Raw genomic sequence first — 57671 nt, forward strand, 5'->3', positions numbered from 1 at the left:
AGTCTGGGCCGTGTCTCAGTCCCAGTGTGGCCGATCACCCTCTCAGGTCGGCTACGCATCGTCGCCTTGGTGAGCCGTTACCTCACCAACTAGCTAATGCGCCGCGGGCCCATCCTATAGCGACAGCCGAAACCGTCTTTCAGTCTTTCACCATGAAGCAAAAGAGATTATTCGGTATTAGCCCCGGTTTCCCGGAGTTATCCCAAACTATAGGGTAGGTTGCCCACGTGTTACTCACCCGTCCGCCGCTAACGTCAAAGGAGCAAGCTCCTTTGACGTTCGCTCGACTTGCATGTATTAGGCACGCCGCCAGCGTTCGTCCTGAGCCAGGATCAAACTCTCCATAAAAGAAATTTGATTAGCTCAAATGTTTTGCTGGCATCATGTTTGATGTCCAAAATTTTTGTTTTGTTCACTAACCGAAGCTAGCTACTTAAAACTTTATTGATTACGTTTTGCTTGTTCAGTTTTCAAGGTTCATGTCATCGCCCTTTTGGACAACTATTTAAATTTACCATACAACCAAGAGGTTGTCAACACTTTTTTGGAGCGGGTGATGAGAATCGAACTCACGACATCAGCTTGGAAGGCTGAGGTTTTACCATTAAACTACACCCGCATATATTTTCTTGAAAATGGCGCGCCCGGCAGGAGTCGAACCCACAACCTTCTGATCCGTAGTCAGACGCTCTATCCAATTGAGCTACGGGCGCATATGAAATTAATTAATTGACTTGGTGCGGCCGAGAGGACTTGAACCTCCACGGGGTTGCCCCCACTAGGCCCTCAACCTAGCGCGTCTGCCGTTCCGCCACGACCGCATTCAATTAGTAACTTTTTTATTATACTATGATAATTCAAAAAGTCAACTCTTTTTCTTAAAGAGATGAGCCATGAAGGACTCGAACCTTCGACCCTCTGATTAAAAGTCAGATGCTCTACCAACTGAGCTAATGGCTCGAATTAAGAAATGAATGGCTGGGGTACTAGGATTCGAACCTAGGCATGACGGAATCAAAATCCGTTGCCTTACCGCTTGGCTATACCCCAATAAGTGGCGGTCCCGACCGGGATCGAACCGGCGATCTCCTGCGTGACAGGCAGGCATGTTAACCGCTACACCACGGGACCAAAATATTATTTACATTAAATTATGAAAAATGACCCCTACGGGATTCGAACCCGTGTTACCGCCGTGAAAGGGCGGTGTCTTAACCACTTGACCAAGGGGCCATGGCTCCGAAGGCAGGACTCGAACCTGCGACAACCTGATTAACAGTCAGGTGCTACTACCAACTGAGCTACTTCGGAATAATTCATGTTATGTTGTCGTCGTTATCTTGTCGACTTTTACTATTATAGGGACAACTCAACAAAACGTCAACTATTTTTTAAACTTTTTTTACTCTACTAATTTTAATTTCCCCAAACACTTACTGCAACAATACCTTTCAACATTCATTTTTATTTTCCGTATATATAATTGGTGGCAATTGACACAAGTATATGTATAGCGTCGTCGTTGTTTTTTAACTGTAGCTTTCGGGACATGTAAAACTGCGCAAAATCGAGGGGCATCTACTTTCCTTAATAATTCTCTAAAATCTTTATCTCGATGCTGATACCCTTTACCTTCAATATGTAGGTGATAATGGCATAATTCGTGTAAAACAATACCTTGAATCTCTTTCAAACCGTATAACTCATAGGCTTTAGGATTAATCTCAATATTATGGGATTGTAAAAGATATCGTCCTCCCGTTGACCGTAATCTCGGATTAAAGTAGGCTTGATGCAGAAAAGGCCTCTGAAAGTTTTCTAAAGATAAGCGACGAACAAGCTCTTGTAATTCTTGATTGTCCATAGTAATCACCTCTAACAACAAGAATACCACACTGCGTAGTATAGACAGTGTGGCAAAAATTTAGTACTCAAACTAATGCTTGATTTTTAGGAGGAAGCATCGTTAAAGAGATACGCCCTTTCGTTACATCTATTTGTTCAACCCAGACAGTTACAATATCCCCAAGTGCCACAACTTCTAATGGATGCTTAATACGTTTATTTTGGAGTTTAGAAATATGCACAAGTCCATCTTGCTTCACGCCAATGTCAACAAATGCGCCGAAATCTACTACATTTCTTACCGTCCCCTGCAATTCCATACCTACTTTTAAATCTTCCATTTTTAATACATCAGTCTTAAGCAATGGTTGTGGGAATGCATCACGTGGGTCACGACTAGGTTTCATTAAGGTATCCACGATATCTTGAATTGTCACAACTCCTACTCCAAGCACATCACTTAATTTTTGGATATTTAGTGCTGCAATAGCATCCTCTGCCTTCTGTGTCCCTAACTCTTTTTTATCTATTTGAGCCTCTGCTAATATTTGCTCAGCAAGGGCATAGCTCTCAGGATGAATACCTGTAGCATCAAACGGATTTTTTGCTTCTGGGACACGTAGGAAACCAATAGCTTGTTCATACGTTTTGGCGCCTAACCTTGGAATCTTCTTTAATTGCGCACGTGTAGTAAATTGACCATTTTCCTCTCGCGTCTTTACGATATTCTCTGCAACAGTTTTTGATAGACCCGAAACATATTGTAAGAGTGATGATGAAGCCGTATTTACATCTACACCAACTTGGTTAACAGCTGTTTCTACTATAAAAGATAGCGATTCATTTAATTTTTTTTGAGAAACATCATGCTGATACTGACCTACACCCACAGCTTTTGGTTCAATTTTCACTAACTCTGATAAAGGATCCTGTAAGCGACGTGCAATGGAGACAGCACTACGTTGTTCAACCTGTAAATCAGGAAATTCTGTACGTGCAATTTCAGACGCTGAATAAACAGACGCCCCCGCTTCATTGACAATCACATAGGCTATGTCAGTAGTAAGTTCATTTAATACATCCGCGATAAATTGTTCTGTCTCTCGAGATGCTGTACCATTACCAATGGCAATTATACTTATTGGATACTTTGCCAAAATTCCTTTTACAATAGCTTTGGATTTTGCCACATCTGGTTTCGGTGGATGTGGGTAAATAGCTGTAACCTCAAGCATTTTCCCAGTTTCATCTACAACCGCTAGCTTGCAACCTGTACGGTAAGCTGGATCAACCCCTAAAACATATTTACCTTTCATAGGTGGTTGTAGCAATAGGTTACGTAAATTTTCGGAAAAAATATGAATAGCCTGTGCCTCAGCTTTTTCTGTAAGCTCGTTTCGTAATTCCCTTTCAATTGAAGGCTGAATTAAACGCTTGTACGAATCCTCGATTGCTAGTTTAACTTCTGCAATAGCAGGAGACGAACCAGTTGCAGGTATCCATTCTTTCCACATAATCATTAATACTCGATCCACCGGCACATGAATAGAAACCTTTAAGATTTCTTCTTTCTCTCCTCGGTTTATCGCTAAAATACGGTGTGGTACAATGCGACTAACAGGCTCTTCATATTCGTAATACATTTCAAAAACATTTTTCTCGTCGATTTCTGTATTTTTCACAGACGTCACAAGAATTCCATCTTTCCATGAATAAGCTCGGATTTTTTCACGAATAGAGGCATCGTCCGCAAAACGTTCTGCTAATATATCTCGAGCTCCTATCAGGGCTTCTTCCGTATTAGTAACTTGTTCGTTGTCCACAAAGTCAGTTGCTAATTGCTCTAATGCATCATCACTAAATGCTAACAGGAGATCTGCAAGAGGCTCTAAACCTTTCTCTTTTGCAATCGTCGCCTTTGTACGTCGTTTTTGCTTATAAGGTCTATATAAATCCTCAACACGTTGTAAGATTGTTGCAGAAAGAATAGTCTGCTCTAATTCTGGTGTAAGCTTTTCTTGCTCTTGGATTAATCGTATAACTTCTTCTTTTCGTTGTTCAAGTTGCTGTATGTAGTGATAACGATCTTCTACAGCTTTAATTTGCACCTCATCAAGTGATCCTGTAACCTCTTTTCGATAGCGCGCAATAAATGGTACCGTATTTCCCTCTTCTAATAAGTTAATAACAGCTTCTACTTGCCCTGGTTTGACTGCTACATCCTTTGCAATGAGCTGTAACATTTGCTTTTGCTCCACATCATCACTACCTTTTTCTTTTCATTTTACCATTACACTTTACTAAAAATGCAAAAAAATAGTCTACTCAGACGAATATGAGTAGACTATTTCCATTCATTTTAAAGGTATTTTTCATTAAACACCCACGAAAGATTAGAGCGAAACACCGCCACTTGCTAGAATAGCCTCTTGTAATTTCTTTATTGCTTTCCTTTGTATCCTCGATACATGCATTTGAGAAATCCCTAATCGTTCTCCAGCTTCTTTTTGACTAAGTTGCTCTAGATATGTAAGCTGAATAATTTGTTTTTCCCTCTCATTCAACACAACCAGCGCCTCTGAAACAATCATTCGTTTATTGGTCATTTCATAGCCATCGTCTTCCCTGCCCAAAATATCGAATAACGTGACTGTACTACCGTCTGAGTCTGACTCTATCGAATGGTCCATAGAAAGAGCTTGATAACTACGGCTCATTTCCATAGCTTCTAGTACCTCTTCCTCTGCTACTTCTAATCGTTCAGCAATATCTTTAATGGATGGAGAACGCTGTAATTCAATTGTCAGCGCCTCCACAGTTGATTTAATCTTCGGCCCAAGTTCCTTTATACGTCTAGGCACATGCACATCCCATGTTTTATCACGTAAAAAACGTTTGATTTCCCCAACAATTGTTGGCACGGCAAAAGCTTCAAAACTACGACCAACATTCGGATCAAAACGTCTTATTGCACCTAACAATCCCAGCATCCCTACTTGAACAATATCATCATAATATGATTTACCATTCGAATATTTACGAGCTATAGATTCAACTAGATATCGATAATGAATCACTAAATTGGTTTGTGCTTCATCATCCTCCGTTGACTGGTACAATTCAATCCACTTAAGTACATCTTCTTTAGATGAAGATTTATGTAGTGATTCTTTCGACATTTTTCTCCACCTGCTCCCTAGTGACATACTTTGTCATGAAGACAGTTACGCCACCATCGTTATTGATCATCACCTCATCCATCAAAGTTTCCATTAAATAAAGTCCCAAACCACCTTCTCTTAGCCCTGCAATACTTTCTTCAGGATGATACGGCCCAATCTTAGACTTAATCTCTTCAAAATTAAAACTATTGCCGTAATCCGCAATCATCATTTCCATTTTATTGTCGTACAGCGCACACCCGATGACAATTTCACCCTCTTCTTCGTCTTTATAAGCATGGTGAACAACATTTGTCACAGCCTCACTTGCTGCAATTTTTAAATCTTCAATATCATCATAATTAAAGCCAATCCTACTCGCTAAGCCCGAGACAGTTAATCGAATGACACTGACAAATTGCGGTTTAGCAGGAACTCTAATTTCAATATAGTCAAATTCCTTCATTATCTTAATTCCACCTTTTTATCAGTTTCGATATCCATCAAATCACTAAGACCAGTAATTTCAAATAATCTTTGTAACCTATTCGATAAACCAACGAGCTTTACTTTACCATTTTCACGTAATGCTCTTTTATAAAAGGCAACAAAAATCCCAAGTCCTGTACTATCCATGTAATTTACCTTTGATAGATCAAGCTCAATTTCTAAACCCTCTGTAATCTTTACAGCTTCTAATTCGTCTCGTAATCCTGAAGCAGTAAACGTATCAATCTCACCCTCAACAAAGCCAAATAATTTATGATCAATTTCTTTAAAATGTATCGTTACGTCCATATAGCACACCTCCACCATATTTGTTAGACTATTTTCTCTACCCTGTTCAATTTAAACTTAAACCTATTTTTTTAAAATAACTACAGTAAAATCATCAAATAGTTTAAAATTTTGCACTCTCTCTATTTCCTTATAAAGGAGCTGACACAATTGCTGGGCAGATAAATGTCTATTTTCTTTTATTAAAGTTGTGATTACCTCTCGCGAATTTAATTCTTCTTTCACTCTAAATTCTGTCACACCGTCGGTCATCATAATAATCAAATCATTCTCTTCTAACACAATTTCATGAAACGTATAGTTTGTTTCAGACAATACACCCAATAGTAAACCTTTAGCCTCTAAGGTAAAGAACTGATCGTTCTTTGCACTATAATGTAAAGCTGGTTCATGGCCTGCCGAAGCATAAGAAAAAATGTTTTGCTCTACATCTAAGCAGCCATAAAACATCGAAACAAACATACTGTCATCCACACCTTTTTCTATTACCCTATTAATAACTTCTAAAACATATGAGGGATCTTTATATGCATATACTAATGTTTCAAGTCCATATTTCACCATCGACATACATAAAGCAGCAGGAACTCCTTTACCGACAACATCTGTCACAGCCACACTCAAATATTCTTCTCCATCATGAAAAAAATGTACATAATCGCCGTTCATTTTTCGAATAGGTACTGAAATCATACCTATATCAATATTTTGCATATTCGGCACATAAGTTTTCAACAATGTTTTTTGGATGTTTGTCGCTATTTTCATTTCCATTTCATATTCAGCTTGCTTTTGAAGTAAACTTTGATGCTCTCTATGTGCCATTCCATAATGCACCATTACTTCAATCAAAAAATCATAAGCAGGCTGTGATTCGTTCATTTGATTCGGAAATATTTGTTCTACAGCATTTTTATGAATGCTAATAACATCCTCGGGAGAAATATTTTTTTGAATTAACTGACGTGTGAAGTTCTGAGCGATATATAAATTTCTTTCTGTTTGGTTGACCATATAATCTGCTAATATTTTTTTATACTGAGCTTCTAATTGTTTCAGTTTTCTTCACGTCCTAACGCAACCATTTTTCCGCTCTTATCGTTGTTCCCTCTCCAACGACAGATTGAATATCTAAACTATCCATCAATCGTTTAACACCTGGCAAACCAGCACCTAGCCCCCCCGAGGTGGAATAACCATCCTCCATTACTTTACGAACATCTTTAATACCAGGCCCTTGATCTGTTGCAACAACAACTATTTTCTTTTCAGTATCTGCTTCAACCCTTTCAATTGCTATGATACCTATACTTGCATATAAATAAATATTTCGTGCTAATTCACTAATTGCCGTGGTGATGCGGGCTTGATCAACAGTGCCAAATCCAAGTGCTTTTGCTTCATTGCGCCCCAGTTGTCTAGCTGCAACAATATCCCACTCTGTAATAATTTCAACCGAAGACCTATATGTCACTGCTGTCCCTCCATTTCCTTTGGAGTTATACTCTTACACTTTTATTCAAACTGCTTGCCATCATTTAAAATGAATGAATTGCCTCTATAAATGGAATATTCTATGTAAATTTTCATATACCTTTTAAGAATTTTTTCAAAAATCTATTTTTATTAAAAATCTTGTGTATATCTTAAAGCTTTTTGTAACATTTATCAATTACACCTTGGCTTAATTATTTCAGGTACTTCATCTTTCGTAGCAAAATCGCTTGCTGAGCAAGATCTATCGTAATTCAAATTATGGTAAAGACATTTCAAGGATATAAGACAAAAAAGCATCGAGATATCATAATCTCGATGCTTCTATACACATATGTATATCAAAATTTAACTAGACCTAAACTAATCATCAACGCACCATCAACTTTTTCCATCACAGCATGATCCAGTTGCGTAATACGATCCGTCAATCTTGACTTATCAATTGTCCGCACTTGTTCTAGCAAAATAACCGAATCACGTTCAAAACCATACTTTTCAGCATTGATTTCAACGTGTGTCGGTAACTTTGCCTTTTGAATCTGTGCAGTGATAGCTGCGATGATGACAGTCGGACTAAATCGATTGCCAATATCATTTTGAATAATCAGCACCGGCCTAGTGCCTCCTTGTTCAGAACCTATTACCGGTGATAAGTCTGCAAAAAAAACGTCACCACGTTTTACATTCAAAGTGTCATCCCCCGCTAACGAGACGCTCCACCATATGTTGTGCTTCATACTCTGCATGCAAGCATTCGCTCGCAATCATTAAATTAATATGAGACATTTCAACATATCCTTTAATCATAGCTTCCCGTATTTGATTTGGTTGCTCCTGCATTAAATTTTTGCGCGCCAAAATACGCACAAAAGATTCACCTTCAATTACTTCCTTTGTTTGTAGAAATAGTCTGTCTTGAACAGCAATTGTAGCTTCTCTTAACTTTTTCTCGTACACAGCAAGCACCTCCAACGGAACCATACACTTTTCATTACTTCCCATTCTATCATTGAAAGATATTGTTGAAAAGACATGAAATGACAAAATATCTGACAATTTGAAGTACAAATTGTAAAAATATGTTGGTTGTCGAAGGTATATGCTGAATAATTATTATTGCAATGTGTTTTCAAATATGAGCCATTACTATGTTTTGGAAAAGAAATAAGTTCTCCAGTGCTAATTTATTTACCAAATTCAACTTGGAACATTGCTCATGACATTACATTGAGATTTGACTTATTCTAATGAAAGACAACTAAAGATATGTTCTAGGAACTCTTGTTGTTATAATGCATGGTATTTCATAATTAATTGTTTCGAGCTTTGTTGCCCATTCATCGATCGATACTCCAGTATTTCCTTGTCGACCAATGAGTGTTACCTTCTCACCTATATCATATGCTTTTGGTAGGGCAACCATACATTGGTCCATACAAATTCGTCCAACAATCGGCATTCTTTGTCCATCAATTAAAACCTCTTGTCCACCTAACTTGCGAATCACGCCATCTGCATAGCCAATTGGAATTGTTCCTATCCACATATCTGTCGGAGCAACATATGTAGCTCCATAGCCAACTGGATCACCTGATTTTATTTGCTTTACATGAACAAGTTCACTTTCAAGCGAGAACGCTGGTAACAAGGGAAAAGGTAATATACTTTTCACATATGAAGAGGGTGATAATCCATACATCGAAATACCAAATCTAACAGCATCATATTGTAAATGCGGATCTTTTACTAATGAGGCGGCTGTATTAGATGCATGAACAAGTCGCGGCTTATTAGGTATTACAGCTAAACATTTCTCAAAAAATTGTACCTGTTGATCAAAATGTAGCGTATCCTCTTCATCAGCTGTCGCAAAGTGTGTAAATATTCCATCCAGCTCCATGTGATCTGTAGACTGTATTGTTTGATAGAGCTCTAATAATTCCTGCTCTGAGCGAATACCTATTCTACCCATTCCGCTATCTATTTTTATATGAAGTCGTAAAGGAAGCGCTTCATCTACTAAAAGAGAAGCAGCTTGCTGAATCCAATCATCGGCAAATGCCGTAAGTATAATACGTTGCTGCGCTGCATAAGGAGCAAACGAAACTGGAGATGCACCTAATATTAATATGTCTGGTTCTTCAAAATGTGCTCGAATATGTAATGCCTCATCGGGCGTTGCCACTGCAAGTACTGTGGCACCAGCTTTAAGAGCTGCCCGTGCAACGGCTACATCTCCATGACCATACGCATTTGCTTTTACTACAGCGATAATTTGAACATTAGGTCGTAAAAATTCTTTTAAGTTTTTTACATTTTGTTGAATTGCTTGTAAGTCTATTATTGCTTTTGTTGGACGAAAAAACTGCTGTGTCTTCATAAGAATACCCTCTTTATTTTTAATTAAAACATTATGTAGGACATACATATTGCAAAGTATGTCGATTTAGCTTGTACACACAAAGTTTTAGTTTTCGGATGAGCCTATACTTTATAGGTTCATTTTAATTATCAATAAGCTACAGCCTCCGTATTCCAGAAGGCTGTAGCCAGAAAAGTTACTTCATACTACTTATCGTCATAGATGTAGCAACTTCAATCATTTCTTCTCGCGTTAATTTACTTGATGCTACAAAGAATTCAACGCCATCTTTTTCCCAACTAATTGATGTATCTGTAATAGCACCAATTGTATAGCCTAAATCAACTGGATCACCAGGTGACGATACAGGTAACATTGAATTTTCCTTCATTACTGGTTGCTGCATAACAGTAAATGCCTTCTCACCATCGTATGTTAAGATTACTCGTTCCATTCCACTTTCCTGCACAACCTTTTCATTCGCTAATTGTGCCCAATTTACAACAGGATAATGTGTTTGGAATTCTTGATATTCAACTTCTGCTCCAACAGCTTCCTTATCCTCATTATCTTCTTGCCCTTCTTTTTCGGCAGGTGTAGCTTGTTCACCTTTCGTGTTATCTTTATCAGTGAATTGCTCAACTGCATACTCTTTTGCAGCATGTTGTACACCTAGCTTAATTTTCTTAAATGTGATTTTGATTTGCTCTTCTTTCACATCATTCATAATCACTACTGAGGTTGGCAATAAAGTTTTCTTATCTACTGTTATAACCTGATGTGGCATACTGTTCTTATAGCTATTTCTAGTAGCCGCTTCAAATATATATGCTTTTTCTTCTTCTTTCATGACAAGATTTTTATCTTCTGCTAAATCTTCTGCTAGCGCTCCAATTAAGTATGCCTGACTATTTTTCTTTGGCCAATCACTTTGGAATTTATACATTTTGTTTAATGTCGGTGTTACGACAAAAACACCATCAGCATTACGTACAATCATTTGAGAAACATCTTTCCCACTTTCAACTACTTCTACTCGATAGAAATCAGGTTTTGTGTGCCATACTGTTACATCATAATTTCTAGGTTCCCCACCCGATTTAATTTCCATCGATGCATTTAATTCATAACCATTCGTCTCTGCCCATTTACCATTCACTTTCTTCAACACTTTTTCCTGTGAGGCTGCACCACATGCCGACAGAAGTAATATCGTACAAAGTAAGACGAGCCATTTAACTATACGGTTGCCCACGCTTTCACCCTTTCTTCTTTCAAATCCACTACGACAATATATGAACCGTATTTGTCAGTTATGTCATTTGAAGAAAGGGCAATATATTTAAATTTACATGCAATCCTTTTAGACAAGTTAAGTACTATTCTAATAAGATTACTTGAGCAGCTGCGTATTGCTTAGAATGCGTAATACTAACAAAACCATTGACAAGTTCATCCTTAAAATATAAAACAGGATTGCCAGCTGCTCCTTTTAACACTTCCAAATCATGAAGCTTACATTGTTCCCCAAGCCCTGTTCCCAGAGCCTTCGAAAATGCTTCTTTTGCAGCAAATCGCCCAGCTAAAAATTCTATTTTGCGAGTTTCCGAATAACCATCAAATATTTTTTTTTCATTTATCGTTAAAATGCGGTCTTTCAATTTATCTGTTCGTTTCATAGCCTTTGCAATACGATCAATCTCTACAATATCGAGGCCAATTCCCTTAATCATGTGAACCTTCTCCTTTACCTATTTCCAACAAGGCATGTATAATAATTGTAAATTGAGGTGGAGCCATGTTTAGTAGAACGGAAAATTTTAAGCAATATACAAAGTATTACCCTGTTGTTTCAACTTTAATAGCAATAAATCTTACTCTTTATGTATTGTCTCTCATACCCAGCATAGGAACACTCTTGTGGAATTACGGAATCCAAGCAAATTTCCTGATTCAAAGTGGTGAATGGTGGCGTGTTTTCTCTGCCATGTTTTTACATGCAGGTTTTATGCATGTGTTTTTTAATATGTTTTCCTTATATCTCTTTGGACCAGAGCTAGAAAAAATCGCAGGGAAAGCACGTTTCATTACAATTTATTTAGTATCAGGTATTGTAGGCAACATGGCAACCTATATATTCTATGATAGTAGTTATGCGAGCCTTGGTGCAAGTGGGGCTATTTTTGGAATTTTTGGTGCATTTGGGGCATTAGTTTACTATACTCGACGTACAATGCCCATGCTTCGTAAGCTCATTTTACCAATCATCGTCATCAGTGTCATTATGACCTTTCTCCAACCAAATGTGAATGTCTTTGCTCATTTAGGCGGTCTAGTAACCGGATTTATCCTTGGACTTGTCTATTTACATCCAAAAAGAATTTTAAGCTGGCGCAAACAAAAGATGGCTGGTAGACCATAACATTAAAAAGAGGAGCTGCTCACCTATAGAGCAGCTCCTCTTTCCTTACAATGACCTCCATTATAAAACCACTGTAGCTTCATTTGACATCTTTATTTTTTTCCATTCAGTTGCTGTTAAACCATAAACAACCTGATCTACGTAGTGATCATATAGCCACTCAGCATCCCTTAAACGCCCTTCTTCATGAAAGCCCAATACCTTTGGGATTGTACGACTACGAATATTACCAACTGCAACACGCACTTCTATACGATTTAACTTTAAATAATTAAAGGCAAAATCAATCAATGCTTTCATGGAATTCGTAACGAGCCCCTTTCCTACAAATTCATTCCCTAGCCAGTAGCCAATACTTGTCCATTTATGTTGCCAGTTGATTTGGTGATAGCCGATAACACCGGCAAGCTTTCCATCATAGTAAATCCCTGCTTGTATGCCATTGTGATCAGCATATTGTTGCATAGCATTTTTTACGAATTGCTCAGTATCCTTTACTGTTTTGACATCATCTACAAAGGGCAACCATTCACGTAATGTATCCCTTGAACGGTCAGTTAAAGCGAATAACTCTTCTACATCACTTAAATCCAAAAGCTTTAAATAAGCGCTTTCATTAATGTCATATTTAAACAATGTCTCCACCCCTTTTGTTCTATTTATTTTATTATAAACAGCATCTCTATTTATTTATAGTTAAAAAAGCTAATCCTTCCATAAAATTGAAAGGATTAGCTTTTTAGTTCATTAATGTTCGTACCATGTTAAGATCGTCTCGGCATCTTGTTGCTCTAAGCTGGAAACACTCCCCGTTGTACCAGTTGCTCCTGACATGACGGTTGCTTTTACAGACATAACATTCTTTCTTTTTTGAAAGTATGATTGTGTACTTTCAATAGATTGAATTCGCTTCTTCTCCATGATTAACGTAATTCGACTAAACACCCGATACTGCATAGCCAGTTGCTTGCCATCTATTTGATAGCCTGCTGTTTTATGCTGCCAAATACCAAGTAAAATTGTTAATGGAATTAACAGCAACGACAATAACCCGTATGGATAAAAGAAATAGATAGATGCACCGATAATCGGAACTAACCAGAAAAAATCAATGCGATAAAAAAATGGTCTTGCCCTTTTCGGTGAGCGAGTAAATGTAGGCTGCCAATTCATATCCGGGAAAAGCTGTTCTAATGTTTGCATACAATCCATCTTCTTAATAAGTGGAAATAGTGTAATTTTTTTATCATTTCCATTTTCACCGTTACCACCAGCACTTTCAACAACCACTGTAGCAAAGCCTGTTAACTGACGTAATGGATTTTCCACAATACGAATTGCCTGAATTCGATTCAACGGCAAAGTAATACGCTTTTTTTCTAACAGTCCTTTTGTAATAATCAACTTTTCTTCCTCAATGCGGACCGTATAATCATAATAATTTATCAGTGTGATGACCACCGATACAATCCAAGCAACAATTAAAACAACCATCACCGTCAAAGCCACTAAAAATGCGCCAATTTTCACAAAATCAGCTAACTCATGAAATACAGTTTCATAAGGAATAATATCGGAAAATTGTGAAGCAACGGCTGCAAGACCTGATAATACAACACCAATTCCACCAGATGTTGTTGCTAATACCAGTAAATCTCGCATGGACATATGGTAAATCATCGGAGTTGGTGTCGCTTCCTCTACTACCTGCACTTGATCCTGTTGTTGAACCGCTTCGTTTTTAGCATGACGCATTTCTAATTCAATAACATCTGCTGCCGCTTTGCGAATGGCTGTCAGCTCAACCTCAGGTTTTCCTCCTTTACTACCAGCAGTCTCCACCTGAACTTTCACTAAACCAAAAATGCGATGAAAAACGCCTTCATTGTAATTTAAACTTTGTATACGTTCAAAAGGGATATAACGTTTCTTTTTAACAAATAATCCATATGTCACACGTAACTCCCCATCTTCAAACCAGTAAACAAATGTCCGCCATTTTATAATTCCTCCCACGAGCGCAAGAAGTGCTGCAACTCCCCATACACCGAAAAGTAAAATGGTTTCAAAAAAATGATCACTTCGAAAATTCAAAGAAAAATTAAAGCCGTTACTTATGATAATAATTGCAATTGGTAATATCATACTTTTCAATGCTTTTACACTTGTTATAATTGCAGACACTGGGTGTAAACGATTAATTTCCTTAGACATCATCTTCAGCCACCCTTGCTAAATCAGAAATACGCGCACGCAGTACGTCTGCTTCATCCATAACAAGTGCAGGAATCGTATGTACAGTTGCAGCTGTAGAAATAGAGATATTACCTAAGTCGTATTTTTTTAATATTGGCCCTTGTGTTGTATCAACATGTTGCACACGTACCATTGGAATTAATGTGCGTTTCACAACAAATAAACCATGTTGTACTTCGATTTCATGCTCTCTAACTTCATAGCGCCATCTTTCCCATCTTATTTTCGGGAAAATAAAAATAGATAATATCGTACTTAGTAATACAATTGCACACGCTATGAAGTAAATAAATGAAGGCCATTCAAAATAATAAGTACCATAGCTTACAAGTCCTGCTACGACTAACAGTACCAATGTTTGTATGACTCCATACAAACGCCACACGGTTAGCCCTTTACGAGAAATTTGATGAATTGGTTGTGCTCTCATTGTCGTTCCCCCTCTTTCTTCATTAGGTGTATACGAATTTAATCACCTTTTTGTTTCAACTATAGCCGAAAAAAAACCTTACAGCCATCATGACTGTAAGGTTTACTATAAAAGTTAAGTGTATTTCGTCTAAAATTATCCTTCGTGACGTCTTGGAGAACGAGAACGACCTTGTCCACCTTCACGACGTCCACCTTCACGGCGTCCACCCTCTCGACGGCTACTGCTACTGCGACGTTCTCCACTGCGAGCATTGTCACGACGTCCTCCGCCAAAGCTACGGTTTCCGCGGCCACGATCACCGCCACCACGATTATTGCTAGAACGTTCACGACGCATTGGTAATGGACGTTCTTCTGTAATTGTTACTGGTGTATCGTCTGGCTCTCTTGTTAATGAACGTAGAGCAGCTGCAACAACATCAACAGCATCATGATTGTCTAATAATTCTGCTGCAAGTGTACGGTAATCACCTAAATTGTTATTAGCAATAAGACCTTCCAGTGTTTCAACAGCTAAGCGTTGTTGTCCTTCTAATGCTTCATCTGTTGTTGGTGGGCGAAGAGGTGTCATACGTTTTTTCGTAGTTTCTTCTACAATACGTAAGTAACCCATTTCACGAGGTGTTACAAATGTTACGGCAAGACCTGATTTACCTGCACGACCTGTACGTCCAATACGGTGAACATATGATTCAGGATCTTGAGGAATATCAAAGTTATAAACATGTGTTACACCAGAAATATCAAGTCCACGAGCGGCTACATCAGTCGCAACAAGGATATCGATTTTATTTTCTTTAAACTGACGTAATACGGAGATACGCTTCGCTTGGCTTAAATCACCATGAATACCTTCAGCTAAATAACCACGTATAGATAGTGCCTGTGCAAGCTCATCTACACGACGTTTTGTACGACCAAAAATAATGGCAAGCTCTGGTTGGTGTACATTTAATAAACGAGATAAAATATCGAATTTTTCACGTTCAGCAGACTTAACAAAATATTGATCAATGTTATCAACAGTTAGTTCTTTAGCTTTAATTTTTACAATCTCTGGATCACGCATAAATGTTTCTGCAATTTTACGGATTGCTGGTGGCATTGTTGCTGAGAACAGTAATGTTTGGCGCTCAGAAGGTACGTTTTCTAAGATTGAATTAATATCATCGATAAAGCCCATGTTTAACATTTCATCTGCTTCATCCAATACTAATGTTTGAACATCTTCTAATTTTAACGTACGACGATTAATATGATCAATAATACGGCCTGGCGTACCAACAATGATTTGAGGTCTATTTTTCAGTGCACGAATTTGACGGCCTATTTCTTGACCACCGTATACTGATAATAATTTTACGCGTTTGTCATAGCCAATTTTATAAAGCTCTTCTGAAACTTGAATCGCTAACTCACGAGTTGGAGCAATGACTAATGCTTGAATATTAGGGTTTTTTGGATCGATTTTTTCAATTAGTGGAATCCCGAAAGCGGCAGTTTTACCAGTACCTGTTTGTGCTTGACCTAATACATCACGGCCTTCAATCGCAAAACGAATAGTACCTTCTTGGATTGGTGTTGCTTCTTCAAATCCCATACGCTTTACTGAGCGTAATGTAGATTCGCTAATATTTAATTCTGAAAAATTTGTCAAACTTCTCAATCTCCTTTTTTTCCTTTTAAGTTGACAAATGGTTACATTTTCAGATGAAGTTGTCGGCAAATTCGAGCCTGTGTAGTGGAACGTTTCCGTTACTTAAAAATTTTCTCTACATGATAGTCCATATAGAGCTCTCTTATATGAAAAGGAAAGCCCGGTCTTTACCGAGCGGTTCAATTCTGTCGTAATTTTTCACTTTAGAATAAAACCGTTGTGTTCAAAAAAAAGTACTCTTCAACCAAATATGAAGAGTCTTCGCACAAAATGTATCCATTGCTTACACTAGTCTAACATGGCTTTAATTCCTATGCAACGATAACGCATGAGTCGTAATAATCTGACTACTTTATTTGTCTTTCAAAAACATTAAAACCTGTGGAAACCATTCAGAGCAATCTTCCTCAAAACATATATGGTGCTTGCCATTATCAGAAAAATACAAAACCTTGTCTACAGAGGCTAATTCATCAAAAAGAAATTGAGCCGTATGATAAGGCACTATCCCATCCAACTTTCCCTGCACAATATATACCGGAATTTGTATATGCTGATAATACGGTTCCACCATTCTTACCAACTTCATAAATTCTACTGTTGAGGCAAGTGGCACATTGCTAAACTTCTGATGGTATCGTAGATAGAGTTCGTTATTAGTCAAATTATGGTGATAGGCTTCAGTAGCTAACATTTTAAAATCTTTGACTAGCTGCTTAGGGCTCACATACTTTGCAGCAGCACTTAGTAATACAAGCTTTTTCACTTTATAGCGTTTAGCTAAATATAGCGCTATAATTCCTCCCATTGAAAAGCCCACAACGATTACCTCGTCTACTTTTTTTGCCAACGATCGGAAAGCTAATTCTGCATCCATCAACCAGTGTTTCGCCTTAAAACCACTCATATGTAATTCTTCACCATGCCCAGACAATGTTGGCTCTTCAATTATCCAATCTGTATGTGAACGTAAATAACTTGTGAATGGCTTCACCTCATATGGTCCACCTGAAAATCCATGAATACATAGTACACCTACTGACAACGTTCTCACCTCATTTAACAATTAATCACTTACACAAATAAATCGGTGAGCGTTTATCTCACCGATTCATTGCTACTATGATGTAAATGCCTTTAAGATTGTCTCTAATTTCATACCACGTGAACCTTTAAGTAAAACAATAGATGATTCATTCGCTTGTTTTAGCTTTTCGATAATAGCCGTATAATCATCTTCTGTATACAATAAACGTTCAGCCTCAAAGCGCTCTTTTAATATTTTGTAAAGATATAGCATACGAGGGCCAAACAAACAGACATTATCAATTTCATCCTCATTAATATGCTCAGCCAGACCCTCATGGAAACGTTGCTCATTTGGTCCAAGCTCTAGCATATCTCCTAACACAAGCCATTTTTCAGGTCGAATAGTTGATGTAGCCATAAATTGAATGGCAGCTTTTACAGAGGTTGGAGCTGCATTATAGGCGTCATTGATAAATAGAGCGCCATTCGTTCCTAGTACCTGTTGCATCCTCATATCAGTTAATACGACATGCTCTAAGGATGTACGTATTTGTTCATTGCTTAAACCTAGCTTATGAGAAATTAACATGGCCACAAGTGTATTTTTTACTTGATGCTTGCCAAGCACTGAAATAAAGAAATCACCCTCGATCATACCGTGTGTAGTGAAGTGGCTGCCATCAGCGTTAGCATGAATATTGTCAGCGTATAAAAGATTATTGGATTCTAACCCGAACGGTACTGATTGTAAGTGTTGTTCCTTTGCCACTAATTCCTGGAGCAAAGGTTCATCACCATCATAGAATAATAGACCATCTTCTTGCATTCCTTGAATTATTTCAAACTTTGCTTTTGCAATACCTGCACGTGACCCCAAATCCTGCATATGGGCCTCACCAATGTTGGTAATAACCGTCATATGTGGACGAGCAAGCTTCGTTAAAAACTCAATTTCACCAAATCCACTCATACCCATCTCAAGGACAGCCACATCTGTATCTTCATCAAGCTGTAAGATAGTAACAGGCAAGCCCAATTGATTATTAAAGTTCCCAATCGTTTTTTGTACTTTAAAGAATGGACCTAGTGTTCCGGCTAAAATATCCTTTGTTGATGTCTTACCATTTGAACCTGTAATGCCTATAAATTTTGCTTTATGTTCATTACGATATGCTCTAGCCATTTCTTGCAAGGCTAATTCTGGATCATCCACAAACAGCAAGGGGTAATCTTCTGGTGGATTCGGTTCATCCTTTTGCCAAAGAGAAGCTCCAGCACCTTTCTCAAATGCCTGCATTACAAACTTGTGCCCATTTGTATGCTCACCACGAAATGGAACAAATAGGTCTCCTTGTTGAATTGTTCTTGTATCAATAGAAATTCCTGACACAACAGTGTCACCAAAAGAACCCATTTCCTCATTTAACCATGCAGCTAATTGTTTTAAAGTTTTTTTCACGATAATCCCACTCAGTCTTTTTTATAGTGAAGCTGTTGTTTTTCTTCATAGCGTTCAATTGCTAGGGTAATTAAACGGTCGATCAGCTCCGGATAACTCACGTCTGTATGCTGCCATAATAATGGATACATACTTACAGGCGTGAAACCTGGCATTGTGTTTACTTCATTAATGTAAACGTTATTTTCAGCTGTTACAAAAAAGTCTGCACGAACTAAGCCGCTACCATCTATAGCCTTAAATGCACGCTTTGCCAGTTCTTTTAAGCTTGCCACAGTTTCTACTGGAAGCTCAGCTGGAATAATAAGTGCTGTAGAACCGTCCTTATATTTAGAATCATAATCATAAAAATCAGTCACAGGTTTAATTTCTCCTGGCACTGATACTTCAGGATCGTCATTTCCTAACACTGCCAGTTCAACTTCACGAGCGACAATTCCCTGTTCAACAACGATTTTACGATCATATTGCAAAGCAACCTCAATTGCTTTCACCAATTGCTCGCGATTTGCTGCCTTGCTAATCCCAACACTTGATCCTAAGTTTGCGGGCTTCACAAACATTGGCCAATTCAAGGTATTTTCACAGTGTTCAATGATTGCCTGTTGCTCACTCTTCCACTCACTACGAATAAAATACGTATAGGGCACTTGAGGTAATCCAGCAATTTCAAATAATTGCTTCATTACCACTTTATCCATTCCAGCAGAGGATGCTAATACACCATTTCCTACATACGGTAAATTTAGAACCTCAAGTAAACCTTGCACTGTTCCATCCTCACCATTCGTACCATGTAACAATGGGAAAATGACATCAAACTTTACCTCATTGCCATTTTTATCAATCAAAAAATCAGTGATATTATTTTCCAAAATTGATGTATTATCACCAAATTGTAGTTCTTCTATTGCACTTACGGGTTTTTCTAAACGATCTCCACGACGCCATTCCCCGTCAGATGTAATGAAAATCGGATATACTTCATACTCCTCGAAATTCAAAGCTCCAGTGACTGCACGTGCTGTCGATAACGACACTTCGTGCTCCGCTGACTTTCCGCCGTATAATAAACCGATTCTTTTTTTCATTTTTGTGCCCTCCACATACTTCTTGAGTACTATTAGTTTATCATGAAACGTCTTGACAAATGACATAAAAATCTCACCGTATTTTTAACGGTGAGATTTTGCGTGTATATTTCATCAATTATGCCCTAGCATCATTACTTCCTGCTATTGAATTGTACAGGAATAATGCAACATAAATATTGTCTACCAACATCTTAGTTCTTTGATTGCGTCACCATGAAGTTTAAATAATATAGATTAATTCATCGTGCTCTGTTTTTAAAATCGTATTTAAGTCGTCCCAAACTTCGTCAGGAAAAGAATATTCAGACAGATTGCGAACTTCTATTCCATACGCTACTTTTGGTTTCTCAATCCGATACAGCGAAAGTAATGCTCCATCTTTCGCAAAGGATCGGTAAGAACGTAAAAAATCTGGTGATATAGCGGGAATACTCGCTTTTACTTTTCGACGCCAAAATCCAGTGCTGCGTTCCTTTTCACGAATTAAACTATTAAAAACATTGGCAACCAATAAATCCGAATCACTTAAATGACGAAAATAAATTTTTGTCATTTTCTCTAAGTCTGAAGAATAATAGACAAATCTATTTTGTAATTTATTAAAAAATGCTGACGTAATCGGTTCTTTCTTGTGACTTATGTAAAGCAATTCTCCTTGTTCCATCGGTGTTAAATGATCTAGCCTCTTCTCGTCCATAAAATCTACCCAGCATAATTCTTTAGATTCAGCAGATTTTTTCACAAAACGAGGAACATCTTCTTCTAATACATATTCAAATTGTGTATGCATATTAAAAGAACCGTCTTCATAGGAATGTTTTAATAACAGTAAGTGATGTAGTGGTTCAAGTGCAGCCACAAATTGCGAGAATTTTAACCCGCTAAATATAACAAATTTATCGACATCATTCATATGAACATAAATATGATACATAAAATCATCAGCTGACTTTAATTTTTTAGCCACAACCATCACCCCATTCTTCACTACATTATAAGACTAAACATGATTTTTTTGAAACATTTTATGTTAATTGTCGTTACTACTATATACGCAGGCATAAAAGTAATTTTTGCGTTATAATTAGGAATGTTAAACATGCATTTGCATATAAAGTTTAGATTACTCAATGAGTTCAAGTATTTGCTTAAAATTCCATTGACAATATTCAAAGCAAATTGCAAGCTTATCAATAGATATGAGCTATTCTTACACCACTACTAGTTATTAATTTGCTTTCTTCTTTGACCAATTATAAACGAAATAGGGAGAATCGCATCACATTTACTCATATTGAGATACTATTTTAATTTTAGGTGGCTTTTATGGAAAATAAACGAAATTTCGCAAATCGTTTTGACTGGACACTTGCATTTATACTCTTCACTTTTCTAGTCATTAGTTTGTTAGCTATTGCATCTGCCCAAACTTCAGGACAATATGGTATTAACTACGTACCAAAACAAATGCAATGGTATGTGATTGGTGCAGTTATTATTGGTATAGTCATGTTTTTTGAGCCAGATCAATATAAAAAAATGTCATGGTATATGTATGGAGCAGGGATTGCCTTACTGGTACTGCTTATTTTTATGCCAGAAGGAGAAGGTCAAATCGGTGCACCCGTTAATGGTGCTAAAAGCTGGTATCATACGCCGATTGGAAATATACAGCCTTCTGAGTTTATGAAAACTTTTTACATTTTAGCACTAGCTCGATTAATTAGTAAGCACCATGAAATTTATTCATTACGATCAATTAAAACAGACTTTTTGCTACTAGGTAAAATTGCGATCACCTTAATCGTACCATTAGCTATTATTTTAAAGCAGCCTGACCTAGGCTCAGCACTCGTATTCTTTGCCATTACTGCAGCCCTTATCATTGTAGCGGGTATTTCTTGGAAAATCATTCTACCAACTTTTTTAGGTGGCATGGTAGCAGGCGGTACACTACTGTGGATGGCACTTTATATGCAGGACTTTCTAGAAAAAACATTTGGTTTTAAGGCTTATCAATTTGCTCGTATTTATTCTTGGCTAGACCCCTATTCCTATTCATCCAGTGATGGCTATCATTTAATTACCTCTTTAAACGCCATTGGATCAGGTGAAATTTTTGGTAAGGGATTTAGAAATCGTGAAGTATATGTAGCTGAAAACCATACCGATTTCATTTTTACAGTTATCGGTGAGGAATGGGGCTTTATTGGCGCTAGTATTGTTATTTGTATTTTCTTCTTATTAATTTATCATTTAACAAAGACAACCCTTTTATTGAAAGACCCCTTCTCGACCTATGTATGTGCTGGGATTATTGCAATGATTACCTTCCACGTTTTCGAAAATATTGGTATGACTATTCAATTATTACCTATCACAGGTATTCCACTTCCGTTCATTAGCTACGGAGGAAGTTCACTTATGGGGAATGCTTTAGCAATTGGGCTAGTCTTTAGTATGCGATTCCATTATCGAACTTACATGTTTACCACACATGATGAAGATGAATAACTATAGAAAAAGGGAAGTCTCGTGTATTGAGACCTCCCTTTTTCTATTGGAAACGAGTTAAGCTTGAACTTGCGGAGTTTGCGTTGGTGGTGTTAGCACTTTTAAAAGTTCTAGTCGAGACTTTGTTACTGTGGCTGTTACACCCAACTTAGATAAATTCGAAACAATCTTTTTCAAATCTACTTCTTTTGTCATACATTCCACCTCAATCTTTCCTCGATTTTATATAACGTTTTATTTACGAAAAAGTTTCATTTTTCTACGAGTATGATGTCTGACAAATTTATCATACCATTTAACTTACCTTTAAAATTTTTCAATTTTGTTACATTGTAAATTTTTCACATCATCAAACTTTTCCATCAAACATATTTAAATTACCCAAAATGGCTACATTTTATTCAAAAATCAGAACATAGATTTAAAAAATTTTAAATTGCTTCATTTCTTTCTTTACTAAATTGTTCCACTTTATTCAAGCTTCCCCTCCCCTATTGTTGTAATCGCAAGAACAAGAGGGGTAGAATATACATATTGAAATATCGTATGAAAGCAGGGAACTGTATGAAAAAGGCTATTTTATTATTGATGTCTGTTCAATTCCTCGTTTATCTAGGGTTCGGCATTATTATTCCCGTCTTACCAGAGGTAATTGTGCAGCAAAATTGGCATGATCTCCACGTAGGTGGTTTATTGACCGTCTATTCACTTGCAAGTTTTTTCACAGCACCGTTTTGGGGGATGCTATCAGATAAGGTAGGGCGAAAACAACTAATCCTTACTGGTCTAATTGGCTTTAGCCTTAGTTTTGTTATTTTTTCACTATTTATTGATAACCTAGCTATATTGTATGTTTCACGTATTATTGGTGGTTTATTTTCTGGTGCATTATATACAGCAGTAACAGGATTTATCGCCGATATGTCTAGTGAAGAGGATCGCAATAAGTATATGGGCTTTATGGGCATGTCCATCGGTCTTGGGTTTATTTTTGGTCCAGCAATCGGAGGAATGCTAGGCCATTATAGCTTGCAGTTACCGTTTACTGCATCAGCATTATTAATTGCACTATTATTTATTTATGCAAGTTTCGTCCTAAAAGAACCTAAAAAACGAAAAGATTCAAATAAACGTGCTATAGTGCCAAAAGGTGCTGCAACAATGCTACAATTTCGTGTGCGCTATTTATTTATGTTTTCTTTTTTAGTAACTTTTATGCTAGCGGGCGTGGAGGCTACATTTCAGCTATTTCAAATTGAAAAAATTCATATTACACCATTACAAATTGGTTACTTGTTCATGTTTAGTGGCTTTGTCGATGCAGCTATTCAAGGAGGGGTCGTTCGACGCATAAAAAATGGCAGTGAAACGACATGGTTAATCGGCGCACAAATTGTAACTGCTGTCGGCATGCTTTTATTTACATTAACAGCTAATCTTTTTATCGCTGGGCTTGCCCTTTGTGTTTTTACAGCAGGTAATGCACTTGCAAGAACATGTGTTGTATCACTCTCCTCTAAAGAATCTGGAGGACAATATGGAACTGCCGCTGGTCTGTCCTATTCGATGGATAACTTAGGACGTATTCTTGGTCCACTATTTTTCACATGGTTATTTACTGTCCAAGCAAGTCTTGGTTATTATATTTCGGCTGCAATAGCCATTCTCTCTATAAGCCTAATTTATATATATAAGGCATCCCGTAAATCATTGCGTCATCCATAAAATATAGTAGGTTGCAATTTATGGATACCAATCGTTGAGTCAGTAATCATAGAAACATCCTATCTATTAGAGAATTACTAATTAAATCATGCGGATTATCCCTATATATCAAAGGGATAATCCTTTTCCATGCTAACTAGCCATTTCATATCTTCTTTCCGCATTTGAAGTAGGCTATACTAAGTATGTTATTAACAATACAAAGGCAGGTGTAGGAATGAGCATTTTTACAGATATAGAATATTTAGTTCCTTTAACTTTGTTTTTTAATATTTTATTAGCCATGACCATCATTTTCTTAGAACGTAAAGATGCTACCTCTACATGGGCATGGATTCTCGTGTTATTTTTCCTGCCATTAGCTGGATTTATTTTGTACTTATTACTTGGAAGACAATTACGAAGAAAGCATCTATTCCGTTGGGAAGGACGCAAGGATATCGGGATTGATAATCTAATTACCTACCAGATGGAAGCGATTCGTGATGAAACGTTTGAGTTTCGTATTGCTAATGCAGAAAATTATCAAGAGATGATTTATATGCACCTCAGAACAAACAATGCGGTATTAACACAGGACAACCATCTGGATATTTTTGATGATGGTGCCGATAAATTTGAGCAGCTCCTTAAAGACATTGAAGCAGCTAAAGATCACATCCACATCCAGTATTATATTTTCAGACTTGATGACTTAGGTACACGCATCGTCAATGCATTGATAAAAAAAGCAAAGCAAGGTGTTAAGGTAAGGCTTCTCTACGATGAAATGGGATCACGTAATGTAAAAAGACGTCATTTTAAAGAGTTGCTGCATGCTGGTGGTGAAGTAGAAGTTTTCTTCCCATCCATTTTGCCACTTCTTAACCCTCGTTTAAATTTTAGAAATCACCGAAAAATCGTTGTCATTGATGGTCGAATTGGCTATATTGGTGGTTTTAACGTCGGTGACGAGTATTTAGGTTTACAAAAAAAGTTTGGTTATTGGCGTGATACACACTTACGTATTGAGGGTAGTGCCGTACATCCTTTGCAAACCCGCTTTTTACTTGACTGGAACCAAGCTAGTGCTCAACAAAAAATGGGGTACTCTGATCGTTACTTCCCTGCCATCCCGAAAAAAGGTGATGTGGGTTTACAGATTGTTTCAAGTGGACCAGACTCGGACTGGGAGCAAATAAAGATCGGTTACTTAAAGCTTATTAATATGGCTCAAAAATATATTTATATTCAAACACCATATTTCATCCCAGATGTTAGTTTTTTAGACGCCATTAAAATTGCCACCTTGTCAGGCATTGATGTACGCATAATGATTCCTAATAAGCCTGATCACATGTTTGTATATTGGGCTACTTATTCTTATGTTGGTCAATTATTACGTGCTGGAGCCAAAGTCTACATCTATGAAAAGGGCTTTATCCATGCTAAAGCTATTATTATTGATGACGAGGCTTCCTCTGTCGGAACAGCGAATATTGATGTACGAAGTTTTAGTCTGAATTTTGAAGTCAATGCCTTCATATATGATGCAAATATATCGCACCAATTGGCAGAACTGTTTGAGAAGGATATTTTTGATTGTACGGAATTAACATGGGAAATGTATAAAAACCGTTCAACACTGATTAAATTTAAAGAATCTATTTCCCGTCTATTAACACCCATTTTATAAAAATAAAAAGGAAGAGAGCCTATTCACCGCATGGCTTCTCTTCCTTTTATTATTTAACACCTAAATATTCTTCCAATGTAATGTTTTTCTTTGTTATCTCTTTTGCAATCTCTTTGCCCACATAACGATAGTGCCATGACTCATACATATAACCTGTTATCTCTTCTTTGTTTTGAGGGAAACGCAAAATAAAGCCATACTCCTGTGCGTGTGCAAATAGCCATTGCCCTGCTGGAGTTTCCCCAAATTCTTCTGTCAGCCACACATCTTCTTTTCCACGCTCTCCTATATCAAATGCTAAGCCTGTTTGATGTTCTGAGTAGCCAGGTCGAGCACTATATCGATCTGCTGCTGCCTGTCCATCACGTTTAACATAGTTATTATAAAGTGTTGTTTGATATTCAAAAGATCGGTAGCCACTAAATGCAACTAAATCAAATCCTTGCTGCTTGGCAGCGGCTAGCATTTGATTTAACGCTTCTCGTGCTTCTGGATTTTCTTCAGGTGCAAAGGTAGATGGAAGCGGATAAATTTTATTAGCTAACAGAATACCATTAATATAAGTCGGTTCCGTAGGTAATGTTTGATTTGGAAGATACCCATTTTCGTCAGGTTGTTGCTCTGGCTTTGCAGGAGTTTCAGTATTGTCTGGTTTCTCTGTTGCAGTAGAATCTTGTTCAGCTGGTTTGTTTGTTTCTGTTGTTTTTGGCTGCTCATCAGATGCACTATTTACTTGATTATTTTTATAGTTATAGACTACAAAAATTGCTACGATTAACGCAATAGATATGAAAGCACCAACGATAAGCGGAAGACGATTGTTTTTCACTCTTTATACCCCTTTTAAAATATCAGGTATCTAAAAGGATGTTTTAAAGCATTTCACCTTGAAAATACCTATTTTATTGTATTACTAGTTATAATCTTATTTTAGCACTGTTCACATTTTCAGGTGTAAATTTCCTACGTAAATATTCAATTAATCTGTTAGAACGATGACAAATACTACTATAGATGCAATTGCGAAAAAAATTGCCATATACTGCATCCATTTTGCTTCTTTTACATAACCTTGCTCTTTAAAGCTTTTTGCTCTAAACCCATTTGATAAGGCAAACATGATCGTCATTGCAAGTACGGCAAAATTAAATTTCCCCATAATAATAAATACTAGTGCTGCAATACTAAAAATTGCAACAAGAATAGATGATAGCCATTTTTTGTTCATCTTGCTGTCCTCCTAAAAAAATCGAGGCAACAAAGGCGCCTCGACATCAATCAATTTATTTTTTTGCTTTCTCAGGATGTTCCGAATAATATTTACGCCCAATATATGTTTGAATAATCAACAATGCACCACTGACAGACCAATACAAAGGCAGTGCTGCCATAGAAGACATAGAGATAAAGACAATCATAATTGGTGAAATATAAATAAACATTTTCATCTGCGCTTTTTGTTGTTCAGGTACCGTCCATAAAGATACACGAGCCTGGATCAGGTAAACAATCCCTGCAACAATAGTCATCACGATATCAGGTGAACCTAAGCTAAACCATAAAAACTCATGGGATTTAACATCGGCAGAATACAAGATCGAGAAATACAGCCCCATAATAATTGGCATTTGAATTAACATCGGTAAACAACCCATATTAAGTGGATTAATGCCATGCTTTTGATATAGAGCCATCATTTCTTGTTGATATTGCGTTTGCTCTTCTTTTGTCTTAGCTTCCTTCATTTTTTTCTGAACGGCTTCCATTTCAGGTTTAAAAGCATCCATCTTCGTTTTCATTAATTGTTGTTGACGATAGTTTTTTAACATAATCGGCATTAAGACTAAACGAATTAGAACAGTAATCGCAATGATTGCTAAACCATAGCTCCCTGAAAAGATATCATTCCCAAAAAACTCCAATAAAAATTCCATAGGTTTTACAAAGATACTATAGAAAAAACCTTCTTTGTTTTGCACAGCTTGACAGCCACTAAGAACAAAAACGGCAATACCAAGCATTGAAAATAGCTTCAAATTTTTCATTTTTCCACCTACTATTATTTATCAACTACTGTGAAGTATACCTTATAGGGTCTCTCTTTATCAAATAGCAAGTGCTACTTATTCCTTAAGCTGTTTCCTCAGATGATTCATCAAAAAAGATGCGAGCTTTAGCAACGCTAATATCTTCGCATCTTCTCATTCTCTATGCACAAAATCTAAACATTTTGTAATTCAGCTTCTGCCATTTCAAAACGATAAAATTCATGATGAAGCTCGTCTCTAAAATGTTTTGGCGTAACTCCAGTATATTTTTTGAAAATACGTGTAAAATAACTTTGATTACAAAAATGGAATTGATCTGAGATAGAAGTAATACTTTTGTTTGTATGTCGTAAGTAGTATTGTGATTCTTCTACACGTCTTACATTTAAATACTCAACCAATGTAATGCCCACATGTTCTCTAAAAATACGTGATAAGTGACTAGTACTTATATGAAAGTTATTCGCTATACTTTCAACAGTTAAATCATTTTCAAGCTCGTCATTTATATACATTATCACTTTGTTAACAGTTTGATGTCGGAAAGTCGGTTGTTTGCGATCTGCAATAAAGTAAACAAAGAAATCAATTAAATCATCGGCAAATTGTAAAAACTCTGCGTCTTTCATCTGATTTTCAATCATATCGTTACACGCAATATTGAAAGCAAATGCTTTTTTCGAAGGTACTTGATTGTCCAGCAATTTACGAGCAACAATTGATGACAAAACAGAAAAATAACTTCGAACGATTTTAATGACCTGTTTGCCAAAACGAATTGAGAGAATATCAATTAACTCATGCAAAGATTTTTTCGCTTTTGCAGATTCTAAATGGTAAATTTCAAAAATTAATTTCGACTCAATATTAAAAAATTCTTCGACACCGATATATTGATTAATATTATCGATTTCTTGGAAGTATCTTTTGGATATCGTTTCTGACATAGAATGTTGATGTAGTTGCATAATCTTCCCCATCTTTCCTCAGAGTGCACGAATTGCATGACAATATTTGACACCAATCCCGACGAATTAAAAAATAAGAAAATAGTATTTACTTATTCAATATAAGAACTGAGTCCTATTTCACAAATTTTATTAACAAATAAATCAAAAATAACCCTACTAAAACACCAGATATAAAAAAAATAGACTATACAGTGAATTTTACCATATTCTGCGATTTCCTTTCAACCACATTTTAATTGCTACTCTAGTTCTAATTTATCACATACGCATAGTAGAAACCTCGTAAACTTATTCCTAACAATTAAATTTTACCATATACATATCAAAATAAATTAGTCATTTTATAAATTTATTTACAAATTATACAAAACAACTTACATCATTCTAATGAATCATTCGACATTTTTCTATTTTATTCCTAAATCTTCTCTATATAATTTATATGAATATGTAGTAAAATAGATGATAATACTATTTTTAAAAGTTTAGACGAGGTGTTTAAAGTGGATCCAAAACAAATAGAAGAGATCATGGAGATTATTAAGGAGTTCTTCCCTGAAAATACGTCCATCGCTATCTCTGATACAAATGAATATTTGTATTACCAACCAAGCAAGAAAGTTGATTTAAAAATTAAACCTGGTGACCCTATCAAAGAAGGTTCAGCCGCACACAAAGCATTAAGCTATGGTCAAAAAATCAGCTCTTATATCGAACCTGATGTTTTCGGTGTCGCCTATTATGGCATGAGTATTCCTTTAATGGAGGAAGGCGAAACAAAAGGAGCTATTACTGCTATCTTCCCGCAAAAACCATCAGCATTCTTAACAAACTACATTACCATCAAAATTGATGATTGCTGGTACCCAATCAAACATGATCAAGTTATTTATTTAGAAACACAACTCCGTAAAACATTTGTTAAAACAATGACTCGTGAAGGTTATCACCGTTTAAACTTAAGTGATCTAGAGCTATTTTTAGCACCTGACTCATTTATTCGTTGTCACCGCTCTTATATCGTTAACATTGACTACATCGATGAAATTCAACCAGATTCACACTCAACGTTTTTATTAATTATGAAAGATGGGACACGTATTCCTGTTAGCCAACGCTATGCAAGCTATTTCCGTCGTTCTTTAGGTTTCTAATTTGTATGAACAGCGAGCAATTATAAAAATTGCTCGCTGTTTTTTTGCCACAAATCAGACTCATTTACCTCCCTATTTAACTATTTTTGCACTATTTTTAATGTAGAAAACAACTAAATTTATACAGCTCTACAATAAAACGTTTTCTCTGTCGAAAAATCATCTTAATGCTCGATTTTCCTTTTTTTACTCAATTTAATGCTAATTCTAAAGTTTTTGTGACAATTTGGTGATAGTATTATTCAAATGGTTGGAGTCATACTACAACTGAATAAACAGAAAATTCTTAAATGTTTTTTCTAGTTTTGTAATCGGTTTCCATCAAAATTATTTAGGGGAGGATTTTTTTATGGATGCAAATGTTCAAAAACGCCTAGGTTTAAAAGAACTTGAGAGTAAAATTGTAACTGCTGAAGAAGCAGCAGCACTGATTTCTAATGGTGATGTAGTTGGGATGAGTGGTTTTACTCGTGCTGGGGATGCAAAAGTTGTTCCAATGGCATTAGTTGAGCGCGCAAAAAATGAAGAATTCAAAATTGATGTATATACAGGTGCATCATTAGGACCAGAAGTAGATAAGTACTTAGCAGAAGCTGGTGCAATTCGTAAACGTGGACCATTCCAGGGTGATGCGGGTATCCGTAATTTAATCAATTCTGGAGATATCTTATATGTAGATGCTCATCTTTCTCATAATGCTGAGCTAGTGCGCCAAGGAATTATCGGACCAATCAAGTATTTAATTCTTGAAGCGGTTGCTATTACTGAAGATGGATTAATCATTCCAACAAACTCTGTAGGTAACTCACCTATCTTTGCCGAATATGCAGAAAATATTATTATCGAGTTAAATATTTCTCATCCAGAAGCTTTAATCGGTATCCATGATATTTATGTACCTGGAGAACAAGGTAAACGTGAAGCTATTCCAATGACAGATGCTATGCAACGCCTTGGTGATATTGGTATCAAAGTAGATCCAGCTAAAATTAAAGCAATTGTTATTTCTGAAGAGCCAGATGCTCCTTCATTAATTGTACCTCCAGATGAAGAAACACAAAGGATGGCAAACATTTTATTAGACTTCTTCCGTGACGAAATTAAAGCGGGCCGTTTAACAAAACAATTAATGCCATTGCAATCTGGTGTAGGTTCTGTAGCAAACGCAGTACTTGATGGCTTTGCAGATTCAGAATTTGAAGATTTAATTGTTGCATCTGAAGTACTTCAAGATGCTGTATTTAACTTAATCGATGCTGGTAAAGTTAAATTCGCCGCTGCTACTTCAATCACACTTACTGAAGAATTACAGCAAAAAGTTTATGGTAATTTAGAAAAGTATGCTGATAAAATTTGCTTACGTCCACAAGAAATTTCTAACCACCCTGAGCTTATCCGTCGTTTGGGTCTAATCTCAATCAACACAGCTCTTGAGTTAGATATCTATGGTAACGTTAATTCGACGCATGTGTCTGGTACTCGTATGATGAATGGTATCGGTGGTTCAGGTGACTTCGCACGTAACGCACGCCTTGGTATTTTTGTTACAAAATCATACGCAAAAGGTGGAGCAATTTCTTCTATCGTGCCAATGGTATCTCACGTTGACCATACAGAGCATGACGTTGATGTTATCGTTACGGAACAAGGTATTGCTGACTTACGTGGTCTTGCACCAAAAGAACGTGTACCTTTAATTATTGAAAACTGTGCACACCCAGATTACAAAGAACAATTATGGGATTACTATAACCGTGCAGTTGAGGCAACTGGCAACCACCAAACTCCTCATCTGTTAGAGGAAGCACTTTCTTGGCATGTAAATCTTGCTAAAAACAAAACAATGAAAAAAGAAGTTGCAAAAGCTTAATTATTAAATTCTCGTACGTCTAATAAGTATTAACTTATTAGACGTTTTTTTTTACGTGAAAGCAAAAAACAAGTGAGAAGTATTATCGATTGGAAAATGCTATAATAGGACTATACTAATCTTATTGACTATAATGTTCTATTTCATCGGAGGAACCATGAAGAAATTTATCTATGCTATTATTTTCTTTTCGTTTTTCGACCTTTTTACCCAGCTTCCTGTTATGAGTACTTATGCTGAGTCTTTAGGTGCATCGGCATTTCTCACTGGTCTTGCAGTGGGCATGTATTCGCTTTCCAATACATTCGGTAATATCATTTCTGGCTTCTTAACGGATCGCAAAGGACCTTTCATTATACTCATAATAGGTCTTCTAACAACGGGTCTATCATTAACATTTTATAATTTAGTAGAAGAGCCCATTGCTCTATTAATTGTACGTTTTATCCATGGCCTTGTTGCAGGCTTCATTGTTCCTGCTGCCTTTACATTTCTAGCGAACGCTACAGAGCAGGAAAAAAGAGGAAAGGGCAGTGCTATTTCTGGCGCCTTTGTTGGTATTGCAGCCATTATAGGCCCTGCATTTAGTGGCATTTTAGCTAGCCGGACAAGTGTACCCTTTGTTTTCAATATCACAGCAAGCTTTATGCTTCTGCTAGGTATCCTTGCGTGCTTTATATTGAAAGCAAATCAAGTAAAAAAAGAGAAGACTAAACCAAGTAATTACATTCCGATCAGTGTCTTTTTTAATAACACAGGAACATTAAAAGCCTTTTTAGGAGCCTTTTTCTTAATGTTTTCTCAAGGGGTTATTGCGTATCTACTCCCTCTTAAAGTATATTCCTTAGGCTTCGACTCTCGTTTAAGCGGCACTTTAATGAGTACATTTGGTATTATTGCAGTTCTTGTTTTCCTATTACCTACTAATCGTATTTTTGATAAGGTTAATCCACTCAAAACATTGTCTTTTGGTATAGGTTTAATGGGAATAAGCCAGCTATTAATTAGCCAAGCAAATTCTAGCTCTTTACTCTATACAGCAATGGCTTGCTATGGGATCGGATTCGGTTTCCTATTCCCTTCAGTAAATTCGCTGCTAATTGACTCTACAACTGCTGAAGTACGAGGAAAAGCTTACGGTTATTTCTACGCGTTTTTCTCTCTAGGAGTAGTTATAGGCTCTTCTTTATTAGGTTGGCTATCACTTGGTACTGTCAGTGGCTTTGCATTTACTGGCTTTGTATTATTGCTCTTTGCAGGCGCAATTCTTATCCCACACAAAAGACCTTCTCATGCTTAGATGAGAAGGTTTTTTGTTTACTTTTCCTTTTCTTGAATTTCTTCATTATAGAAATGAACACCAGTATGTCCTCCACCTTCAGCTACCATTTCATTCGAGGCAATTTTAGTTGGTGAAGTACCAGCCTCTGTTGCTACCTCTGTAGCTACACGTTCTGCAATATTGTCATGCATATCAGGACCTGTAGTAAGATACGACTCTAATTTTGCTTTCATACTATTAAACATTGTTAGTGCTTTATCACGATTCTCTTTTTTACTGAAATAAGATGCTGCTAGTCCTGCTAATCCTGCAACGACAACACCTGTTCCTTTTCGTTTTGCCATAGTTTATAACCTCCTAAAAATATAGAAACTAGCTCTGTAGTATAGTTTTTCCCTATTCTTAAAAGAATAAACATTATTTTTTTATACCCTCTAGCATATATATTAATGTATGGATAAATACTTGCCCTTTTATCTAGTAAAAACTCCGTCAATCCATTGTAGTTCGTCTAGTTTTTAATGCAGACAATCTCACTCTATTTCCTATTAAAGCCCAGTTATCGTACCCTTATTTTTAGCATTCGTCAAAATTTTGTAACTATTTATGATTATAAAAGGCAAGTAAAGGGAATTAATGAATTAATACTAAAATAGGAGAGTGGTTAAAATGAAAGATTTCGATTTAGCATATGATTGGATAGATATGGCTTCATTAATTGGCGGGGCTGGCTTCTTAACAGTACTAATTTATAGTGTCATTCTATTATAAGGAGCTATTTACATGATTTGCTCTAGCAATTAAAAGGCAATCCGCTTAATTAAAAGCAGATTGCCTTATTTTTTATTGTTTTACATCATTGTATGCATCTGACTTTTCAAATGCTGCCACCACATAGGAACAAACGGCCTTCATTTTATAACCATTTTCGCGTGCATACGATGCTGCTTGATCGAGTAATTGTTTGGCCACACCTTGACCACGGAGCTTATCAGATACATATGTGTGATCCATTACCATTACTGAGCCATTTTGCTGCCAAGTAATTTCTGCTAGTTTTTCCCCTGCTTGCTCATTCAAAAATGCAAACTTATTTTCTGCTAATTGTTGTAATTGGAATTCCATTTCTCACCACTCCTTTTATTCATAGTACCATAGCTTTTTATATTTTCACAAAATTTGTGTACGCTTCTTTTATCAAATCAGCGAAGCTATGTCCAGATATTCGGTTAGCTTTCCTATGTCGAAAACATCACACTTCAAAATCTTTCACTTGTTGCATCAAAAAAAATCTGTACACCTTCTCTAGCAAAGTGAGAAGGTATAACAGATTCCTTTCTATCAACTATAAATTTAGTTAAACCATGAAGAAATAGTATCTTTTAAATTAGCAAAAAAGCTTTTTACGCTTTCCCAGAAACCTTTATCTTCCATAAGTGAGCCGAATTTTTCTTGGATTGTATTACTGATATCATTTAATTGATCAGACCATTTACTAAAATCAATGTCCAACTTGCTTATTTTATCCATTAGATCCACTAGCAATTGACGGTCCTTTTCACTTAAATTAATTTCAAGCTTACTTAATTGCTCTTCTACAATTTTCTCCACATCTTCACGTGTTGCTGGCTTTAGCTCTGCAATTTGCTTTTTAATTTCTGTCAGTAATTCCGCAACCTTTGCATCGTCTACCCCTGCAGATTCTGCAATGGATGTTGCTACTGATAATTCTTCGTTTGCTACATCTGTACGATCAATATCCAGTGTTTCCCCTGTAGTGACCTCATATGCCTTGTAAATACCTACTAATGCTGAATGCCCTGTAACGGCTTTCGGTGCAGCTACTTGTACGGATGCATCCTGAATTCCTGCTGTTAACATCGCATTTGCGTACATCTCTGAAGTTACCTGCGTTATATTTGATGGTGTGACAATTTGTATTACTAGACCCTCTCCTGCTTCTCTGCGTGTAATCTTTGCAGAAGAGTACATACGTGAGCTTGAATTACTATCTTTAATGTATTTTACTAGATCCTCACCAGACACAGTAATTTCTTCAATTTCAGGTTCTTCGCTTACTTTTAATGATTTTTTTACAGACTCTTTTTCAGCCTCAGATAAATTTGCTCCATACACGACGATCGGTACGCCTAGTTTTTCATCAATTGCTTTTGGAGGCGTATTGTCAGATGCAAATCCTGTTGCTGGTGCCATCACTCCAAATACTAACATTGTAGCAGTTAGTATTTTAATCCATGTTTTTTTCAAATCGTGTGACCCCTTTCGCTAAAACTTCATAATTAGCAAGTATAATGTATGCCACTATACAATAATTAGTACGAAAAAAAGACGAGAAGGTTTCAAGGATGTCTCTCGTCACTTTTCCTGTTGTAAATGTTTTGCTAGCTAGTCAAACAAACCATCCTTTAAATTTCTTCAGTCCAACCGTCCTGTTGTTTCACTTTACCAGCTTTCATTAACGTTCCTAAGGCACGTTTAAATGCCCCTTTACTCATATTAAACATTTCTTGAATCTCTTCAGGAGACGATTTATCACCAAATGGCATTTTACCGCCCACATCCTGTATATACTTTAATATTTGTTGCGCATCATTTGAAAGACGCTCATGTTTTCTTGGTAAAAGTGAGCCATTCATGGAACCATCGTCTTTTACATCAATAATACGTACAACTACATCTTGTCCTAATCGAGGCTCATTATTTCGCTCAGACTCATGCACAAAAATACGGTAAGGAACCTCTACACCTAGCAAAAATGTCCCGATCGGTAACAAACGATATGGGCGTGCTTGGATATTCTTATTGTGCATATCTTCAAATGCACCTTCATATAGCTCCGAAATTTTTTCCTCTGTGGCTAAACGACCAAATAAATCACCGTTACGATCTGTACGTAGTGTCATAAATAAATGATCGCCTGGTTCTGGCCATACCTCTTTTAATGCAGGTAAATCTTCTGCTCTTACTAATACTTCACGAGATGTACCAATATCCACAAAAGCACCTTCACGTTCCACTACTTTCAAGACACGTGCCCAGCCGTATTCACCTTGTGTAAAAGCTGGAATAGCCGTTGTTGCAGCCAAATCTCCACGACGGTCTGCAAATAAAAATACTTCAAGGCGGTCACCTACTGTTAGTGGCTCTGTTACCTCTGAAGCATTTAAAGGTAGTTCTTCAACTCCATTTGTTAAAATCCATTTTGATGCTTGTTGTTCTAATACCGTTAATGTAACGACTTCACCTGATTTTAATGCGTTCATATTGTCTCCCTTTCCTTCACACCATCATTTTAAAGATTGTGCTGTGTCTTAGATGCCTCTAATTTTTTCACGATGTCTGGATTTTCTTCCATTACTTGCACAAGATCTGCAATACGATCGATTGAATTCCAACTTAAATGATGTTCAATTCCCTCTACATCATCATAAATACGTTCTTCATCCACACCAATCATTCGTAAAAACTGCTCGAGCAATTCATGACGCTGCACAAGACGCTTTCCGAGCTTATCCCCTTTAGGCGTCAATGTCAGTCCACGGTACTTTTCATAAACTAAATAACCATCTTTATCTAATTTTTGAACCATTTTTGTAACAGAAGAAGGAAGAACAGATAATGCTTCAGCAATGTCAGACACTCTCGCATATCCCTTGTTGGCAATTAATAAATATATTTGTTCGATATGGTCCTCCATACTAGGTGTTGGCATATCCTTTTCCCTCTCTTTCCTTTTCTTACTCTCTAGTTTACTACAAGCTTGGCTTAAAAGTTAACTGAAAATACATTGCCTAGAAAAACACTTCCTATACAACTTAAATAGAGCCTCTTCTATTAAGAAGTAGGCTCTATTTTGTGTCGAGGATACTTATTTACCACATGTAACGCATGAATAATCTCTTTATTAATACGCTCAATGTTTCCAGGAGTATTCATTTCTTTAAATGCCTCATCTCTAGCTTCCATAGATGTAACATACTTACTTGGCAATGCATTTAGTGTAAGTGCCACCGTGTCTAATTCACAGATTTCGCATTTACAAAATGTTTGATATTCTGGTCCTCGTAGTAAGAAGCTTACTAAACCACGCACAATTTCTTCTGTAACATTTACTAAAATAGGATCTGACATATTCAAACTTTCGCCTCATTTATATTTAATTGTTACATTACTCCTGAAACTATAATAGCCTTAAAAAAAGTCTTTTTCAAGAATCACAAGTAGCATCTATTCGCATAAAATCCCTCGTGCCAAAGCAAGATTAATTTCCTACTTTTTCATATATTTCTACACCTTACTTACTACTTTTTTGCTCTAATTAGTCTTAATGAATTAAACACAACTAATAGTGTTGCACCCATATCGGCAAAAATTGCTATCCATAATGTTAACCATCCTGGTATGACAAGTAGCAATGCAATTAATTTTAAAACTAGGGCAAATATAATATTCTCTTTAATGATACGTAATGTTTTTCTGCTCAAGCCAATAGTGTAAGGAAGCTTTGTTAAATCATCACCCATTAAGGCAATATCTGCTGTCTCAAGAGCTGCATCTGTTCCTGCTCCACCCATGGCAATTCCTACGTTTGCAGTGGCCAATGCTGGTGCATCGTTTACACCATCTCCAACCATTGCTACAGCACCAAATTGTTTACGTAAATCCTTAATCGCCTTTAATTTTTCTTCTGGTAACAAGCCAGCGCGCACATCTGTCATCTTTAATGAAGTAGCAATGGCTTGCGCAGTAGGCTCTGCATCGCCTGTTAACATCACCATATGCTTTACTTTTAAGGCATTTAATTTGTTCAATACATCCTTGCTTTCATGACGTAATTGATCAGCAATTGCAACCAGTCCAATAAGTTGATTATTCGAAACAGCTGCTACTACTGTTTTACCCTGTTCTTGCAGATTCTTAACCTGACTTTCTATGTTTTGATCTACAGAAGTTAATGAAGTAGCCCATTTCATGCTACCTACATAAATAATCTGATTATCAACGGTAGCATAGGCACCTTTTCCTGTTACTGATTGGAAATTTGTTGGTATTAGCTCAGATAATTTTTTATCGTGTAATCTATTTAAAATTGCTTTAGCTAAAGGGTGCTGTGACTGTTTTTCTACCGCTGCCACTAGTTGTAACACATAGTCCTCTGACCAGTTTTCAGTCGTTACGATATCTGTTACTGCTGGCTGCCCCTTCGTTAATGTTCCTGTTTTGTCAAAGGCAACAGCTTCAATATGTCCTAGCTGCTCTAAATGAACACCACCTTTGATCAGTACACCTTGCCTTGCTGCATTACCAATGGCTGTAACAATGGCGACGGGCGTAGAGACGACCAGTGCGCAAGGACATCCTACTACTAAAACAGCTAGCCCTTGGTAAATCCAATGCTGCCAATCACCTACTATTAAAGGTGGAATTACAGCTACTAAAAAAGCAATAACCATAATCGCTGGTGTATAATACTTTGCAAAGCGATCTACAAATTGCTGAGAAGGTGCCTTTTCTGCTTGTGCTTCTTCCACTAGATGAATTATTTTAGCGATAGTAGTATCTTCTACACGCTTTGTCACACGTACTTCAAGAGCACCCTCTTCATTTAAAGTCCCAGCAAATACTTCATCATTTACTGTTTTATTTACGGGAATCGACTCACCTGTAATAGCTGCCTGATTGACTGCAGACAACCCACTAATGACTATGCCATCCATCGCAATCTTTTGCCCAGGCTTTACAATCAAAATATCTCCTATTTCTATATCCTCAGTAGGTAACTCAACCTCATGGTAGTGTTCACCGTGGGCTCTTTTGATAATCGCTGTTGGTGGAGCGATATCCATTAATTGACGAATAGATTGACGTGCCTTATCCATTGAATACGCTTCAAGTGCCTCACTCACAGCAAATAAAAATACGACCACTGCCGCTTCTTCCCATTCACCGATAATAGCAGCTCCAATGATGGCGATTGTCATAAGCGTCTTCATATCAAATTCAAAGCGAACTAAATTACGGAAGCCTATTTTAAAAATACCCACTCCACCCACAAGGATAGCTATAATGAACATGGAAATCGGTAGCGGGCTCGATTCCCCATTCATACCCGCAAATAGATAACCTAGAATGACAAAAAGCAATGAAATTCCTGCTAAAACGTTTTCCTTTTTACGATAAAAAGGTGTAGTATTTTCAAGTGCTTTTGCTGCCGATTGTGTAACCTTAATGCCATCAAAGGCACCTGCTTCTTCAATTTGGTCTACACTAATAGCACCGATTACTGTAATTTTAGAAGCACCAAAATTCACTTGTGCATCCTGTACTTCTGGTATAGCCTTTACGTTTTTCTCAAACTTTGCAGCACAACTAGCGCAAGATAAATTTTGCAATCTGTATTCTTGTTTAATTGGCGTCGTTGCCATTCGCAATCCCCTCTTTCGCATGTTCGTAGGCAATTGTTACAATTTGATATACATGCTCATCCGCTAAAGAGTAATACATTTGCTTACCTTTGCGGTGTGATCTCGCTAAATTATTATCTTTCAAATATCGTAAATGATGGGATGCTGTAGCAACTGAAGAACCAATAATAGTTGCAACATCACAAACACATAGTTCATCTTCCACCGTTAAAGCATAGGCAATTTTAAGTCTAGTTTCATCAGATAACGCTTTTAAAAATTTGGCTACACCTGATAAATCAGGCATTTGTTGTTTCACCTTTGTGACTGCTTCTTCATGTACATGCGTCACCTCACATATTTCTTTCGGCATTTTTCTCACCTCATTCAAATATTCGTTTGATTGTTTTCAATGTAACATATTATTCCATCATATTCAAACGAATATTTGAATGTTAGGATGTATATCCTTCAATAAAAAAAGTTAGCGCACTTTCTGTACGCTAACTCTTTTATTACTTCGCTATTAATTGTAATGTTTTCCCTTTTATCTCTTCCTGTTTAATAAATGTTTGATGGTAATCACCATTTGCCCAATCCAGCACCTGATCTTGATACCAATCAGATTTTACATGACCACTTTGACCAGGACCAACAATATGATAGGCTGAGCTTAAATCACCTACATCCACCACAAAACGCCAAGATGCACCGTGATCTACATTACCAGCTAAATCATTATCTGCTGCTTGTACGGTAACTTTTGATCCACCAATAGGAACCTTTTTAGCATTAAAATAGGCTGCAAGAATAGGCGATGCACTTCCTAGTGTATGGTCAAAAGTAAGCTGATGGTAATCACCCCATTGCCATTTCGAGGAATTTTTTCCGAATTGATCTTCTAATTGTGCAATTGTTAGCTCAAATGCCTTGTATATGGTTTCATCAATGCCACCCTGCTCCTCAATCCAAATGCTTTTCTCTCCAGAATAGGCTGTACGTAAGAGCTGGTCTGTAATATTAAACTTCCCATACATGATGCCATACATATCTTCAGGCATTTGATCTTTAAACAAAACTTCCTGTAGCTTAATCATTAATGTATGGAACACAAGTGGTGCACCTGATTCCTTTGCGTCTACCATATCCCACTTCTCTAGCATGGCTATAATCTCGGCATACTTCCCATCCTGATCTTTTTCTTTTAAAGATGTTAATAAATCAGGCAGAAATTCTCTCGCATAGAGGTTGTGCTGATCCATTTGCAAAGCCATCATATCTTCTACTGTAATCGCATCATTTGCCTCTAACACTTCTTTAATTCTTTCGAAACGATAAGGTTGCGCCCAGAAATCAGTTATGTGATAAGGGTAGTCCTCTCCTATTACTTGGTTATTTGCCGTTGCAATAAAACCTTCTTTTGGATTTACTAGAGTTGGTAATTCATCCCATGGGATAAAGCCCTCCCAGCCATAGTCACTCGAATCACCTGGAACTGGTAATTGGCCCTCACCTTGCTTACGAATAGGTATTTGACCATTAGCTTTATAGGCAATCGTACCGTCTTTTGATGCAAATACAAAATTTTGTGCTGGCGCTTTAAAGTCTTCTAATGCTTTTTCGAAATCACCCCAAGTTTTTGCCTTATTAAAACCAAGCACTGCTCTTAGTTCAGCTGTCGGTTGTAGTGCTGTCCACTGCATCGAAAATTGTGCGGTTGGCTCTGTATCTTTAAAAGCTAAATCTGTCATTATAGGGCCGTGACGTGTAACAACGACTTCAAAATCTACCGTTTCTCCATCTTTTACCTTAATTGATTCGTCGCGTACCTCTGCTTGTTCCCACTTTCCATCGTATCGAAATTGTGTTGGATTATCTGGATTTGGTATTTCAATATATAAATCCTGTACATCTGGACCCACATTGGTTACCCCCCAAGCAATTTCATCATTATGGCCTAAAATAATACCTGGAATCCCTGCAAAGATAACGCCACTAACGTTTTGCTGTGGTGATTGCAGATGCATTTGATACCAAATAGAAGGGGTGCTTAACCCTAAATGTGGGTCATCTGCTAAAATAGGCGTTCCTGATTTCGTTTTATCACCTGAAACTACCCAGTTATTACTTCCGTTAAATTCGTTTGGTAACATTTCCGCACTGAATTGCCCAGCTACCGCTACAGGATTTTGGATATTGGCCTCGATAATCGCCGAAGCATTTTCTGGATATTTAATAAATAATTCTTTTGCCTTTTCTTCATCAAAATTCTGTAGTGCCCAATGACGAAAAGCTAACGTATTCCAATTTCCACCCAGATCATAGGCCATATATTTTCCAATGGTTAAGGAATCAACAACTGTCCACTCCTCAGGCTCATAGCCTAACAAAGCGAATTCATAGCTTAGTGTATTGCTTTCCTTTGCCTGTGCAATAAAAGCATTTACTCCTTCAGCATACCATTCAAGTACTTGTTTGCTTTCGTCATCATAGGCAGCTAATGACTTCTCTGCAGCATCTCGTAAGCTAAATGTACGGAAATGTTTGTCGGTATTAACCGTTGCTTCTCCAATAATTTCAGATAATCGACCACTTGCCTGCCTTCGTGCTAAGTCCATTTGAAATAGTCTATCCTGTGCTTGGACATAACCTTGTGCACGATACAAATCCGCATCTGTTTTGGCAAAAATATGCGGAACCCCTTTTTCATCTCTCGTGACTGTCACATCCTGATCCAGAATAGTAACAGCTAATTCACCATCAATCACCGGCTTAGATTTATTCATAAACCATGTAAATCCAATAAAAGCCACAAGAGCCAAAGCAGCTATTATCCCAGCTATGACAATGAGCCACTTTTTCCAATTAAACTTTCTCTTCCCCACTGAATAACCCCCTTTTTGCACTATATTCCCGTACTACCTTCCCAAACCCGCTTTGAAACGCAAAATTTTTTAGCGAAATTTCTTATTTTATGTATATAAAATCGTCTCTAAATACAAAATTTTATATTTATTCGCTATTAGAATAGTATAAACAATAGGAATTATGAAGGCTACTGAGTAATGTTAAAAATTCGTTTTCATAGAGATATAAGAATTCTATAGAGTATATTTTCTTTTATCTTCACTCGTGAAGCGGTCCATTTTATGGAAGCGGATTCCCGTATGGTTGGAGCGTTCTTCACTACTTTAGAGCGGGTACTCACTTGATCGGAGCGCCTCTTCCACACTTTAGAGCAGATTCCCATGTGATTGGAGCGAATAACTCCTCACTTTAGAGCTAACCCCCTAGCATTGCCAAACCTCACATTTAAAAGTCATCTTATTCAGTTACAAAATACAAAAAATCGTATTTCCATTAAGAAAATACGATTTAAGTACTAGCATTGTAATTGCAATTCAATTGGACAATGATCACTGCCCATAATGTGTGGGTGAATTGTTGCGCTTTCAATTTGTTCCTTCAATTGATTGGATACAACAAAATAATCGATACGCCAACCAATATTACGTTCACGCACTTTATTCATATAGGACCACCATGTGTAGTGGTCAGTTTCCTCGGGATGCTTGTATCTAAAAGAATCTACAAAACCGCTTTCCAATAACGCTGAAAATTTTGCTCTCTCTTCATATGTAAAGCCCGAATTTCCAATATTAGATTTTGCATTTTTTAAATCAATTTCCGTGTGTGCAACATTTAGATCACCACAATAAACCACTGGCTTCTGACTATTTAGTTCTTGTAAATAGCTAGCTAAACGATCCTCCCATTGTAAACGTAATGGTAACCGCGCTAAATCACGCTGTGCATTTGGAGTATAAACATTTACTAAATAGAAATTCTTATATTCTAATGTTATAATTCTGCCTTCATCCTGAGAATCTTCGGCACCCACTCCATACTTAACAGACAATGGCGTGTGCTTCGTGAAAATTGCTGTTCCAGAATACCCTTTTTTCTGCGCGTAATTCCAATACTGCTCATAACCTTCAATAGTGAGCTCTACTTGTCCAGCCTGACATTTTGTTTCTTGGATACAAAAGAAATCAGCATCTATTTGATGAAAAAACTCTAAAAAGCCTTTACCTAGACATGCTCGTATTCCATTAACATTCCATGATATAAATTTCATTTATCCACACTCCTAAAAAAACGCCCTTCGGCTTATGCGAAGGGCATCCTATTATAGATCGTCACCAACAATTTTGACTTCCGTCTCTAATTCAACGCCAAATTTTTCTTTCACTACACGTTGAACCATTTGGATTGTCTTAATATAGTCTGAAGCAGTAGCATTTCCTTTGTTGACAATAAATCCTGCATGCTTGGTAGAGACTTCAGCATCACCAACACCTTTACCTTGTAGGCCACTATCTTGAATAAGTTTTCCAGCAAAATGTCCAGGTGGGCGTTTAAACACACTTCCAGCAGATGGATATTCTAAAGGCTGTTTTGATTCACGTTGGAAGGTTAAATCAGCAATCTTCGCATCAATTTCCTCCTGTACGCCTACTGCTAATTGAAATTCAGAGGACAGCACATAATAACCCTTTTTGGCAATAATGCTTTGTCGGTATCCTAGCTCAAGGTCTTCTTTACCTAATATTAAAATGTCCCCTTCTTTTGTTAACACCTTCGATGAAACAATAATATCTTTAATCTCACCGCCATAGGCACCTGCGTTCATAGCCATTGCTCCGCCAATCGATCCAGGAATACCACATGCAAATTCAAAACCTGTTAAGGATGCTTGCGCTGATAGCTTTGATACATCTTTGATCAGTGCACCACTTTGTGCATACACATGCTCACCAGAAATACGAATCTCATCTAAGCGTGAAAATGTTACAACGATTCCCCTATGACCGCCATCTCGAACAACCATATTAGACCCGTTACCTAACATTAATAAAGGAATATTATTTATATATGCATAGCGAATAACGGATGCTGCCTCTTCTTCTGTTTCAGGAAGAACAAAAACATCTGCTTTGCCACCTAATTTTGTCATTGTGTATTGCTGTAATGATTCATTTAACTTAATATTGGCAGGATTAATACTTTTTGCTAAATCCACCGCCCATTGTTCTTTTGTCATGAGAGCTAATTCCTTTCTAACGTCCTTCTTACTCTACACCAGTATGGATTTACAACCCCAATTTGACAAGTAAAATGAAGGGTATTTTTATCTCATATTAAAAGACAGGTAAGACCTGTGCAGAGATGATGAATATTATAAAGAAAATTGACAGTCATTCCAAGTGTCGTTTTTAGGACACTATTTTATTGTATTATCTAATAAAATAATCCATTCACCCTAGAGCCAACTACTTGCCCATGTTTCGATATTGCGGATAGCACCTTCAAGTGCCTGACCTTTATCTGTTAATGAATACTCAACGCGTACCGGTACTTCTGAATATACCTTACGTTCAACAAGCCCCTCTTTTTCAAGCTCCTTTAAACGTTCTGATAATAAACGTCCACTGACAGGTAGTGCAGATTCGATTTCATTAAAGCGCTGTGGTCCATCTAGTAATTGATATAATATTAACCCTGTCCATCGTTTTCCGATTAAATCCATTGCTTTAGCTAAACGAGGACACAAAGTTGTCTCATTCATATTTTTTCACCTCTATGTAACTATTGTAACGATTAATGCACTAAATGTAAATTTGAAGTAACTTATTTACGTAAAATAATCTATTAACTTTTATATATTTAATTACAAATAGTAACTTATAATTTCAATGTTGGACATATCTAACAAGGGAACATAAAATGTCTTAGACTAAACGCTATCCTAATAAAATGCACATATTTCCAATAATATGCCTATTCCATTTTAAATATGTTTTGTTTCATGTTCACAGATTACACTTTTATAGAGGGAAAAACTTCCACATTTATAAAAAACTCATTGAATATGCGATTTGTTTACTTTATCATTCGTTGTAGAATGCTGTTTTAGGAGGTTTTCAAATGAAAAAATATGCTATTGATTTCAGTCATTCAACGATCGGATTTTCTGTAAGACATATGATGATTTCTCGAATTCATGGTACGTTTGAATCGTACAGCGGCGAAATAGTTGCATCCAATATCGAACAAATGCAGGATGCAAACATTTCTATCACGATTACAGTGGCTAGTGTCTCCACCAAGAATCATGATCGTGATGTCCACCTTGTGTCTCCTGACTTTTTTGATGCAGACGTCTATCCAAAAATAGTATTTACCTCTACATATATTGATAAACTTGATGATAAAAATTTTGCTATTCATGGGGATTTAACCATCAAAAACATAACAAGACCTATCGTATTTACAACAGTATATACAGGAAAAGGTGTGAATCCATGGGCACAAGAAGTATTTGGCTTCCAAGCTAAAGCCCAAATTGATCGTCGTGATTTTAATTTAGTCTACAATACCTTTTTAGAAACAGGTGGTGTATTGATTAGCGATGAAATAGACGTGATAGTAGATCTTGAATTAAATCCTCTTTAAGTATTGTTTCTACCTTAAAGAAAGGGAGGAATTTATGTTTTGGTTTGATAATGATTTTTTATTTGGCTCCGCTTTTATTACCATCATCTTCTTTATTGTTTTTGGAAGCATAGCCTTTATGATTGTAAACGGGATTATCACTTGGTCTAAAAACAACCGTTCACCAATTTTAACAGTACCCGCTAAGGTTGTGACAAAGCGTACGAATGTACGTGGGGGATCTAACAATACTGGGGCATCTACATCCTATTACGTTACGTTTGAAGAGCAAAACGGAGAACGGCATGAACTAAAGATGAATGGCTACGATTATGGTCAGCTTGTAGAAGGTGATCTTGGCATTTTAACCTATCAAGGTACACGGTATCATTCATTCAACAGACATAAAAAAGGAGAGTAGCGATTATCGTACTCTCCTTTTCTTATTCTCTTATTTAATTAAATATTTAGCAAATCCAGCTTCTGTATCTTCTAAATATTCAATACCACTACCTGCTGGAATAAACTTTTGTGCATCTTTTGCAGATAGGTAGATAACCTTTGTATTGGCTGGGAAAGGTACAAATGACCAGTTATTATCCGCAGCTGGGTTAATTGTTTTATTGGCCATAATATAATCTACAACAGCTTGTCGATTTTCATAAGCATAGTTTGTTATGTTAGAGCCGTCAGTATTTTTAAATGTCGCCCCATATGATCCACCAACACGGTAATTGTTTGTGATGATGATGAATTCTTGTTTTAAATCGATTGGTTTACCATTGTATTGTACATTCTTAATACGATTTGCCTTTTCATCAGTAAGATTACCGCGGCGGTCATATTTTGCTGGCGATGTGACATCAATTTGATATGTTAAGCCATCTAACACATCAAAGTTATAAGAACGTGCTTCTGCATCGATAATATTTTGCTCTTCTGTTTTAGTCGGATCAATTGTTGCAAAAATACCAGCAGCCATCTCTAACCACTCGATTGCTTGTGCGCCTGTCACTTTAATCGTAGCAACAGTATTGTCATAATGATAAATGTCGGCCATATTTTTAATAGCAAGCGGTCCTACAGGAATATTTGTATAATCTAATGGATTATTACGTGATCCTGCTTTGAAAGGAGCTCCAGCTGAAAGAATTGGTGTCTTTTCATCAGCCGTACCCTTTAGCTCTTGTTCGATAAACCATTTTTGAGCTTGTGTTACGATTTGAATGGATGGATCATCTTGCACCATTGAAAAATAACTATGGATTGGTGCTGTTGTTTCTCCAACAGGCTGACGGATATACGTTAATGTGCCCTCATGTGCCTCTTTAATAGCCTCTAAAACCGTTGTGGATGGTTGTAAACCTTCTTGTTTGATCGATTGTAAAGAACCTTTACCATCTACCACTACCCATTCTGATCCTTGTTGTTCTAGTTTTAAATCAATTACACCAAGATGACTACCATAGCTACCTGCCATAACAGTAGGAACACCGTGAATTGTCCCCTTCTCTTGGTCAACATCTTTCAAATCCTTATAGTCACCAGGGAATGTTAAATGAGAGTGTCCTGTAATTAAAGCATCAATACCATCAATTTCTGCTAATTGGTAACCAACATTTTCAGCACCCTTCACATAAGTATCTTCACCAATACCTGAATGTGACAGAACGACAATCACGTCAGCTCCAGCCTTTTGCATTTCTGGTACTACCTCTTTCACAGCTTCGACTGGCTCTTGCATTTCCACTTTACCTGCTAAATGAATGGCATCCCATTCAACAATTTTCGTTGGAACAATCCCTGTAACACCAACTTTAAGTGTATGTTTTTTACCTGAACTGTCTACCACTTCTTTATCAAGAATGACATAAGGTGTAAACATACGTTCTTTTGTTTTTGCATCATAGGTATTAGCATTTACCACTGGATACTTTGCATCGTTTAATACTTCATCTAAAAAGTCTAGACCATAGTTGAATTCATGATTTCCTAAAGTTCCACCATCGTATTTTAATGCATTAAGTGCAGCAATAGCTGGATGAACTTCACCTGGCTTTAAAACACTTTCTAATGCTTTATATGAGCCAAGTGGTGTGCCTTGAATTAAATCACCATTATCAAATAGTAATGTATTTGGATTTTTAGCTCTTACTTGCTCAATAAGTGTTGCGGTATTAGCTAACCCAAGCTCTGATGATGGAGCATCTAAATAGTAATTGTAATTAGCTAAATTGGTATGAATATCTGTTGTCCCTAAAATCTGAAGATCAACTGATACACCAGTTGAAGGTGCTTTGTACTCTGCTACAAAGCGCTCCACAATACTCTCCATCTGTTCCTTTGTCACATAGTCACGAGGACGAATAGTATTATCCTCAAATGCTTGTAAAATGTTTGCTGCAACAGCATTCGCTAAATCTTGTTTATATGCCGTTGCAATTTGATCTGCATCCTTAAATTGCTCTAAAACTTTGAGGGAAGCGTTTTCACTAACAAGTCCACGAGCAGAGATAACAAATGCTTGCTGACGTGTTAATTTGTCATCTGGGCCAAATGTCGTTGCTGTTTTCCCTTTAATAAGTTTTAATTGAACAGCTTTTTCTACATAAGGTGCTAAATCCTTAGAGACATCGTTAAAGGCAAGCGAAGAGCCGTCACCCATCTCTACATCTAAATTTTCTACTAATTCTTTTACATAATCTGCGCGTGTTACATCATTGGAAGCAGCATCAGCAGAAATTCCAAATGGTATAAACGCGAAAAGGACTAGTAACGTCGCCAAGAAATTAGTTATTAATTTCTTATTCATACAACAACCTCCTTAATAATCTAGTATTTTCCTACAAATTCTATTATATTAAAACCATTCTAATTTTTACTGAATATATAGTCCTAATTATATGTATTTTTAAAAGAATGGTTAATTACTTTCCCTCCAAATCATAGATTTCTACCATCCTTTATTTTTCTATTAAATAGGATGTTAGTAAATGTAAATTCAAAATAATTAGTTACTGTCAATATGTCCGACCTCCATACCACACCATACATCTGTTAACAAAATAAAAAAAGTCCTCCCAAAATTGAGAGGACTTTTAATAAAAAATAATTTTTATGCATTCACAGTTTGTAGTGATTGAGCAACCTTTTTCACTTCTTCTAGGCCATTTGCAATAATTTCTTGCGCTTTATCTGGTGAAGCATTGTGACCTTCAATAATCACTTCTTCAATAACTTCCATCCCGAATACGCCACCTACTACGTTTTTAATGTAGTTTACTGACATTTCCATTGGTTGAGCTTCTGGTGATGAATAGTAGCCACCACGAGCATTTAAAATAATCGCTTTTTTGTCAGTCATTAAGCTAATTAATTGACCATTTTCACCATATTTGAATGTGAATCCTGCTTGATATACATAGTCAATAAATGTTTGTAAAGGTGCTGGAATTGTTAAGTTCCATAGTGGGAATGCAAATACAACTAAATCAGCTGCAGTTAATGCATCCATTGCTTTTTGTTTTGCAGCTAATAGACGTGATTCAATGTCTGTTAACTCTCCACCATTTTGGACTTTACCAAAAGCATTGAAAAGATCTTGTCCAAAATAAGGCATATCTTCTGCAAATACGTCAAAAGTTGTTACGTTGGCACCTTGTACATTTTCCATAAAAGTATCATACATTTTTGTTGAAATACCGTCTGGACGGTTGTTAGCTTTTACTACTAAAACGTTCATTATATAAAATCTCCCTTAAATTTCAGAATCTAATATCTCGAATTCAAGATATGCGTTTATCTTAAAAAATTTCATCTAAAATGTCAATGTTCCATGCCTCAGACTTTTGACTGAAATATTCTATCTTTTCTCCATTCTAACAAGAGGAGTTGAAAGCCTTCCTCCTCTCTAGTAAGCTAAAATTTACAATTATCGTCTGTACAAATACCCGCATCACCTGTGCCAGCCATCTTTAGCGATGGTTGTAAGCCCTCTTCTTCAGCAACTTTACGCAATGTATCCTCAAATACCTCCTGCGGTTGTGCACCTGAAATACCATATTTACGGTTTAAGACAAAGAACGGTACCCCTCGTACACCAAGCTGGAGGCCTTCTTGAATATCCGCTTCTACCTCATTTTTATAAACATCATCGGCAAGAACCTTTGCAACTTCTTCACGCTCTAGCCTTACTTTCTCAGCTATCTCTAATAAAACATCATCTTGACCGATACGCTTTCCTTCAATAAAATGACTGTGTAAAAGTAACTCCACTAGAGCTGTAACATCTCCCTGTTGTTCAGCCCATTTTACAAGCCGATGTGCTTTTAGCGTATTCTCTTCCATCAAATTGCTAAAATCGTAGTTTAGCCCTACTTCTTTCGCACGCTCTGTTACACCCACTGTCATTTCCTTTGCCTTCTCTAAGGACATTCCATATTTCTTTGCCAATGATTCATAGACAGTACTATGCGAATCTATTGGAGTAGTTGGATCTAGTTGGTAGCTTTTATAGACAAGCTCCACCTGCCCCGAATAGCCAGTATCCTCAATCGCTTTCTCTAATTGTTTTTTACCAATATAACAAAATGGGCATACATAGTCAGACCAAATTTCAATTTTCATTTCATACTCACTCCTTTTGCTACATTGTAGCGATAGTTGAAATCACAAGGCAATTTTAATGCTTCACTGCATAAATTTTCAAGTTCTTCTACATACTGAACACAAAAACAATGTGAGGTTTCTATATGACACAATCTCTTTGGCTTGCTACAACTGAGTCTGTCTCTTTATCTTCTCTTACTTCCTCAACAACATGCGATGTATGTATAATCGGTGGTGGCTTAACTGGTTTATATACTGCCTATACTTTAGCAAAAGCAGGTGTGGATGTAGTTCTTCTCGAAGCAAATACCCATTTTGGTCACGGTACGACAGGGCATTCAACAGGAAAATTAACAGCCCAACATAGCATTGTCTATGCAAATCTTTTAGAAAAATTATCTTTAGAAGAGGCACAGCTTTATTATCAACTGAATCAACAAGCCATTGATAAAGCTAGACAGATACTCCCACCAGACAGGGTTCGTTCGGTGGATTCACTGTTATACTGTCAAACAAAAGAAGGCTATGCACAATTATTAAAAGAATGGAATGCCTATAAGGTTTTAAACATTAAGTCTAACCTTACCTCTGACACAGAGCTCCCATTCCCTATTACAAAAGCTTTATGTATGACACAACAAGCACAAATAAATCCTGTTGAAGTAAGTAATTTTCTTGCGAAAGAGGCGCAGAAGATGGGCGCAAAACTTTATGCAAATACCCGTGTTCAGCAATTAAACATACCACAGAATAACTTATATACCGAAAAAAATATGTCGGTTCAATATAATAAACTTATTTTATGTTCACATTATCCCATTGAAGCATTTAAAGGGCTTAAACTTTTTAAATTATCCAATAGTCGCTCCTATATGGTTGCAAGTAAAACCTCTGAGACTATGCAAGGTCAATATTTATCAGTTGATTTTCCTTCCCGTTCGATACGGACTGCCACGATTAATCAGGAAAATTATTTAGTCTTAGGAGGTGCGAATCACATCGCTGGCGAGACCGTTCATACCGAGCCATATTATGAGGCCATTTCCAATGAAATGAAGGAGCATTTTGAACAACAGCCACTTTATCGATGGTCAGCCCAGGATATAGAAACACCTGATATTGTCCCTTATGTTGGGAGAATTACAAACTCCTTACCTAACGTATTAATTGCCACTGGCTATCGAAAATGGGGAATCTCCAATTCCTTTGTCGCAGGCGATATCTTATCGTCTCTTTTAACAGGCTCAAAGATTGAAGAAGGTGCTATCGCTCTTTATTCACCATCACGTACTAAATTCGGTGCCCAATTCATGCAAATGCTGAAAGTAGGAGGATTTGTTGCCAAGGAATATATAGCTGGGTATATGAGGAATGCCACTGCTCCAACCTGTACTCATTTAGGCTGCAAAACAAAGTGGAATGAAGCTGATGAAACATGGGATTGTCCTTGCCATGGTTCCCGTTTTAACGCTAAGGGTGAGGTGCTTGAAGGCCCTGCTGTACAGCCATTAAAACTCGATTAAAAAAGAGGCTGTCTTAATAGACAGCCTCTTTTTTATTTTAGAGCTTCTGTTAATACTGGCACAATTTGTTTCTTACGAGAAACAACATCTGGTAATACAACACGGTTATTGATAAGATCAGCACCGAATCCTTTTGCTGCTGCTTCTGCTACTTGCCCAATTGCAACAGCTGTTGAATCATTATTTAAAATGTCAGTCACAACGAAGAAGAATAGATCTAAGCCATTTTCTGCAACATTTTTATTGAGTAGGATTTCTAACTCTTCTTGACGATTAAGCACATCATTAACATCAACTGCATTAACTTGAGCTACAACAGATTTGTACTCACCAAATTGGAATTCCTTTGCATCTAATGATAATAAATCTTCTAATGATTTATCAGATAAATCAGCACCTGCTTTTAGCATTGCTAAACCATACTCTGCAATCTCCACACCGGCAATTTTTGCTAGCTCTTCACCAGCTTTTACATCTTGCTCTGTGCAAGTCGGTGATTTGAATAATAATGTATCTGAAACAATTGCAGATAACATTAAACCAGCAATGTTCGCAGGTATGTCTAAACCGTTTTCGTTAAAAATTTTCTTAAGAATAGTAGCCGTACAGCCTACTGGTTCTGCACGATAATATAGTGGATCAGCTGTTTGGAAGTTGGCGATGCGGTGGTGATCAATTACCTCTGCAATTTGCACTTCCTCAATACCGTCAGCCGATTGTTGGAATTCATTGTGGTCTACTAGAATAACTTTGTCCGCTTCACCAACTACAGAAGAGATTAAACGTGGCGCTTCAAAGCCGAATTTATCTAATGCAAATTGAGTTTCATTATTAACATCTCCAAGACGTACTGCCTCAGCTTCTTCACCAATTTGCTGTTTTAAATAGGCATATACAATAGCAGACGTGATTGTGTCTGTATCTGGGTTTTTATGTCCAAAAACTAATACTTTACTCATAGAATTAATTCCTCCTAAAATGGCACTTACATTTATATTTTATTTTATCATACCTTATAGCCTGACAAGTGATAAAGTGAAACTTTGGAACAATTTCGCCTCAGCGTATATACCACTGACCCTCACTCTCGATATAACATACAGTGCTTAATTGTGTCCAAACTATATTATGCAAATAGAATGGCAGTGCTCTAAATACATACTTTTCAAATAAGATATCTATATTATAACTAGCTTAAGTTGCTATGTATACTTTTAATAGGTCTAATTACTTCTATAAAACTCTCTATTTTTACCAACCTATTTTTAACATTCAATAGTAAAAATGCCTAAATTTTATAAAATAATTAGTTTATATAGATATTTAGTTGGGTTTTCATATTTAAGTCATCATAATTTTATGCTATCATCAGGTAGTCTATATTTTTGGATATTCAGGAAATGGGGATTACGATGACGAAGAAGATAGAAAAAAAGTACATTCCTTTAGCTAACTATTTTGATGTAGCTTTACAACAAGAAATTACTTTATCCTTTGGTGAATTAGAAAACATTATGGGACAAGCATTACCGAACGCTGCCTACTTAAATAAAAGCTGGTGGAAAAAAACTAAGCCCCCTCTCTCACATTATTTATCATGGACAAATGCAGGCTATTATGTCATTGATGTTAAACTAGGTTCTAGTGTATCTTTCTCACGTACGCAAATGAAGTCTACCGAAAACAACACTTCTAATAGTGAGGAGAATTCATCTGCATACATAATACGAGGAATTGAAGCATCTGATGCTAGATCATTCATTCATTTGCAAGAGGAGATTTTTCAAGAAACTGACTTCATGTATAATGTTCAAAACGAGCTAGATCTCACTGTCCAACAACTTCGTAAAAATTTAACCTATTGGAAGCAATTAAAAAACCGTACTATACTACTTTGTGTACTAAACGGAATTTTTGCGGGTTATGCGGTTATTCATGGATATAAACAATCAAAAGCTAGACATGTTGCCTCTATTCGTTTAGCTGTGAAAGAAGAGTATCAGCAAAAAGGTATTGGCTCCGCACTGATGAAAGCTGTTGAAAGTTGGTCTAAACAACATGATATTTCCCGTTTAGAGTTATCTGTTATGGAGCATAACAATGTAGCTTTACACCTCTTTACAAAGCTAGGATTTCATCAGGAGGGCATTCGAAAAAATGCCATTAAATTAAATGATACTTATATTAATGAATATAGCTTGAGTAAAATTCTATAATTCACTTTTCCTAGATGTCTAAATACTATTTGGACATCTTTTTATATAGAAAATTTCAAAAAAATACGCATAGATAGTGTGTTTCAACAACTATCTATGCGTATTTACATTAAAATACCTGCTTTTCTCTAATAGCATCTAAGAATAATACATTACTTTCTACTTGCTCATACAATTGCTGATATTTATCATAGTGGTCTTTATCCTGGCTTATCATTTCCTCTATCAACGCATGCAAAAATGAAATCAAGACTGGGGCAATGTCTAGAGAAGAATGATTCTTGGTACCGAGGGTAAATAATGCACTGGCATATTCTCGAATAGGCGAAAATGCAGAACCTGTAATGGCAATAATTTTCACTTTCTTTACCTTTGCAATTTCAACAATCGTTTTAATATCCTCAATCTGTTTATCAAAAGATAGTACAATTAAAGTCGTATGTTCGCCCATACTGTTTATTTGATTCACTAAATCATCTGAGTCTAAACGAAGCTGCTTAATATTAGCACGAAGTGTTTTCAATGTATTAGATAGCCAATTTGCAACAGATGCATTGTGACGAGTACCTAGAATATAGATATTGTCTGCTTCATGCATCCATTTTGAGCATTTTTGGATCTGCTGATCGTTAATCAAATGAATTGTTTCTTGAATATTTTGGCTATCTCGTTGCATCACCTTACCAAAGCTAGAATTAGTCAGCTTCTTAGCAGTATATGTAGGCTGTAGATTTGCACCTACATCTTGAGACATAATATAGGCTCTAACTTCCTCTTGCAGTTCTACATACCCTGACAAATCCATAGCATAACAAAATCGAATCACGGTTGATTCACTTACATTAGCCAATCTGCCAACCTCTGCTGCTCCATTAGCAATCACTGTTGTGGGATTATCCATTACAAATTGAGCTACTTTACGCTGGCCCTTTGACAGCCTTACAAACCTTTTCTTTATATCTTCATGAATACTCATTCCTAACAACCTTTCTTTCAATGACCTTATCACGAACGGGAGATTGTTTCCTACTGACTCAAAATTCGATTAAAAATACAGTATCACGATTACAATTTGAATACAATGACTTTTCTGAAAAATCTTCATCGCATTAACCTGCTAATAAAACAATTTGATTTACGCTTTAACCATTTTATATTGATTTGTCATTTTAACAAATAAATCAGTCAAATCGAATAAAAATTAATAAAATCTTATTTTTATGTATTATTTAAGCGAAATCAGACAAAAATGTCCTGGACCAATTCCTTTGATCCAGGACATTCTATTTCATATTATTCTAGTTCAAGCTGCTTCGTTTCCTTCCCAAGGAAGATGACCCCTATAACACCGATAATAATCGCTCCACAGAAAATGGCAAAGATAAAGCCTATATCATAGCCTGCCGTTAATAAAAAGCCAACGAGCAACGGACCAAAAATACCACCAATTCGTCCAACTGCTGCTGCCATACCAGCACCTGTTCCACGAATAACTGATGGATATTGCTCGGGTGTATAAGCATATAATGCTCCCCAAGCTCCTAAGTTAAAGAAAGATAAAAGCATCCCTGAAGTTAACAATACGGCTAAAGTATCTGCATTACCAAAAATATAAGCACTCGCTGCAGTACCAATTAGATAGGAAACAAGGACAAACTTACGTCCAAACTTTTCTATAAACCAAGCGGCTGTAAAGTAACCCGGTAATTGAGCTAAAGTCATGATCAAAACATATTTAAAGCTTGTGATCATGTCAAAGCCTTTCCCTACCATCACACTTGGCAGCCATAAAAACATGCCATAATACGAAAATACAACTGTAAACCATAATAGCCACAGCATAAATGTAGAACGAGCATACTTTTTTGACCAAACCTCTTTCATATTTTGGCCAATGCTCCGTTTTTTTGCTTCTTCCTTCACAGTAAATTGTGGTGAATCTGGCAAATGCCAACGAAGATAAATAGCATAAAACGCTGGAAGTGCTGTTAGTATAAGGGCTACTCGCCATCCCCATGTGGGAATAACAAAATACGAAATAAGTGCTGCAATTAACCAGCCTGCTGCCCAAAAGCTTTCAAGTAATACAACCACGCGCCCTCTTTCTTTGGCAGCCACACTTTCAGATACAAGTGTTGAAGCTACAGGCAATTCTCCTCCTAGCCCCATCCCTACTAAAAAGCGTAAAATTAAAAATGCAGTTAATGTTGTTGTAAAAGCGGATAATCCACTTGCAATAGAAAAAAGGACAAGTGTCCACATAAATATTTGCTTGCGACCTACTTTATCAGCAAACACACCAAAAAAGAGTGCTCCTACAGCCATGCCGATAGAATTTATACTACCAATCCAACCAGACTGACTTGGTGATAGTCCCCACTCAGCGGCCAATGCTGCAATGACAAAGGATAATATACCAACGTCCATCGCATCAAAGAGCCACCCAACCCCCGCTACACCCAATAATTTATTTCTGGAAATGGATTGCTGAGGTTTCTTTGTTACTGCTGTATTTATTGTCATCCCAACCACCTGTCTTTACACTTGACTTTACATTACAAGATTACTATACAGTTGTTTCAAGAAAGTGACAAGTACTATTCAAATTACCGAATTGTTTCGACAATTAATGAAATGGTATTGAAATAATAGTGCTATTTGCGTTAAAATGTCTTTTATACAAAAACAACTGTTCTTTCTATAAGAACAAAAGGAGATCGTTACGTTATGTGGAAAGGCCTTATCGAAGAATATAAACAATTTTTACCCGTAACTGAAAATACACCTGCTTTAACTTTAAATGAAGGCAATACGCCTCTTATACATTTAGTGAATTTATCTAAGAAACTAGGCATTGAGCTTTACGGAAAAATTGAGGGTGCAAACCCAACTGGCTCATTTAAAGACCGAGGAATGGTATTTGCTGTTGCAAAAGCAATCGAGGATGGAAGTCAATGCGTTATTTGCGCTTCTACAGGAAACACTTCCGCTGCTGCGGCTGCTTATGCAACTCGTGCAGGCATCCAATCAATCGTTGTTATTCCAAAAGGTAAAGTTGCTCTCGGAAAGTTAGCACAGGCAACAATGTACGGGGCAAAGATTATCGAAATTGACGGAAACTTTGATGATGCACTCAATATCGTTCGCCAAGTA

At 36.8% G+C, this 57671-nt stretch carries 55 protein-coding genes, 8 tRNA genes and 1 rRNA gene (1 of these 64 running past the window's edge); 12 read left to right on the forward strand and 52 right to left on the reverse strand.

What is annotated here, in order from left to right; all coding sequences use genetic code 11:
• The 21 genes from NY607_RS14940 to acpS form a co-directional block, all read right to left on the reverse strand.
• Positions 1 to 348: ribosomal RNA gene (locus NY607_RS14940) — 16S ribosomal RNA — on the reverse strand; the annotation flags it as partial.
• A 197-nt stretch (positions 349 to 545) separates the two neighbouring features.
• Positions 546 to 619, reverse strand: a tRNA-Gly gene (locus NY607_RS14945).
• Between the two features lie 17 nt (positions 620 to 636).
• A tRNA-Arg gene (locus NY607_RS14950) sits at positions 637 to 713 on the reverse strand.
• A gap of 22 nt (positions 714 to 735) precedes the next feature.
• Positions 736 to 821 (reverse strand) — tRNA-Leu (locus NY607_RS14955).
• Between the two features lie 66 nt (positions 822 to 887).
• Positions 888 to 960 (reverse strand) — tRNA-Lys (locus NY607_RS14960).
• 15 nt (positions 961 to 975) lie between these two features.
• A tRNA-Gln gene (locus NY607_RS14965) sits at positions 976 to 1050 on the reverse strand.
• Between the two features lie 5 nt (positions 1051 to 1055).
• Positions 1056 to 1131 (reverse strand) — tRNA-Asp (locus NY607_RS14970).
• A 30-nt stretch (positions 1132 to 1161) separates the two neighbouring features.
• Positions 1162 to 1233 (reverse strand) — tRNA-Glu (locus NY607_RS14975).
• A gap of 1 nt (position 1234) precedes the next feature.
• A tRNA-Asn gene (locus NY607_RS14980) sits at positions 1235 to 1311 on the reverse strand.
• A 91-nt stretch (positions 1312 to 1402) separates the two neighbouring features.
• Positions 1403 to 1864, reverse strand: a complete 462-nt coding sequence (locus tag NY607_RS14985; RefSeq protein ID WP_048394293.1) for a SprT family protein — start codon at positions 1862 to 1864, stop codon at positions 1403 to 1405.
• 67 nt (positions 1865 to 1931) lie between these two features.
• Entirely contained in the window at positions 1932 to 4103 is a 2172-nt protein-coding gene (locus tag NY607_RS14990; protein WP_269897921.1) for a Tex family protein, read from the reverse strand.
• Positions 4104 to 4238: 135 nt separating this feature from the next.
• Positions 4239 to 5024 carry an RNA polymerase sigma factor SigB gene (sigB, locus tag NY607_RS14995; protein WP_259419913.1) on the reverse strand — a complete coding sequence of 262 codons (786 nt, stop codon included), beginning with the start codon at positions 5022 to 5024 and terminating at the stop codon, positions 4239 to 4241.
• Entirely contained in the window at positions 5002 to 5472 is a 471-nt protein-coding gene (gene rsbW, locus NY607_RS15000; RefSeq protein WP_016993413.1) for an anti-sigma B factor RsbW, read from the reverse strand. Before rsbW ends, sigB begins: the two co-directional genes overlap by 23 nt.
• Positions 5472 to 5804, reverse strand: coding sequence for an STAS domain-containing protein (locus tag NY607_RS15005; protein WP_016993414.1), 333 nt, complete (start codon positions 5802 to 5804; stop codon positions 5472 to 5474). Before NY607_RS15005 ends, rsbW begins: the two co-directional genes overlap by 1 nt.
• Before the next feature lie 63 nt (positions 5805 to 5867).
• Positions 5868 to 6818, reverse strand: coding sequence for a PP2C family protein-serine/threonine phosphatase (locus NY607_RS15010; RefSeq protein ID WP_048394289.1), 951 nt, complete (start codon positions 6816 to 6818; stop codon positions 5868 to 5870).
• A 58-nt stretch (positions 6819 to 6876) separates the two neighbouring features.
• Entirely contained in the window at positions 6877 to 7278 is a 402-nt protein-coding gene (locus NY607_RS15015; RefSeq protein ID WP_048394287.1) for an anti-sigma regulatory factor, read from the reverse strand.
• Between the two features lie 361 nt (positions 7279 to 7639).
• Positions 7640 to 7990 carry a type II toxin-antitoxin system PemK/MazF family toxin gene (locus tag NY607_RS15020; protein WP_004232054.1) on the reverse strand — a complete coding sequence of 117 codons (351 nt, stop codon included), beginning with the start codon at positions 7988 to 7990 and terminating at the stop codon, positions 7640 to 7642.
• Positions 7991 to 7994: 4 nt separating this feature from the next.
• On the reverse strand, positions 7995 to 8258 hold the full coding sequence (locus NY607_RS15025; RefSeq protein ID WP_004232053.1) for a hypothetical protein: 264 nt from the start codon (positions 8256 to 8258) through the stop codon (positions 7995 to 7997).
• Between the two features lie 301 nt (positions 8259 to 8559).
• Positions 8560 to 9681: an alanine racemase gene (gene alr / locus NY607_RS15030; protein WP_066038031.1), complete on the reverse strand. Its 1122-nt coding sequence runs from the start codon at positions 9679 to 9681 to the stop codon at positions 8560 to 8562.
• A 178-nt stretch (positions 9682 to 9859) separates the two neighbouring features.
• Positions 9860 to 10918, reverse strand: a complete 1059-nt coding sequence (locus NY607_RS15035) for a LolA family protein (RefSeq protein ID WP_048394283.1) — start codon at positions 10916 to 10918, stop codon at positions 9860 to 9862.
• Between the two features lie 124 nt (positions 10919 to 11042).
• Positions 11043 to 11396, reverse strand: coding sequence for a holo-ACP synthase (acpS, locus tag NY607_RS15040; RefSeq protein WP_066038030.1), 354 nt, complete (start codon positions 11394 to 11396; stop codon positions 11043 to 11045).
• Positions 11397 to 11461: 65 nt separating this feature from the next.
• On the opposite strand from acpS, the gene NY607_RS15045 reads away from it, so the two are divergent.
• Entirely contained in the window at positions 11462 to 12085 is a 624-nt protein-coding gene (locus NY607_RS15045; protein WP_048394279.1) for a rhomboid family intramembrane serine protease, read from the forward strand.
• 60 nt (positions 12086 to 12145) lie between these two features.
• Here NY607_RS15045 and NY607_RS15050 read toward each other — a convergent pair whose 3' ends face one another.
• From NY607_RS15050 to NY607_RS15085, 8 genes are all read right to left on the reverse strand, one after another.
• A complete protein-coding gene (locus NY607_RS15050) occupies positions 12146 to 12721 on the reverse strand; it encodes a GNAT family N-acetyltransferase (RefSeq protein ID WP_054549589.1) in 576 nt (191 codons plus the stop codon).
• Positions 12722 to 12832: 111 nt separating this feature from the next.
• Positions 12833 to 14299, reverse strand: a complete 1467-nt coding sequence (locus NY607_RS15055; protein WP_259419914.1) for a PH domain-containing protein — start codon at positions 14297 to 14299, stop codon at positions 12833 to 12835.
• A complete protein-coding gene (locus tag NY607_RS15060) occupies positions 14292 to 14771 on the reverse strand; it encodes a PH domain-containing protein (protein ID WP_131520850.1) in 480 nt (159 codons plus the stop codon). Before NY607_RS15060 ends, NY607_RS15055 begins: the two co-directional genes overlap by 8 nt.
• Positions 14772 to 14906: 135 nt before the next feature.
• A complete protein-coding gene (gene cshA / locus NY607_RS15065) occupies positions 14907 to 16430 on the reverse strand; it encodes a degradosome RNA helicase CshA (RefSeq protein WP_054549592.1) in 1524 nt (507 codons plus the stop codon).
• A 352-nt stretch (positions 16431 to 16782) separates the two neighbouring features.
• Positions 16783 to 17475 carry an alpha/beta hydrolase gene (locus tag NY607_RS15070; protein ID WP_131520851.1) on the reverse strand — a complete coding sequence of 231 codons (693 nt, stop codon included), beginning with the start codon at positions 17473 to 17475 and terminating at the stop codon, positions 16783 to 16785.
• A 75-nt stretch (positions 17476 to 17550) separates the two neighbouring features.
• The gene (locus NY607_RS15075; RefSeq protein WP_259419915.1) at positions 17551 to 18918 is read right to left on the reverse strand and encodes a UDP-N-acetylmuramoyl-tripeptide--D-alanyl-D-alanine ligase; all 1368 of its coding nucleotides are present in this window, start codon (positions 18916 to 18918) and stop codon (positions 17551 to 17553) included.
• An 11-nt stretch (positions 18919 to 18929) separates the two neighbouring features.
• Positions 18930 to 20009, reverse strand: a complete 1080-nt coding sequence (locus tag NY607_RS15080) for a D-alanine--D-alanine ligase (RefSeq protein WP_259419916.1) — start codon at positions 20007 to 20009, stop codon at positions 18930 to 18932.
• Positions 20010 to 20232: 223 nt separating this feature from the next.
• Positions 20233 to 20985, reverse strand: coding sequence for a hypothetical protein (locus tag NY607_RS15085; RefSeq protein ID WP_048394266.1), 753 nt, complete (start codon positions 20983 to 20985; stop codon positions 20233 to 20235).
• Between the two features lie 353 nt (positions 20986 to 21338).
• Here NY607_RS15085 and NY607_RS15090 point away from each other — a divergent pair, with 353 nt between their 5' ends.
• Positions 21339 to 22526, forward strand: a complete 1188-nt coding sequence (locus tag NY607_RS15090; protein WP_036079404.1) for an FtsW/RodA/SpoVE family cell cycle protein — start codon at positions 21339 to 21341, stop codon at positions 22524 to 22526.
• Between the two features lie 57 nt (positions 22527 to 22583).
• On the opposite strand, the gene NY607_RS15095 is transcribed toward NY607_RS15090, so the two are convergent.
• The gene (locus tag NY607_RS15095) at positions 22584 to 22721 is read right to left on the reverse strand and encodes an Lmo0850 family protein (RefSeq protein ID WP_004232019.1); all 138 of its coding nucleotides are present in this window, start codon (positions 22719 to 22721) and stop codon (positions 22584 to 22586) included.
• 369 nt (positions 22722 to 23090) lie between these two features.
• Between NY607_RS15095 and NY607_RS15100 the strand changes: the two genes are divergently transcribed.
• Complete coding sequence (locus NY607_RS15100; RefSeq protein WP_227744929.1) at positions 23091 to 24251, forward strand: MFS transporter; 1161 nt, start codon at positions 23091 to 23093, stop codon at positions 24249 to 24251.
• Positions 24252 to 24468: 217 nt separating this feature from the next.
• Entirely contained in the window at positions 24469 to 25926 is a 1458-nt protein-coding gene (gene cls, locus NY607_RS15105) for a cardiolipin synthase (RefSeq protein ID WP_048394260.1), read from the forward strand.
• Between the two features lie 49 nt (positions 25927 to 25975).
• Here cls and NY607_RS15110 read toward each other — a convergent pair whose 3' ends face one another.
• The 4 genes from NY607_RS15110 to NY607_RS15125 form a co-directional block, all read right to left on the reverse strand.
• Positions 25976 to 26755 (reverse strand): M15 family metallopeptidase, encoded by a 780-nt coding sequence (locus tag NY607_RS15110; protein WP_131520855.1) that lies wholly within the window; start codon positions 26753 to 26755, stop codon positions 25976 to 25978.
• A gap of 150 nt (positions 26756 to 26905) precedes the next feature.
• The gene (locus tag NY607_RS15115) at positions 26906 to 27154 is read right to left on the reverse strand and encodes a hypothetical protein (RefSeq protein ID WP_054549596.1); all 249 of its coding nucleotides are present in this window, start codon (positions 27152 to 27154) and stop codon (positions 26906 to 26908) included.
• 55 nt (positions 27155 to 27209) lie between these two features.
• A complete protein-coding gene (gene yidC, locus NY607_RS15120; RefSeq protein WP_004232011.1) occupies positions 27210 to 27971 on the reverse strand; it encodes a membrane protein insertase YidC in 762 nt (253 codons plus the stop codon).
• A gap of 176 nt (positions 27972 to 28147) precedes the next feature.
• Positions 28148 to 28942 carry a helix-turn-helix transcriptional regulator gene (locus NY607_RS15125; RefSeq protein WP_048394255.1) on the reverse strand — a complete coding sequence of 265 codons (795 nt, stop codon included), beginning with the start codon at positions 28940 to 28942 and terminating at the stop codon, positions 28148 to 28150.
• A 506-nt stretch (positions 28943 to 29448) separates the two neighbouring features.
• Here NY607_RS15125 and NY607_RS15130 point away from each other — a divergent pair.
• The 3 genes from NY607_RS15130 to NY607_RS15140 all read left to right on the forward strand — a co-directional run bounded on the left by NY607_RS15130 (position 29449) and on the right by NY607_RS15140 (position 33269).
• Entirely contained in the window at positions 29449 to 30099 is a 651-nt protein-coding gene (locus NY607_RS15130; RefSeq protein ID WP_004232004.1) for a LytTR family DNA-binding domain-containing protein, read from the forward strand.
• A 349-nt stretch (positions 30100 to 30448) separates the two neighbouring features.
• Complete coding sequence (gene scpC / locus NY607_RS15135) at positions 30449 to 31969, forward strand: succinyl-CoA:acetate CoA-transferase ScpC (RefSeq protein WP_131520856.1); 1521 nt, start codon at positions 30449 to 30451, stop codon at positions 31967 to 31969.
• 157 nt (positions 31970 to 32126) lie between these two features.
• Complete coding sequence (locus NY607_RS15140) at positions 32127 to 33269, forward strand: MFS transporter (RefSeq protein ID WP_396631599.1); 1143 nt, start codon at positions 32127 to 32129, stop codon at positions 33267 to 33269.
• Positions 33270 to 33286: 17 nt separating this feature from the next.
• On the opposite strand, the gene NY607_RS15145 is transcribed toward NY607_RS15140, so the two are convergent.
• The 12 genes from NY607_RS15145 to NY607_RS15200 form a co-directional block, all read right to left on the reverse strand.
• Entirely contained in the window at positions 33287 to 33595 is a 309-nt protein-coding gene (locus NY607_RS15145; RefSeq protein ID WP_004232000.1) for a hypothetical protein, read from the reverse strand.
• Between the two features lie 499 nt (positions 33596 to 34094).
• Entirely contained in the window at positions 34095 to 34376 is a 282-nt protein-coding gene (locus tag NY607_RS15150; RefSeq protein ID WP_009370656.1) for a GNAT family N-acetyltransferase, read from the reverse strand.
• A gap of 228 nt (positions 34377 to 34604) precedes the next feature.
• Complete coding sequence (locus tag NY607_RS15155) at positions 34605 to 35519, reverse strand: DUF1002 domain-containing protein (protein WP_048394252.1); 915 nt, start codon at positions 35517 to 35519, stop codon at positions 34605 to 34607.
• Positions 35520 to 35677: 158 nt separating this feature from the next.
• Positions 35678 to 36535 (reverse strand): CvfB family protein, encoded by an 858-nt coding sequence (locus tag NY607_RS15160; RefSeq protein ID WP_048394250.1) that lies wholly within the window; start codon positions 36533 to 36535, stop codon positions 35678 to 35680.
• 29 nt (positions 36536 to 36564) lie between these two features.
• Complete coding sequence (mntR, locus tag NY607_RS15165) at positions 36565 to 36984, reverse strand: transcriptional regulator MntR (RefSeq protein ID WP_004231993.1); 420 nt, start codon at positions 36982 to 36984, stop codon at positions 36565 to 36567.
• 122 nt (positions 36985 to 37106) lie between these two features.
• Positions 37107 to 37403: a late competence development ComFB family protein gene (locus NY607_RS15170; RefSeq protein WP_369700627.1), complete on the reverse strand. Its 297-nt coding sequence runs from the start codon at positions 37401 to 37403 to the stop codon at positions 37107 to 37109.
• 170 nt (positions 37404 to 37573) lie between these two features.
• Positions 37574 to 39697 (reverse strand): heavy metal translocating P-type ATPase, encoded by a 2124-nt coding sequence (locus tag NY607_RS15175; RefSeq protein WP_066038024.1) that lies wholly within the window; start codon positions 39695 to 39697, stop codon positions 37574 to 37576.
• Positions 39678 to 40049, reverse strand: coding sequence for an ArsR/SmtB family transcription factor (locus NY607_RS15180; RefSeq protein ID WP_054549600.1), 372 nt, complete (start codon positions 40047 to 40049; stop codon positions 39678 to 39680). The genes NY607_RS15175 and NY607_RS15180 overlap by 20 nt, the downstream gene beginning before the upstream one ends.
• Before the next feature lie 142 nt (positions 40050 to 40191).
• Positions 40192 to 42561: a penicillin acylase family protein gene (locus NY607_RS15185; RefSeq protein ID WP_083225398.1), complete on the reverse strand. Its 2370-nt coding sequence runs from the start codon at positions 42559 to 42561 to the stop codon at positions 40192 to 40194.
• Positions 42562 to 43058: 497 nt separating this feature from the next.
• On the reverse strand, positions 43059 to 43814 hold the full coding sequence (locus tag NY607_RS15190) for an exodeoxyribonuclease III (RefSeq protein WP_259419918.1): 756 nt from the start codon (positions 43812 to 43814) through the stop codon (positions 43059 to 43061).
• 51 nt (positions 43815 to 43865) lie between these two features.
• On the reverse strand, positions 43866 to 44780 hold the full coding sequence (gene murB, locus NY607_RS15195) for a UDP-N-acetylmuramate dehydrogenase (RefSeq protein ID WP_131520864.1): 915 nt from the start codon (positions 44778 to 44780) through the stop codon (positions 43866 to 43868).
• A gap of 219 nt (positions 44781 to 44999) precedes the next feature.
• Positions 45000 to 45305 carry a winged helix-turn-helix transcriptional regulator gene (locus tag NY607_RS15200; RefSeq protein ID WP_004231981.1) on the reverse strand — a complete coding sequence of 102 codons (306 nt, stop codon included), beginning with the start codon at positions 45303 to 45305 and terminating at the stop codon, positions 45000 to 45002.
• 359 nt (positions 45306 to 45664) lie between these two features.
• On the opposite strand from NY607_RS15200, the gene NY607_RS15205 reads away from it, so the two are divergent.
• The gene (locus NY607_RS15205; protein WP_131520865.1) at positions 45665 to 46192 is read left to right on the forward strand and encodes a YceI family protein; all 528 of its coding nucleotides are present in this window, start codon (positions 45665 to 45667) and stop codon (positions 46190 to 46192) included.
• 34 nt (positions 46193 to 46226) lie between these two features.
• Positions 46227 to 46592, forward strand: coding sequence for a DUF2500 domain-containing protein (locus tag NY607_RS15210; RefSeq protein WP_131520866.1), 366 nt, complete (start codon positions 46227 to 46229; stop codon positions 46590 to 46592).
• Between the two features lie 30 nt (positions 46593 to 46622).
• Here NY607_RS15210 and NY607_RS15215 read toward each other — a convergent pair whose 3' ends face one another.
• The 3 genes from NY607_RS15215 to NY607_RS15225 form a co-directional block, all read right to left on the reverse strand.
• Positions 46623 to 48983, reverse strand: coding sequence for a bifunctional 2',3'-cyclic-nucleotide 2'-phosphodiesterase/3'-nucleotidase (locus NY607_RS15215; RefSeq protein WP_131520867.1), 2361 nt, complete (start codon positions 48981 to 48983; stop codon positions 46623 to 46625).
• A 303-nt stretch (positions 48984 to 49286) separates the two neighbouring features.
• Entirely contained in the window at positions 49287 to 49913 is a 627-nt protein-coding gene (locus NY607_RS15220) for an FMN-dependent NADH-azoreductase (protein ID WP_048394231.1), read from the reverse strand.
• Positions 49914 to 50089: 176 nt separating this feature from the next.
• The gene (locus NY607_RS15225) at positions 50090 to 50797 is read right to left on the reverse strand and encodes a DsbA family oxidoreductase (RefSeq protein ID WP_259419919.1); all 708 of its coding nucleotides are present in this window, start codon (positions 50795 to 50797) and stop codon (positions 50090 to 50092) included.
• A gap of 125 nt (positions 50798 to 50922) precedes the next feature.
• Here NY607_RS15225 and NY607_RS15230 point away from each other — a divergent pair, with 125 nt between their 5' ends.
• Positions 50923 to 52302, forward strand: a complete 1380-nt coding sequence (locus NY607_RS15230) for an FAD-dependent oxidoreductase (protein ID WP_066038018.1) — start codon at positions 50923 to 50925, stop codon at positions 52300 to 52302.
• Between the two features lie 32 nt (positions 52303 to 52334).
• On the opposite strand, the gene NY607_RS15235 is transcribed toward NY607_RS15230, so the two are convergent.
• Positions 52335 to 53261 carry a manganese-dependent inorganic pyrophosphatase gene (locus NY607_RS15235; protein ID WP_259419920.1) on the reverse strand — a complete coding sequence of 309 codons (927 nt, stop codon included), beginning with the start codon at positions 53259 to 53261 and terminating at the stop codon, positions 52335 to 52337.
• Positions 53262 to 53714: 453 nt separating this feature from the next.
• Here NY607_RS15235 and NY607_RS15240 point away from each other — a divergent pair, with 453 nt between their 5' ends.
• Positions 53715 to 54518: a GNAT family N-acetyltransferase gene (locus NY607_RS15240; RefSeq protein ID WP_048394306.1), complete on the forward strand. Its 804-nt coding sequence runs from the start codon at positions 53715 to 53717 to the stop codon at positions 54516 to 54518.
• Positions 54519 to 54627: 109 nt separating this feature from the next.
• On the opposite strand, the gene NY607_RS15245 is transcribed toward NY607_RS15240, so the two are convergent.
• Positions 54628 to 55494, reverse strand: a complete 867-nt coding sequence (locus tag NY607_RS15245; protein ID WP_259419921.1) for a MurR/RpiR family transcriptional regulator — start codon at positions 55492 to 55494, stop codon at positions 54628 to 54630.
• 317 nt (positions 55495 to 55811) lie between these two features.
• Positions 55812 to 57041, reverse strand: a complete 1230-nt coding sequence (locus NY607_RS15250) for an MFS transporter (protein WP_131520871.1) — start codon at positions 57039 to 57041, stop codon at positions 55812 to 55814.
• 204 nt (positions 57042 to 57245) lie between these two features.
• Between NY607_RS15250 and thrC the strand changes: the two genes are divergently transcribed.
• A protein-coding gene (thrC, locus tag NY607_RS15255; RefSeq protein WP_131520872.1) for a threonine synthase crosses the window boundary here: on the forward strand, positions 57246 to 57671 show its 5' portion. It continues 627 nt past the right edge of the window; the window shows 426 of its 1053 coding nt (coding positions 1-426); the start codon lies at positions 57246 to 57248; its stop codon lies beyond the right edge, outside the window.

It is taken from the genome of Lysinibacillus sp. A4, assembly GCF_024919535.1.
Lineage (GTDB): Bacteria > Bacillota > Bacilli > Bacillales_A > Planococcaceae > Lysinibacillus > Lysinibacillus capsici.

Excerpts from the sequence above, each read along its gene's own strand:
- NY607_RS15095 (WP_004232019.1), bottom strand. The coding sequence starts at position 22,721 with ATGACAAAAGAAGTAGATTTGAAAAAGATTGTTTCGAATTTATCTAAG.
- NY607_RS15220 (WP_048394231.1), bottom strand. The coding sequence starts at position 49,913 with ATGAACGTTTTAGTAGTAAAAGCTAACAACCGTCCAGACGGTATTTCA.
- alr (WP_066038031.1), bottom strand. The coding sequence starts at position 9,681 with ATGAAGACACAGCAGTTTTTTCGTCCAACAAAAGCAATAATAGACTTA.
- murB (WP_131520864.1), bottom strand. The coding sequence starts at position 44,780 with ATGACAAAAGAACAATGGGCGGTGGATTTAGCAAAAAGTATTAATCCT.
- NY607_RS15190 (WP_259419918.1), bottom strand. The coding sequence starts at position 43,814 with ATGAAATTTATATCATGGAATGTTAATGGAATACGAGCATGTCTAGGT.
- NY607_RS15150 (WP_009370656.1), bottom strand. The coding sequence starts at position 34,376 with ATGGAATTCCAATTACAACAATTAGCAGAAAATAAGTTTGCATTTTTG.
- NY607_RS15210 (WP_131520866.1), top strand. The coding sequence starts at position 46,227 with ATGTTTTGGTTTGATAATGATTTTTTATTTGGCTCCGCTTTTATTACC.
- NY607_RS15170 (WP_369700627.1), bottom strand. The coding sequence starts at position 37,403 with ATGTCAGATCCTATTTTAGTAAATGTTACAGAAGAAATTGTGCGTGGT.
- NY607_RS15245 (WP_259419921.1), bottom strand. The coding sequence starts at position 55,494 with ATGAGTATTCATGAAGATATAAAGAAAAGGTTTGTAAGGCTGTCAAAG.
- NY607_RS15240 (WP_048394306.1), top strand. The coding sequence starts at position 53,715 with ATGACGAAGAAGATAGAAAAAAAGTACATTCCTTTAGCTAACTATTTT.
- NY607_RS15235 (WP_259419920.1), bottom strand. The coding sequence starts at position 53,261 with ATGAGTAAAGTATTAGTTTTTGGACATAAAAACCCAGATACAGACACA.
- NY607_RS15250 (WP_131520871.1), bottom strand. The coding sequence starts at position 57,041 with ATGACAATAAATACAGCAGTAACAAAGAAACCTCAGCAATCCATTTCC.
- cls (WP_048394260.1), top strand. The coding sequence starts at position 24,469 with ATGAGCATTTTTACAGATATAGAATATTTAGTTCCTTTAACTTTGTTT.
- sigB (WP_259419913.1), bottom strand. The coding sequence starts at position 5,024 with ATGTCGAAAGAATCACTACATAAATCTTCATCTAAAGAAGATGTACTT.
- rsbW (WP_016993413.1), bottom strand. The coding sequence starts at position 5,472 with ATGAAGGAATTTGACTATATTGAAATTAGAGTTCCTGCTAAACCGCAA.
- NY607_RS15055 (WP_259419914.1), bottom strand. The coding sequence starts at position 14,299 with ATGTCTAAGGAAATTAATCGTTTACACCCAGTGTCTGCAATTATAACA.
- NY607_RS15090 (WP_036079404.1), top strand. The coding sequence starts at position 21,339 with ATGGAAAATAAACGAAATTTCGCAAATCGTTTTGACTGGACACTTGCA.
- NY607_RS15225 (WP_259419919.1), bottom strand. The coding sequence starts at position 50,797 with ATGAAAATTGAAATTTGGTCTGACTATGTATGCCCATTTTGTTATATT.
- NY607_RS15005 (WP_016993414.1), bottom strand. The coding sequence starts at position 5,804 with ATGGACGTAACGATACATTTTAAAGAAATTGATCATAAATTATTTGGC.
- NY607_RS15200 (WP_004231981.1), bottom strand. The coding sequence starts at position 45,305 with ATGAATGAGACAACTTTGTGTCCTCGTTTAGCTAAAGCAATGGATTTA.
- yidC (WP_004232011.1), bottom strand. The coding sequence starts at position 27,971 with ATGAAAAATTTGAAGCTATTTTCAATGCTTGGTATTGCCGTTTTTGTT.
- NY607_RS15100 (WP_227744929.1), top strand. The coding sequence starts at position 23,091 with ATGAAAAAGGCTATTTTATTATTGATGTCTGTTCAATTCCTCGTTTAT.
- NY607_RS15045 (WP_048394279.1), top strand. The coding sequence starts at position 11,462 with ATGTTTAGTAGAACGGAAAATTTTAAGCAATATACAAAGTATTACCCT.
- NY607_RS15175 (WP_066038024.1), bottom strand. The coding sequence starts at position 39,697 with ATGGCAACGACGCCAATTAAACAAGAATACAGATTGCAAAATTTATCT.
- NY607_RS15010 (WP_048394289.1), bottom strand. The coding sequence starts at position 6,818 with ATGGTCAACCAAACAGAAAGAAATTTATATATCGCTCAGAACTTCACA.
- scpC (WP_131520856.1), top strand. The coding sequence starts at position 30,449 with ATGGATGCAAATGTTCAAAAACGCCTAGGTTTAAAAGAACTTGAGAGT.
- NY607_RS15140 (WP_396631599.1), top strand. The coding sequence starts at position 32,127 with ATGAAGAAATTTATCTATGCTATTATTTTCTTTTCGTTTTTCGACCTT.
- NY607_RS15115 (WP_054549596.1), bottom strand. The coding sequence starts at position 27,154 with ATGAACAAAAAATGGCTATCATCTATTCTTGTTGCAATTTTTAGTATT.
- NY607_RS15125 (WP_048394255.1), bottom strand. The coding sequence starts at position 28,942 with ATGCAACTACATCAACATTCTATGTCAGAAACGATATCCAAAAGATAC.
- NY607_RS15180 (WP_054549600.1), bottom strand. The coding sequence starts at position 40,049 with ATGCCGAAAGAAATATGTGAGGTGACGCATGTACATGAAGAAGCAGTC.
- mntR (WP_004231993.1), bottom strand. The coding sequence starts at position 36,984 with ATGCCAACACCTAGTATGGAGGACCATATCGAACAAATATATTTATTA.
- NY607_RS15215 (WP_131520867.1), bottom strand. The coding sequence starts at position 48,983 with ATGAATAAGAAATTAATAACTAATTTCTTGGCGACGTTACTAGTCCTT.
- NY607_RS15160 (WP_048394250.1), bottom strand. The coding sequence starts at position 36,535 with ATGAACGCATTAAAATCAGGTGAAGTCGTTACATTAACGGTATTAGAA.
- NY607_RS14985 (WP_048394293.1), bottom strand. The coding sequence starts at position 1,864 with ATGGACAATCAAGAATTACAAGAGCTTGTTCGTCGCTTATCTTTAGAA.
- NY607_RS15230 (WP_066038018.1), top strand. The coding sequence starts at position 50,923 with ATGACACAATCTCTTTGGCTTGCTACAACTGAGTCTGTCTCTTTATCT.
- NY607_RS15085 (WP_048394266.1), bottom strand. The coding sequence starts at position 20,985 with ATGGTTGTGGCTAAAAAATTAAAGTCAGCTGATGATTTTATGTATCAT.
- acpS (WP_066038030.1), bottom strand. The coding sequence starts at position 11,396 with ATGATTAAGGGAATTGGCCTCGATATTGTAGAGATTGATCGTATTGCA.
- NY607_RS15205 (WP_131520865.1), top strand. The coding sequence starts at position 45,665 with ATGAAAAAATATGCTATTGATTTCAGTCATTCAACGATCGGATTTTCT.
- NY607_RS15145 (WP_004232000.1), bottom strand. The coding sequence starts at position 33,595 with ATGGCAAAACGAAAAGGAACAGGTGTTGTCGTTGCAGGATTAGCAGGA.
- NY607_RS15060 (WP_131520850.1), bottom strand. The coding sequence starts at position 14,771 with ATGAGAGCACAACCAATTCATCAAATTTCTCGTAAAGGGCTAACCGTG.
- NY607_RS15080 (WP_259419916.1), bottom strand. The coding sequence starts at position 20,009 with ATGAAAAAAAGAATCGGTTTATTATACGGCGGAAAGTCAGCGGAGCAC.